General features: G+C 43.2%; 40 protein-coding genes and 2 pseudogenes (1 of these 42 running past the window's edge). 9 read left to right on the top strand and 33 right to left on the bottom strand.

The genetic code is table 11. From position 1 onward, the window contains the following. Both ABD014_RS19905 and ABD014_RS19900 read left to right on the top strand, forming a co-directional pair. Positions 1-492, top strand: the 3' end of a protein-coding gene (locus tag ABD014_RS19905) for a glycoside hydrolase family 38 N-terminal domain-containing protein (protein ID WP_343864104.1). 1,956 nt of this gene lie to the left of the window's left edge; only the last 492 of its 2,448 coding nucleotides appear in the window; its start codon lies beyond the left edge, outside the window; its stop codon occupies positions 490-492. A gap of 98 nt (positions 493-590) precedes the next feature. Further along, on the top strand, positions 591-1,139 hold the full coding sequence (locus ABD014_RS19900; RefSeq protein ID WP_343864102.1) for a flavodoxin family protein: 549 nt from the start codon (positions 591-593) through the stop codon (positions 1,137-1,139). Positions 1,140-1,222: 83 nt separating this feature from the next. Here the strand turns inward: ABD014_RS19900 and ABD014_RS19895 are convergent, their stop codons facing one another. The 11 genes from ABD014_RS19895 to ABD014_RS19845 form a co-directional block, all read right to left on the bottom strand. Next, complete coding sequence (locus tag ABD014_RS19895; RefSeq protein ID WP_343864100.1) at positions 1,223-2,422, bottom strand: ABC transporter permease; 1,200 nt, start codon at positions 2,420-2,422, stop codon at positions 1,223-1,225. After that, positions 2,419-3,108 carry an ABC transporter ATP-binding protein gene (locus tag ABD014_RS19890; RefSeq protein ID WP_343864098.1) on the bottom strand — a complete coding sequence of 230 codons (690 nt, stop codon included), beginning with the start codon at positions 3,106-3,108 and terminating at the stop codon, positions 2,419-2,421. The genes ABD014_RS19895 and ABD014_RS19890 overlap by 4 nt, the downstream gene beginning before the upstream one ends. After that, positions 3,105-4,166 carry an efflux RND transporter periplasmic adaptor subunit gene (locus ABD014_RS19885; protein WP_343864096.1) on the bottom strand — a complete coding sequence of 354 codons (1,062 nt, stop codon included), beginning with the start codon at positions 4,164-4,166 and terminating at the stop codon, positions 3,105-3,107. The genes ABD014_RS19890 and ABD014_RS19885 overlap by 4 nt, the downstream gene beginning before the upstream one ends. 30 nt (positions 4,167-4,196) lie before the next feature. Next, the gene (locus tag ABD014_RS19880; protein ID WP_343864094.1) at positions 4,197-4,835 is read right to left on the bottom strand and encodes a YIP1 family protein; all 639 of its coding nucleotides are present in this window, start codon (positions 4,833-4,835) and stop codon (positions 4,197-4,199) included. Between the two features lie 193 nt (positions 4,836-5,028). Continuing rightward, positions 5,029-7,287, bottom strand: coding sequence for a beta-glucosidase family protein (locus tag ABD014_RS19875; RefSeq protein WP_343864076.1), 2,259 nt, complete (start codon positions 7,285-7,287; stop codon positions 5,029-5,031). 50 nt (positions 7,288-7,337) lie between these two features. Next, positions 7,338-8,576 carry a PTS sugar transporter subunit IIC gene (locus tag ABD014_RS19870; RefSeq protein ID WP_343864074.1) on the bottom strand — a complete coding sequence of 413 codons (1,239 nt, stop codon included), beginning with the start codon at positions 8,574-8,576 and terminating at the stop codon, positions 7,338-7,340. Between the two features lie 283 nt (positions 8,577-8,859). Then, on the bottom strand, positions 8,860-11,364 hold the full coding sequence (locus ABD014_RS19865) for a GH39 family glycosyl hydrolase (protein ID WP_343864072.1): 2,505 nt from the start codon (positions 11,362-11,364) through the stop codon (positions 8,860-8,862). 314 nt (positions 11,365-11,678) lie between these two features. Next, positions 11,679-12,398 carry a 3-ketoacyl-ACP reductase gene (locus ABD014_RS19860; RefSeq protein ID WP_343864070.1) on the bottom strand — a complete coding sequence of 240 codons (720 nt, stop codon included), beginning with the start codon at positions 12,396-12,398 and terminating at the stop codon, positions 11,679-11,681. 99 nt (positions 12,399-12,497) lie between these two features. Then, positions 12,498-13,172 (bottom strand): HAD family hydrolase, encoded by a 675-nt coding sequence (locus tag ABD014_RS19855; protein WP_343864068.1) that lies wholly within the window; start codon positions 13,170-13,172, stop codon positions 12,498-12,500. A 120-nt stretch (positions 13,173-13,292) separates the two neighbouring features. After that, positions 13,293-17,375, bottom strand: a complete 4,083-nt coding sequence (locus ABD014_RS19850; RefSeq protein ID WP_343864066.1) for an NACHT domain-containing protein — start codon at positions 17,373-17,375, stop codon at positions 13,293-13,295. A gap of 578 nt (positions 17,376-17,953) precedes the next feature. Beyond that, positions 17,954-18,247: a DUF6809 family protein gene (locus tag ABD014_RS19845; RefSeq protein ID WP_343864064.1), complete on the bottom strand. Its 294-nt coding sequence runs from the start codon at positions 18,245-18,247 to the stop codon at positions 17,954-17,956. A gap of 167 nt (positions 18,248-18,414) precedes the next feature. On the opposite strand from ABD014_RS19845, the gene ABD014_RS19840 reads away from it, so the two are divergent. The 5 genes and pseudogenes from ABD014_RS19840 (at position 18,415) to ABD014_RS24900 (ending at position 25,165) form a co-directional block, all read left to right on the top strand. Continuing rightward, the gene (locus ABD014_RS19840; protein WP_343864062.1) at positions 18,415-18,645 is read left to right on the top strand and encodes a helix-turn-helix domain-containing protein; all 231 of its coding nucleotides are present in this window, start codon (positions 18,415-18,417) and stop codon (positions 18,643-18,645) included. A 510-nt stretch (positions 18,646-19,155) separates the two neighbouring features. Then, positions 19,156-21,234, top strand: coding sequence for an ATP-dependent nuclease (locus tag ABD014_RS19835; protein ID WP_343864060.1), 2,079 nt, complete (start codon positions 19,156-19,158; stop codon positions 21,232-21,234). Next, positions 21,219-23,168 carry a UvrD-helicase domain-containing protein gene (locus ABD014_RS19830; RefSeq protein ID WP_343864058.1) on the top strand — a complete coding sequence of 650 codons (1,950 nt, stop codon included), beginning with the start codon at positions 21,219-21,221 and terminating at the stop codon, positions 23,166-23,168. Before ABD014_RS19835 ends, ABD014_RS19830 begins: the two co-directional genes overlap by 16 nt. A gap of 316 nt (positions 23,169-23,484) precedes the next feature. Further along, positions 23,485-24,825 (top strand): annotated as a pseudogene (locus tag ABD014_RS19825) (IS1182 family transposase); the annotation flags it as partial. A 19-nt stretch (positions 24,826-24,844) separates the two neighbouring features. Beyond that, positions 24,845-25,165 (top strand): transposase, encoded by a 321-nt coding sequence (locus ABD014_RS24900; protein WP_379338697.1) that lies wholly within the window; start codon positions 24,845-24,847, stop codon positions 25,163-25,165. Positions 25,166-25,357: 192 nt separating this feature from the next. On the opposite strand, the gene ABD014_RS19820 is transcribed toward ABD014_RS24900, so the two are convergent. The 3 genes from ABD014_RS19820 to ABD014_RS19810 all read right to left on the bottom strand — a co-directional run bounded on the left by ABD014_RS19820 (position 25,358) and on the right by ABD014_RS19810 (position 30,545). Continuing rightward, a complete protein-coding gene (locus tag ABD014_RS19820; RefSeq protein ID WP_343864056.1) occupies positions 25,358-28,504 on the bottom strand; it encodes an Eco57I restriction-modification methylase domain-containing protein in 3,147 nt (1,048 codons plus the stop codon). Further along, complete coding sequence (locus tag ABD014_RS19815; RefSeq protein ID WP_343864054.1) at positions 28,504-29,331, bottom strand: DNA adenine methylase; 828 nt, start codon at positions 29,329-29,331, stop codon at positions 28,504-28,506. The genes ABD014_RS19820 and ABD014_RS19815 overlap by 1 nt, the downstream gene beginning before the upstream one ends. Before the next feature lie 764 nt (positions 29,332-30,095). Next, positions 30,096-30,545, bottom strand: a complete 450-nt coding sequence (locus ABD014_RS19810) for a VOC family protein (RefSeq protein WP_343864052.1) — start codon at positions 30,543-30,545, stop codon at positions 30,096-30,098. Positions 30,546-30,640: 95 nt separating this feature from the next. On the opposite strand from ABD014_RS19810, the pseudogene ABD014_RS19805 reads away from it, so the two are divergent. Next, positions 30,641-31,538 (top strand): annotated as a pseudogene (locus ABD014_RS19805) (helix-turn-helix transcriptional regulator). A 405-nt stretch (positions 31,539-31,943) separates the two neighbouring features. On the opposite strand, the gene ABD014_RS19800 reads toward ABD014_RS19805, so the two are convergent. The 4 genes from ABD014_RS19800 to ABD014_RS19785 all read right to left on the bottom strand — a co-directional run bounded on the left by ABD014_RS19800 (position 31,944) and on the right by ABD014_RS19785 (position 36,566). Beyond that, positions 31,944-32,408: a hypothetical protein gene (locus ABD014_RS19800; protein ID WP_343864050.1), complete on the bottom strand. Its 465-nt coding sequence runs from the start codon at positions 32,406-32,408 to the stop codon at positions 31,944-31,946. 753 nt (positions 32,409-33,161) lie between these two features. Further along, positions 33,162-34,487 carry a BaiN/RdsA family NAD(P)/FAD-dependent oxidoreductase gene (locus ABD014_RS19795; RefSeq protein ID WP_343864048.1) on the bottom strand — a complete coding sequence of 442 codons (1,326 nt, stop codon included), beginning with the start codon at positions 34,485-34,487 and terminating at the stop codon, positions 33,162-33,164. Between the two features lie 32 nt (positions 34,488-34,519). Further along, on the bottom strand, positions 34,520-35,833 hold the full coding sequence (locus ABD014_RS19790; protein ID WP_343864046.1) for a BaiN/RdsA family NAD(P)/FAD-dependent oxidoreductase: 1,314 nt from the start codon (positions 35,831-35,833) through the stop codon (positions 34,520-34,522). 274 nt (positions 35,834-36,107) lie between these two features. After that, positions 36,108-36,566 (bottom strand): VOC family protein, encoded by a 459-nt coding sequence (locus ABD014_RS19785; protein WP_343864044.1) that lies wholly within the window; start codon positions 36,564-36,566, stop codon positions 36,108-36,110. Positions 36,567-36,915: 349 nt separating this feature from the next. On the opposite strand from ABD014_RS19785, the gene ABD014_RS19780 reads away from it, so the two are divergent. Then, positions 36,916-37,854 (top strand): helix-turn-helix transcriptional regulator, encoded by a 939-nt coding sequence (locus ABD014_RS19780; RefSeq protein ID WP_343864042.1) that lies wholly within the window; start codon positions 36,916-36,918, stop codon positions 37,852-37,854. A 106-nt stretch (positions 37,855-37,960) separates the two neighbouring features. Here ABD014_RS19780 and ABD014_RS19775 read toward each other — a convergent pair whose 3' ends face one another. From ABD014_RS19775 to ABD014_RS19705, 15 genes are all read right to left on the bottom strand, one after another. Then, the gene (locus ABD014_RS19775; RefSeq protein ID WP_343864040.1) at positions 37,961-39,214 is read right to left on the bottom strand and encodes a stalk domain-containing protein; all 1,254 of its coding nucleotides are present in this window, start codon (positions 39,212-39,214) and stop codon (positions 37,961-37,963) included. Positions 39,215-39,294: 80 nt separating this feature from the next. Beyond that, entirely contained in the window at positions 39,295-40,680 is a 1,386-nt protein-coding gene (locus tag ABD014_RS19770) for an ABC transporter substrate-binding protein (protein ID WP_343864038.1), read from the bottom strand. A gap of 62 nt (positions 40,681-40,742) precedes the next feature. Continuing rightward, positions 40,743-42,035 (bottom strand): insulinase family protein, encoded by a 1,293-nt coding sequence (locus tag ABD014_RS19765; protein ID WP_343864036.1) that lies wholly within the window; start codon positions 42,033-42,035, stop codon positions 40,743-40,745. Then, positions 42,019-43,851 (bottom strand): ABC transporter ATP-binding protein, encoded by a 1,833-nt coding sequence (locus ABD014_RS19760; RefSeq protein WP_343864034.1) that lies wholly within the window; start codon positions 43,849-43,851, stop codon positions 42,019-42,021. The genes ABD014_RS19765 and ABD014_RS19760 overlap by 17 nt, the downstream gene beginning before the upstream one ends. A gap of 84 nt (positions 43,852-43,935) precedes the next feature. After that, a complete protein-coding gene (locus tag ABD014_RS19755; protein ID WP_343864032.1) occupies positions 43,936-44,145 on the bottom strand; it encodes a hypothetical protein in 210 nt (69 codons plus the stop codon). A 102-nt stretch (positions 44,146-44,247) separates the two neighbouring features. Then, positions 44,248-45,801 carry a radical SAM protein gene (locus tag ABD014_RS19750; RefSeq protein WP_343864029.1) on the bottom strand — a complete coding sequence of 518 codons (1,554 nt, stop codon included), beginning with the start codon at positions 45,799-45,801 and terminating at the stop codon, positions 44,248-44,250. 247 nt (positions 45,802-46,048) lie between these two features. Continuing rightward, the gene (locus tag ABD014_RS19745; RefSeq protein WP_343864027.1) at positions 46,049-47,029 is read right to left on the bottom strand and encodes a VanZ family protein; all 981 of its coding nucleotides are present in this window, start codon (positions 47,027-47,029) and stop codon (positions 46,049-46,051) included. Positions 47,030-47,343: 314 nt separating this feature from the next. Continuing rightward, positions 47,344-47,979: a polysaccharide deacetylase family protein gene (locus ABD014_RS19740; RefSeq protein ID WP_343864523.1), complete on the bottom strand. Its 636-nt coding sequence runs from the start codon at positions 47,977-47,979 to the stop codon at positions 47,344-47,346. Between the two features lie 43 nt (positions 47,980-48,022). After that, complete coding sequence (locus ABD014_RS19735; RefSeq protein ID WP_343864025.1) at positions 48,023-49,507, bottom strand: alpha-N-arabinofuranosidase; 1,485 nt, start codon at positions 49,505-49,507, stop codon at positions 48,023-48,025. 22 nt (positions 49,508-49,529) lie between these two features. After that, positions 49,530-50,390, bottom strand: a complete 861-nt coding sequence (locus ABD014_RS19730; RefSeq protein WP_343864023.1) for a carbohydrate ABC transporter permease — start codon at positions 50,388-50,390, stop codon at positions 49,530-49,532. A gap of 8 nt (positions 50,391-50,398) precedes the next feature. Beyond that, positions 50,399-51,268: a carbohydrate ABC transporter permease gene (locus ABD014_RS19725; protein ID WP_343864021.1), complete on the bottom strand. Its 870-nt coding sequence runs from the start codon at positions 51,266-51,268 to the stop codon at positions 50,399-50,401. Positions 51,269-51,338: 70 nt separating this feature from the next. Beyond that, positions 51,339-52,658: an extracellular solute-binding protein gene (locus ABD014_RS19720; protein WP_343864019.1), complete on the bottom strand. Its 1,320-nt coding sequence runs from the start codon at positions 52,656-52,658 to the stop codon at positions 51,339-51,341. Between the two features lie 116 nt (positions 52,659-52,774). Then, positions 52,775-54,355, bottom strand: a complete 1,581-nt coding sequence (locus tag ABD014_RS19715; protein ID WP_343864016.1) for a response regulator — start codon at positions 54,353-54,355, stop codon at positions 52,775-52,777. After that, on the bottom strand, positions 54,343-56,154 hold the full coding sequence (locus ABD014_RS19710) for a sensor histidine kinase (RefSeq protein WP_343864014.1): 1,812 nt from the start codon (positions 56,152-56,154) through the stop codon (positions 54,343-54,345). The genes ABD014_RS19715 and ABD014_RS19710 overlap by 13 nt, the downstream gene beginning before the upstream one ends. A gap of 426 nt (positions 56,155-56,580) precedes the next feature. Then, positions 56,581-57,417, bottom strand: coding sequence for a YitT family protein (locus ABD014_RS19705; protein ID WP_343864012.1), 837 nt, complete (start codon positions 57,415-57,417; stop codon positions 56,581-56,583). Positions 57,418-57,671: the final 254 nt, after the last annotated feature.

Raw genomic sequence — 57,671 nt, 5'->3', positions numbered from 1 at the left:
GTTGCGGTTCGTATCCATAAAGACAGCGTCTGGGATCCAGAGAACTTATATATCTCCCTGCCTTTCGGAAGTCCCATCATAAGTGAGACTGAGGAATTATGGATCGATAAAATGGATGCCCTAACACGCCCCCGTAAAGACCAATTAACAGGCAGCTTGGCGGATTACTATTGCGTAGGCGAAGGTGCTGCTTATATATCGGCTCATCAAGGTGTCGCGATTGCTATGCCTGATACGCCCCTCATCCAACTTGGTTCGTTGAATCATCAGTTTCGTCTGCTCAATGGCGATGCCAAGCTGCAGCAAGACCCCGCTCACTTATATGCTTGGCCGATGAATAATTATTGGGAGACCAACTTCGCGGCGACCTTAGGCGGATTTTACGAATTCCGCTATCTTGTAGCTTGGGGAGAGCAATACCAGACTCCTGAAGCCGCCATGGATGCGTGCCGCAGCATGAACACCGGTATTCTGGCCTGGAGGGTTCATTAACCGCAGAATATTTTTAAATGGGAGCTTATTGATTCCGCATTATATGATGATAATAATGACATCAAATACCAATATTCGATATGGAGTGGTTCGTTCAAATGAAAATAGCAGTCCTGTACGGAGGAACTCGAGATCAAGGTAATACCGAGCTGCTTACTGAGAAGGTCATTCATAATCTGGACGTAGAGAAGATCTATTTGAAGGATCATACGATTGTGCCTCTAGTAGACCAGCGCCATAGTGAAGGCGGATTCCAGGAAATTAATGATGGATATAACTCGATTATCGATCGAATCAGGGATGCGGAAGTTCTCATATTTGCTACACCCATTTATTGGTACAGCATGTCAGGAACGATGAAGCTGTTCATTGATCGCTGGTCGCAGACATTACGGGACTCTGAATATCCAGACTTCAAAGATACCATGTCGTCGAAAGAAGCCTATGTCATAGCTGTGGGAGGAGATAACCCTTATATCAAGGGTCTGCCTCTAATCCAACAGTTTCAATATATCTTCGACTTCATGGGAATATCCTTCGCGGGGTATGTTATTGGCGAGGGAAATAAGCCTGGGGACATTATGGAGGATAGTGAAGCATTATTCGCCGCCGAACAGATTCAGAAAGCACTTCATAGCAGCAAATAACGTTAAATATCCCCTGATCCAGGTCATCAGACGAAGATCAGGGGATTCTATTTAATATAAGCCTGAGCATTTAGGATGATATCTTATTCATACCGCAGCGACTCGATTGGATGCAGCTTGGAGGCTTTATTCGCTGGGTATAGACCAAAGAAGATACCTACTGCGGCGGAGAAGCCAAAGGCTAGCGCTATCGCCCAAACACTAACCACGAATGGCCAGCCGGTTACCATAGCAAATATGAAGGCTATAAGCAGCCCTAACAGTGCTCCGAGCCCCCCACCAATAAAGGATAAGATGATAGCCTCAATCATAAATTGCACCATAATGGTGCCCGGTGTAGCGCCGATCGCTTTGCGAATCCCGATCTCCCTCGTGCGTTCGGTTACCGATACCAGCATAATGTTCATGACCCCGATACCGCCAACCAGCAAGGAAATACCGGCTATAGAACCAATGATCGTCTGCAAAATACTAAAGGTACTAGACACCATCTGCTCGGCTTCTTTCCCTGTCTGAGATAGGTACTGGCCAACATCCGAATTTTTCTTCTTGGCAAACCACTCTTTAACATCATTCACGGTCTGGTCCATGTTATCTGGTGATGCGGCGAGAACCTCAATCATACCTAGACGTATATTATCCCCGTCCTCGCCCCGAGGCATGGTGGTAATGGGAGCATAACCTGAATAACGCTCTCCCTCCATCCCGCTCAGAATGTTCTCCTGCGGCTTGTATACGCCAATAATTCGATAGGTTCCGGTCGAAGAGACAAGCTTTCTTCCAACCGCACCAGATTCAGAACCGAATGCTTTTGTCGCGTATTTACTATCAACAATAATGACTTTCTGACGGCCTCTCTCTTCCTGTGCGTTGAAGAACCGGCCGGCCACGATGTCGAGATTCATCATCTTCGTCATGTCCGACTTCGTCGCGGTGATGGAGAATCTGAGCTCTTCATTCTTCAGCTTCGTCGTCGCTGAATAAGTAGCCGAAGAGGAGACATATTTAACCCCTGGCAGCTTGGCGACCTCATTCAAATCTCTTAGGCGAATCTCAACATCCGCCCCGGCTGAGCTGCTGGAATAATTGTTATAGACGACAAAATATCCATCTTTATAGTTCGATACGGTGGAAATAATCGATTTCTGGCCAGCCTGTCCGATCGACACCACGGTAACAACAGCGGCTACCCCGAACACAATCCCGATCATCGTCAGAAAAGAACGCAGCTTATTGATTCGAAGATTGTCCAGGGCAATAAGGATACTCTCCCAAATACTCATGGACTCACACTTCCTTTGCGCGTATCCTTAAGCAGCTTGCCATCGCCGAAGAGAAGCACACGATCAGCATGTTCAGCAATATCGGGCTCATGGGTAACAAGTACGATCGTCGTTCCTTCCGCATGGATTTGCTTAAATAAATCCATAATCTCATAGGATGATTTTGTATCCAGATTACCGGTCGGTTCATCGGCTAGTAGAATCGGCGCCTTCATCGTTAACGCACGGGCAATAGCGACGCGCTGCTTCTGTCCGCCAGAGAGCTCGGTTGGACGATGCTTCACGCGCTCCGCTAGGCCAACCCTCGCCAACAGCTCCATCGCCCTCTCATTTCTGGTCTCCCGGGGAATACCTGCATACATCATGGGGAGCATGACATTTTGCAGCACCGTCTGCCGTCCGAGCAGGTTGAAGCTCTGAAATACAAAGCCGATCTTCTGATTCCGTACCCTGGACAGCTGGTCCTCATTCAGCGTCTGGACCTCCTGCCCGTCCAGACTGTAGCTACCTGATGTCGGGACATCGAGACAACCAATAATATTCATCAGCGTAGACTTTCCCGAACCCGAAGAACCCATAATCGCTACGAATTCTCCACGCTCCACCTGTAAATTGACCGGGCTGAGTGCCTGAACCTCGAGGGAGCCATTCTTATAAACCTTGGTGATGTCCGTCAAAGTAATCATTCGACCTTCACCTTATCGCCATCCCGAAGCTGATCCGCGCCTCCCACGACCACTCGGTCTCCCTTGGAGACCCCTGAAGTGATTTCGACCTGTTCGTCTCCCTCTTTACCGATCTTTACGATCGATTTGACGGCCTTATCTTCCTCAATCTTAAATACATAGGCTTCCTCGCCCTCATATTTCACGGCTTCGATTGGGACGAGGATGCGAGGCTTGTCCGGTATTTCCATCTCAAGGGCCACATTATAACCGGGACGCAGCTCCGCGGCTTTATCCGTAAGTGTAACCTCCATTTCAACGGAAGCGTCCTTGGAGGTCTTGTCATTCAACACGGCAGTCGGGGATAGATAAGTAACTTCTCCATGATATGTACCCGAGATCGATTCACCGGTCACGACAGCCTTCATTCCCATGGCAACCTTGCCTGCATCCAGCTCCGTCAGATTAGCCTTAACCTTATAAGAGGACAGATCAGCTAAGGTTAAGAGTTGACTGCCCTCAGGCATAAGCTGCCCCTCTTTGACCGATACCTGCGTCACTATCCCACCTGCTGAGGCATATACCGTGCTATTGTTCATCTGCTTCTCTAAGGAAGAGATCGTCAATTGGCTACTGCGGATTCTTAGATCATAGGAGGTTAAGTCCAACTCCTCGACCGTCTGATCAGAATCCTCTGCCACCTGCTGCTTGAATTTATCAAAGTGCTGCTTTTTAGCAGCGAGTCTCTCCGCTTCTGTAAGCTGCAGACTAATCTTTTCCTTCTCCAGCTGTTCCTTCACGGTGTCCATCTTAAGCGTCAACAGCGGCTGGCCTTCGGTAACATTGTCCCCTTCTTTTACCTTAAGCGCTTGAACAACGCCACCTACTGGCGAGAAAATCTCAACCGACTTGATCGGCTCCAGTCTGCCATTCGTATAGATCTGCTCAACGATCTTGCCTTCCGTTACCTCGGCCACTTTTACGCTTTCTGTACGATTCAGCCCTCTCAAATTGGCAAGTACAATTACCACAAGGACAAGCCCTAATACAACACCCCATACCCACTTCTTCTTCAACAAAACAACTTCACTCCCATCCTCTATCTATGATCAAACCAACAGCAAGGAACCATAAGAAAAAACAAGCCATGCAATGACAATCCACACCGCCACTTGCTTCTTAGGGCGGTTCATCATGACAGATGCACCGATAATGTATAAGACCAAAGTCCAGATGCTAAATGGATTTATGATCGATAAAGCCTTGAACAGAATGCTACCTTTATCCTGGATGAACGCCCCTAAACTGAGCGATATATCATTTATAGCATGAGCATTCGTTACCTTTAGTAAGATCGCTGTTAAGATTCCGTCGATCATACCCGGCAGAGAAGCAAAAGCCGCAACCGTAACCAATTGCATATATTTGGCTTCACCGCGAACCATCAAATTCAGCAGCATGAACAGAAGACCACTGATGAATAATGAAACTAGGGAAGTAATAACAACAACGACATAAGAAAAAGTCCTGTTCCCGTCCATAATGGAGTCATAATTTTCGGGTGAAATCTGTGGGTTACTCTTCAGACTATCCAGCACCGTTTGTTCAATTATCGGCATTTCCAAGTAAATCACTGCAAATGAAATTACCATCAGGACAATCAGGCATATGAGCCAAGCCAGCTTGTTGCTTTTGAGTCTTTGAAAAGTCATTTCTGGAGAAGAAAAAATCGTAAAAAAATTTCCCAAATAGAACCCTCCTCAATTTTAAGGTTGCCAGTCTCTCTATGTATGTATTTATTGCATTCTACTATATGTACGATGATACCATTCTTAGGGATTCATGTATTGGATATTTTTATCATAAAAAAACCTCCAGAGCTGCCCCGTATCTCAATAGATATAGGATATTCTCTGGAGGTAGTAGCTTATTACGGATAGCTTATCGTTCGAATTCGGCAATCATCTCAGCGATCACATCGTCCGGCGAACGGTCGATCAACCAGGTTTGGCCAAACATCTGGAAGATCTTAATGGCCGGGAAGTCGCCCCAGAAGCCGATGAACACATCGTCCAGGATCACTTGCTCGCTGACATGCTTGTTCATCTCTGCAAGATAAGCCTCAAAGATAGTCTTCGCCTTCGGTGTGTTGATCCAGTCGTTGAGCAGGCTGAACTTGTGGAAAGAGATTGGCTCTAGACCGAAGTCGCAATGGATACGCTCACGCAAGCGAATGTCTCGGGAAGAACTACCGATCACAATTTGGAAGTACCCCGTCTCTGCCACCCATTTGTTGTATTTCGTGTTGTAGTAAGCGAAGTCGCGTTCCTCTAGCACGAAATGAACCTGCTGCTTCTCACCTGGTGCGAGCGCAATCTTCGTAAATGCCTTGAGCTCCTTCTGCGGACGGTTCCAGGTGCACTCTTCATCGTGGATATAGAGTTGTACAACCTCTTTACCGAACATCGTTCCTGTATTCTCTACGAAGAAGGTGACATTCACATGCTCACCTTGCTGAACGGCCTTCAGATCAGAATAGGCGAAAGTCGTATACGACAAGCCATGTCCGAATGGGAATTGTGGCGCCAACTCCTTACGGTCGTAGTAACGATAACCAATCGAGAGTCCTTCGCGATAGTAGAGCTTGCCGTTCTCACCGCGAATCCGCATATGCGCCGGGTTGTCGGATAGCTTAACTGGGAAGGTCTCCGACAATTTACCGGATGGATTGACGCGTCCGAACAGAATATCGGCAATGGCCTTACCGCTGCCTTGACCTGTCAGCCAGGAATGGAGCACACCCGGTACATATTGAATCCAGGAATTCATCGCCAGCGCTGATCCGCTGCTAGTGACGACGATGCAATGAGGCTGAACCTCTGTAACTGCCTTGATTAGCTTCTGCTGATGAAGAGGCAGCTCGATGGTCTCCAGATCATGCATTTCTGATTCGACGTACTCCGGCTGACCGACGAACAGTACAGCAACATCTGCAGATGCCGCAAGCGCCGCGCTCTCCTGGATCATCTGCTCATCGATGCGATCATCCTGCGGATATCCATCGGCATAGACCAGATCAACCTTATCGCCTACGATATTCTTCAGTTCATCCCACGGAATATCAACGCGTGTCGGTGTCACTCTCGCACTGCCGGCTCCCTGAATTCTTGGCTGCTTCGCAAACTTCCCGATGACGGCCATCTTGGACATCTTCTCGGAGTCCAGCGGCAGAATGCTATTGTCATTCTTCAACAATACAATACTCTCCGCAGCCGCCCGGCGCGCCAGTTCATGATAATCCACATTCGCAGGCGCCGATTCAACATTCGCTTCCTTGACCTTACGGACAAGCTCGATAATACGACCCGCTGACTTATCAACGACCGATTCATCTAGTTTGCCCTCTTGAACGGCCTTCACAATCGCCTTCGTATTGTAGTAAGCCGGACCCGGCATCTCCAGATCCAGACCTGCAGCCAAGCCGCGAATTCGGTCATTAACAGCAGTCCAGTCCGAGATGACAACCCCTTCATAGCCCCATTCCTCACGCAGAATATCGTTCAACAAATGCTCGTTCTCACTCGTATAGGACCCATTCAGCAGATTGTAGGAGCACATGATAGTCCATGGGTTGGCTTTTTTTACGATACGCTCGAAGGCAGCCAGATAAATCTCGCGCAAGGTCCGCTCATCGATCTCGGAGCTTGTAACGATCTTCTCAAATTCCTGATTGTTCCCGGCAAAGTGCTTCAACGAAGCGCCGACGCCTTGACTCTGCAATCCATTAATAAATGCGGCTCCAAGCTCGCCCGTCAGGAACGGATCCTCCGAATAATATTCAAAGTTCCGGCCACCGAGCGGAGTACGCTTCATGTTGATCCCTGGCCCCAAGAGCAGATCAACTTCCATCTCGCGTCCTTCTACCCCCAGAGCTACACCGAGTTCTTGCAGGAGGTCCGTGTTCCAGGACGAACCGATTGCTGAACCTGTTGGATAACAGGTGGCAGGAATATTCTCGCCAGTAATGCCCATCTCTTCGTTGCTGTTCGTCTTACGGATTCCATTCGTGCCATCATACATTTGAAGAGCGGGAATCCCGTGCTGTTCGAAGCCCTTCGTCATCCACATATTTAGTCCGGCGCAGATGGCCGCCTTCTCTTCCAAAGTCATAGCTGCGAGTAGTTCTTGTGTTGGTCTCATCCTTATCTCTCTCCTTATATCGATTTTGATCACGAAGTACACATTTAGGTTTATTCAGCTGCAGCTAGCTGCTCTTTCTTAAGCTCTTGCTTGTCGTACACTTTGAAGAACGGGAACCAGACGATGAACATCTGAAGCAATACGATCGCCAGAAGCACAACGCCCTTGAACCCGGTCAAGATGTACGTGGAGATGCCGATCGGCGTATACCAGAGCTGGAACACTTTACTCGGAATGTCTACAAGCCCAAGATCCAGCACAATGTAGACGATAATTGGCGTAATGATGCCGTTGATCCACATTGGAATCATCAGGATCGGGTTAAATGCGACTGGAGCTCCGTAAATAACCGGTTCATTGATATTGAACAGCGAAGGTACGATCGTTGCTTTCCCGATGGATTTCAGCTTCTTCGACTTCGCGAACATGAACCAGACGATCAGCGGCAGAGTCGCCCCGAGACCGCCAACGCCGACCCAGCCGGAGAAGAATGTCTCGAAGGTGTTAATATTGACCGGCTCCAAGCCTTGAGCCACGAGCGAAGCGTTCTGTTCAATCGCTGGAATCCAGATCGAATAGAAGATTGGAGTCATCACCCACGGGCTGACCCCGAAGGAATAGAGCAGAACTCCGATGAAGTTGAACAAGACGAAGCCAATCAGGGTCTGGCTAATCTTTTGCAGCGGGTTGAAGATGTCTACAATCAGTGAGAACATGTCAAAATGCAATTGGTAGATCAGAACCCAGCCGATCACGAGAACCAGAGCAATCGGAACGAGGAAATCAAACCAGTCCTTAATAAATTCAGGCAGTGTTGTATTCTTCTTGAAGAATGAGAATCGGTTAAAGACATTAAAGATAACAGCTACAAATGCACCCACCAAGAGAGCAGTAACCATCCCCGAAGGTCCGAAGCGTTCAAGGACGAATTGTACCGTTCCATCGTCACTGAAGGTCGGCTTGAGAAGCATCATGAATAAGGATAAGCCGGTTGCGCCTGCTATGAGCTTAATCTTGTCGTGGCCCTTCTTCTGCATGACGGTATATGGTGTTAGAAAAGCAATAAAGATTCCAAGCAATCCGAAGCTGAATGTCGTAATCGGCGACAAATCAGGCATGCCCGGGATGAAGTCATTTAGAATGGACACTAATGTTATCAATGAACCAATGAAGATCATCGGCAATGCCACCATAATCGCTTCCTGAATGGAATCGACCCAGACATTCTTCGTAAATGCTTCTAATCGTGGCGCGAAATTCTCTTCCATCCACTTCATTAGACGCTGCATTATGATTCCCCCTATATCGTTTATAGCTTGGTGTTAATCGCTTACATGTTCATTATAAACATGTGCTGATAGCGCTTTCTTGTTGTTCCTTGTCCTGTGCAGGTGTGTTTTTTGTTGTGTTCGTAGTCCGCTTTCTAGTCTGATACAAACCAAGTCCAGCTATGCAGCAAAAAACACCTCCTCGGCCAAAATAGATTGAATATGCAGCCGGCATAGGATTGCATACAAAAAGGAGCGAACTCCCCGAACTATGGGGATGATCGCTCCTTTTTGTATATTTTCATTAATACTGCGGCTGTAAGCTCAACAGCAAAATGCCATGCGGGGGTACAATATAAGCCTGCTCTAGTTGCTCTGCTGCTGCCGCGTCCAGCCACCCGATTTGCATCTCCGGAACACTTCTATGCCGTAAAAATTGCAGTTCTTCCTCCGTTGGATAGGTTGGCGCTCCTAAGCGAATCCATTCGTCAAAGACCGATCCATGATTGCGATCCAGTCTGTAGCTCGTCAATTTGTAACGGCGCTCCAATCCGTCCAGCTTGAGATGATAGGAACGGTTGCCTTTTTCCTCAAAAATAGTGTACCTACTTGTCTCCGTCAGCCCCGACCAATCACCGCTGGCGAAGAGCTGATCCACATGAGCGTAGTTATACATCAGAATTTGCAGGCTTCCATCTCGGCCGCTCGTGACGATGTATCCCTCTCCTTGGGATAAAATACGATCCCCCAGCTTAGCCAACAGCTCGAAGGCGTAATAACTCGGCTTCTTCAGCCCATTGCGATTGATCAGACCGAATCCGCCATAGAACATTGAAGAAGGCACCCGGCTCTCCTCAAATACGTCGGTAAACGACCAGAAGGCAAGCGCTCCTAATGTACTTAGCGTCTGCAGCGCATGATGAATGACAAACGCGCCCATAAACATCGTATCGTGAATCAAATTGCGGTCATAGAGGGAGAAATTCCACTCCGTCATATGAAGCTCCACCTCTGGCATGACCGTCTCTTTCAACTTCGATCTCAGGCGCTTCACACTATCCAAGTAGAAGGTCGGCGGCATAAGTGTCGTGAGCTTGTACGCTTCTTCCTTCAAGCTGGGATATTCCGAATAGACATGGAATGAGAAGAAGTCGATTGGAGCTTGTCTATTACTGCAGTGATCGATGAATTCCTCAGCCCAGTTGTCGTTCCAGAGAGAGCCGTAACCCAACGCAGGCCCGCCTACGCGAAGCCGTGGGGAGATGGACTTGATCGTAAGCGCCGTCTCGGCATAGAACTCGAAGTACTCCTGCTTCGATCCTGCCCAGCATACCCCGGAGAGATCGGGTTCATTCCATACTTCGAAGTACCACGTAGATACTTCCTCCAGCCCATAACGGTTCAGGCAGTGACGCACGAATTCACGGACAAGCGCATTCCATTTCTTCTGATCCTTCGGTGGAGCGATATATCCTCTCCACAGGAAAATCGTCTCCTTCGAACGGGCCAGCACCGAAGGCATGAAGCTTAGAGCCACATAGGGACGAACCCCTGCCTGAAGCAGAAAATCGTACAGTTTGTCTACATAGGCCCAGTTATAGATGGGTTCACCATCCTCCGTCTCCGTATACACCATCATCTCATCATTAAAAATACCGTGGAAGCGAATATGCGAGAACCCAAGCCTGCCCTGAAGCTCTAGAAACTGGGCCTGCCAATCGGCACGCAAGCCTTCAACTGCCCTGCCCGCCGTAGTCAGCCAGTTCCAATGCTTCTTGAATAGAGTGCCCTCATCTTGTTCGTTGAACTGAATCTCTACATGATCAGATATGACACTGGTTACGGAGGATATGGCTTTCGACGATTCCTGGGACAGCTCCAAATACCGGTAGAGCGATTCCATCGCTTGGATCGTATCGACCTCATAGTAATCGGAACTTGGCGATTCCTCGTAGGTCAGCGGTTTGCGGGCAGGGTCAACAGACTTTGCTGTTGTGACCACCTCGCGGAAAGCTCCGGGAGTCGAGTCGTATTTCTCTTTAAAATATTTATTGAACAGCTTGACGTTGGCGAAGCCGCAATCGAGGGCAATCTGCGTTACGCTGTGATTGGTGTTCATCAAGGCATCGACTGCCTTCTCTAATCGGATGGAGGTCAGATATTTCTGGAACGGAATCCCGATCTTATCGCTGAAGAAATGAGAGAAATAATGCAGGCTTAGATGCTCCTGATCGGCAATCGATTGCAGCGTAATCTTCTGGCTGTAATTACGGTCGATAAACTGCAGGACGCGGTTCAGCCGTTGATAATCGTAATCCTTGACATTCTTCTGCTTCTCCTCGGTCATCACCATCGAGAAATAACGCATCAGATGTCCGGCCAACGTGTATAGTAGACCCAATGAATAATTCCGGCTGCCCTGCGTCTTCTTGCTCGCTTCCCAGGCCATCTGGGCCAGATAGTGGCGGATGCGATCATACATCTCCTGATTCTGCGATGTCTGATACAGCGAATTACAGGCCACCACTCGCTGCTCATCCAGCAGCTCCGGGTTAAATTGCAATGTAAGTAGAACGTTGTCCTGATTCGTACGCTCAATCTGATGAACGGACATACTATTCACGACGATAATATCGTCCTGTTTCAGTTCATAGCTGCGCTGATCCACATGGATCGTAATCCCACCCTGCAGGACATAGATAATCTCCACTTCCTTATGCCAATGAAAAGGGACATATGCCACGCTGTTCACGAACAGCCTGATCGGCAGATCCTTTTGATAGTCGATAAATTCGTAGAAATAGCTCATTGGCAAGGACTCCTTTTCTGCAATATATGGTTCCGTTCGTTTGCTGCGAAATGCGATCTACCTTTCTTATTGTTGAGGTTCAAGGTGATTTTATTCGTGTAGCTATCTATATAAAATGAACGAATGATAACACCCTATTCATCCAACAGGCCTATAACTGATGATTTCTCTATTTTGAGTGTACCATTTACGAATGATCCTACTATTGTTCATGATAGCTTATTTCAAATTAAAAAGCTGTCGACATTGTTGAATGCCGACAGCCGGACCCACTCAATAGAAGCGGGGTTCTGATATTTAGATGTCCATGCTTCCTACTGCGGGTTAGTCGTCCAAATACCTGCAGTTTTGACAAATACACGTGGTGGTAATTTCAAGGTGGCCAAAGCCAGTTCCGCAACATCCTCCGGTTGCATCATCCGATCTTCATCCCCGATTTTTAATCCAGCATTAACTGCTAAATCGGTAGCAACAGTACTAGGCGTTAGAGCAACTACCCGAATGTTCGATTTGCGAACTTCCTGCAATAGAGACTCCGTTAAGCCGAGAACGCCAAACTTAGACGCACAATAAGCAGAACCCGTGGCAAAACCACGCTCACCAGCGGTGGAAGCCACGTTGATGATATCTCCACTATTTTGTTCCAGCATGAACGGAAGTGCAGCACGGGTCACATAGTAAGTCCCCATCAAGTTCACTTGAATAATTCGTTCCCATGTACTTGGCTCCATGTCCATCAATGTGCCAAACTGCGCGATTCCCGCATTGTTGATTAGAATATCTACGGAACCAAGCTGCTCCTGGAGTTTCAGTACGGCGGCTTCAGCTTCTTGTTGATTGGAAATATCCGCTGTCGCAATAAATACTTTAACGGAGTGCTCCGTCTGCAAAGAATTTTGCAATGATTCGAGATCAGCTGCTGTGCGTGCAATTAGCCCGAGATTAACGCCTTCCTTCGCCAAAGCGATTGCGATTGATTTTCCGATCCCTTTTCCTGCTCCAGTAATAATGGCAGTTTTATTAGTAAGTTGCATCTCTAATTCCCTCCATATCTGCTTCTAATAAATAGTTTACCTATTTATTTTATATTATATGTGGGGGAATAGTAAGGGTGGAGGGAGGGTCCCATCGATTTAGAGCAGATCTCTAATCTCATTTAAATTTCGAATGGTATAGTCTGGGGTTGCTTCAAGCGTCCAAGATGCTTGCTGCCGATTTATCCAGCAGGCTTGGATGCCGGCTCTTTGGGCTCCGACGACATCGGACATGGTATCCCCAATATGTAAAATTCTCGCGGGTTCTATATCGTAGTATTTGATTATCTCTTGGAACATAGAGTTGTCGTGATCATTCTTATAGGATCTGTATTTCTCCGAGGAGAATAGAGGAATCCGGTAATCTTCAAAAAAGCGCGGCAGCATATCTTCATCGGTATCGCTGACAATGCAAACTTGATAATTCTTAAGAATGAACTCTAAGAAATCCAGCGTTTCTTCATATAGCTCCGCTCGCCGATGCTCCTGTACCAGAATATCTATGGCTTCAAAACAATTAAAAGGTATACCTAGACTGGGGAGTAGTTCATCGAAACACTCTTTGTAGATGTCTCTGGTTAGAACAAACTGATGGTTCTCACGCATGCGCTTGGCAACCACATTGTATTGCTCAATCAGCTTGGCTTGAAGGATTCTCGCTTCGCTCGCATTATATCGATCCTTGAGAATCCGTCTCCACATGGATAGGAATCTATTATTTAAGTTAACTAGGGTTTGGAACATATCTAGGCTGATGACTTGGATCGTTGACATGGGGTGCACCTCCATCATGCTAAGATCACTGCAACATTAGAAACGTTGGATTCACTGGCGCTTCATAGCAGCACCCCTGCTCTCATGAGGAACAGGGGCACGTAGATTTTTGCAAAGTCCTTAATCGATCCGGAACTGTAACCCATCAAAAATGATCATTCTAGTTTCCCCGCCATTTATAATAGGCCAACCTATCACCTTCTCTGAACGTATTAGGTATCTGGTTACTTTATCCCTCCTCAATAGGAGGATGTTGTCGTAATTATGTTCATATAACTGCAGGCTTGCTAGTTCACCATTCTCATCGACCAGCTCAAAGACATTGCTGTCCATCGAAAGCTTTAATTCTGCAAGCATCAACGGGGATAAAATACTGAATTCAATATAGTCGTTCATGGCACCATCGTTGATATCCCAGCAATAGGTATCGGTGATCCTCATATCATACAGTTTACTGCAGTTTCTTGGATTCATTTCATTTAACAGGCTCTTATAAGCCTCTGACCAATAAATTTCCCCTACATATAAGTCCTCAAACGATTTTTGCCGCAGATTACTAGGGTCTTGTATATAACCCTTAAATGATTCTATTTCACTATTATTGATCAGAAAAGGGACTGTATCGTAAAATTCATTATTCACCTTATACCTAATCCGATTCACAGATATCCAATCGATCTGATTTAATGATCTCTCCGCATACGAACGAAAATGACTCAATAAATCCTCACTTGTCATTGTTATTCCTGTATACTGATAATCCCGTGTGTCAAAAGGGCTAAAATAGTCAATACTTGGGTCCATCTTCCTGAAGAATATAAACTGCCAGACCCCCTCGTACTCCACCGGATAGTCATCAGAAAATCTCTGGCAAATATATTGCTTGCTGTCCAAATAAACAGCGAGAATTTTATTTAGGGCTATCCATTCATATTTCTGTCCTAAGCTGTCCATCTGGTTATAATCCACATTAAAGTCGAATTCTCCGAATTTAATAAAATTGTAGCCCATCTGAAAAATTTCTTGGATCACCATTCGAACGAAATTTTCCCTGTATTCTGGTAAGATCTGATCAATGATTTCTACCGTTTCAAAATGGATGCTATCCCCATGTTGAATAGGAACGTTAGTATAACAGGCTTGAAGATTATCAATGATGTTCGTTTGACATGTAAAATACATCTCTAAATCTAGAACCCGGCTCTGGTAAGAATGATGCGGATCGAGCCTGCTAATTTCTGCATCAGAGGGTTCTATTCTAAGATCGTCTATTTCATCCTGTTTGACTTCATTGAATTCATATCGGTTCTTAAACGGCGGTTTGATGTCCTCGGCATGGATATTTTCGCAAAGCCCCTTAGACAGAGCAAACTCCAGGATCCCGGTCAAATAGTTGCGAATCGTGGCATGAGGAATAACTTCTTCCTCGTCAAAAAACTCCTTATAGAGATATAAGCCCAAGCTCTCTACTTGATCCATGCAGCGCGTATTCATCATACATCCATAGGCAGCACAAAATAGCGCTTCTAATATATAGGCATCTTTAACCCTTTTAAACTTCTTCATGATGTCTGCCAAAATATCGATCCGGTTCGTAAAGAGCTTCACCATGGCTTTAATAGAAACATCTCTTACGCGATCACATGTGCTTGCCATAAACCAGGTAATATTCATCCCTAATAATAATATAGATTCATCATCTAGCTGAGACTGGTCCGTATGCTCTTTCCACGCCCACTTCATAATCGTCTTGAAACTGTCATTCTGAGCAAAGCGTTCACTGACGTAAATCGTCCAGAAAGCGTTAAACTCGTCAAGCTTAAGTCCAATTAATTGATTGTACAGAAAATTCGCATTATAGTAATGATCTTTTACAATCGTATATTTTAGTACTACATCCCAGAACTCATACATTTGATAGGGCTCAGTATAGCTCCTATATAGAAATTCATTTAATATGTACGAATGCGATATTCCATTGATTCCTCTCGGTCTTCTCCAAGTAAGACTATTATAGTAGGCCGCTTTAAAGTAAATTTCCTTGTACTTCAGTATGTGTTTCGGCCAATGATACATTTCGAATTCCTCAATAAACTCTGGTGATACCGCATCTGGTATTTGTACGGCCAGGGCTTCAAATATTCCTTGATTCGAGCGCCGATCGGAGAGCAAATGAAAATAGCGATTTTGATCCGAGAAGAAATCTTCCAGATCCCGAGCTTTAGTATAGGTATGAACTTTATTCGCTTCAATAATCTTCTTGGCGGTGATGTACTCTTCAAATAGTTCATAAGCGATATAGACAATATTCTTTTCTTCCCCGTTTTGGGTTATGGGGTTCACTGTAATGATCTTCTCATTAATTAACTCGTCAAAGAAATGGATACCTAGTCCATGGTGCATCATAGCCTGATTTACTTCCCTGGAAGCCACTTCGTATAAAAGGTTCGATTCGCTGCCCTTGTGCTTAAGCTTGGCATCGATAAAATAATACAAAGCTTCAACGACCAAATTTCCGAACTTCGGGTAGTTCTCGATCCTTAATTTTAAGTTCTCATTGATCTTTTTGAAATAGTTATTAAAAATACCTTCAATGCTCTCCGTCCCGGATCTATTAACCTGATCGTATGCCATGCAATACATTTTCAAGAATAGAGGATTTTGGAATTCATATTTCAGATAGTCATTTAAAACCAGCGGCACTTGATAGTAATTAAAGAACTCCTGAATGGCTTGATCCAGATCATCGAACCCTTCAAATTTATATTTGTTCACATTATTTCTTCTATAGAATCCCTCAGGTATGATGTCATCTTCATAGGTATCTCGCACACTCATCACTAAGGCCACGTTGTTAAGTCTTCTTAGCCTCTCGACGAAGCCGCCAAGCGAATTCAGCCAATAATGTTTGCCTTTTCCCTCGTTAAGAGCATCGATGAAAATGACGGCGCGCTCCCCCTTAGCCACCCCGTAATCATTAAAAACTTCAAATACAGCTTCCATCTCTTCATCACTTGCAATGGTTAATTGCTTTCTGATTTGTGACAGAATGGTATCCTCTGAAAGAAATAACTGACCCAACAGAAAAATACTCATTTTATTGGCGTTGATTCTCTTCCGTACCTGATCTGCCATGAAGTGAGATTTACCAGCGCCTGCCTCTCCAGATATCACTACGTAAGGATTCAACGCGATTCGAAGAAGACTGCTATCATTGTCCACGTACTTGGAGTAGAAGTTGTTGACCTCGTATCTTAATGGCCCGCTGCCGATAGTATGCGGATTCTTATCAAGATAACTTTTCAAGTCCTTAACGCATTGTTCCAATCGGGGCAGGCATACTTTCAGATCATTAAGCGATTCCATGTCCCGCTTTATTTCTTTTATTTTCTCCAGACTTGTAGTGATCACTTGGTCTACCTGGTCATTATTTCGGGAAGAGCTGCCTGCCAATATGCTGTCACACTTCTCTATAATATGGCCTCTGAATTTATCATTCAGCTCGATCGCATCGATCATTAACGATGCCTGTACTTCCACATTTAACTCTTCAGAGTAACGCTCCCTCATATTCTTTATGTTATCTCTAGCTTTGCCTGTAAACCATTCTGGAGTATACCGCTTTTTTCGGTCTTCCAGTGTATAATGAAGCAGCTCATACATTTGATCCTGTCTAGCTTCGAACTTATCTTGTTTGGACTCCATCCTATCCTGCTTATCGGATAAAGACTTGATCCCCTCATGATTAGCCGTCTTCATCTCCTCTATTTGATGCAGCATCTCCAGAAACTCCGGGCTCCAATTCGTTATTTTATAATGTGCTAAACGGTCCAGTATTAATTCGAAGAAAGGGTAGATATGGTCTTGATAGCTTGGAAAGGACTCCATATACGCTGTCGTATTAAGCCTGCTCTTATCCATCTGTCCAGGCCTTACGCCTTCAAGAACCCAACGGAATACTTCATCGCGATTGACAGAATCCTCAAGTAAATCGCAAAACAGCTCATCAGGCAACTGCATAGCATATTTAGCATCGATAACCGCTGCCTTAAATATTTTTACTGTTTCGTCGTGATAATTATCTGTAACCCATTTTTCCTTCAGATCACGAATAACTTTTGATTGCATGATTTTATCTTTCACAAGGTCCGCAGCCGACTTGCCCAGACCGCTAATGATTTCCTCCATAATGACACTCTTCATAATCTATGGCTTCCTCCGTTTGCTATTAGAGGTTATTCAAAAAGTCCGCTTTTGATAAGAAAACCGATCGAAGTCATTCAAGGATGAGCGACCGCGATCCAGTGGTAGGTTTTCTTGCGATATAGAATTTCATCAGCTTCGCTGATAACGAATAAATTCTATATCTAACACGAAGTGAATCAGGTAAGCTATTCGGCATCGAATCTTGAATTCAGCCGGGCCCTCCGGTGCTCACGTACAAACTACGTACGCTCCGCTCCTCAGTCCCTAGCTTCATCCAACTGAAGCGTTTTGAAAAAACGCACATCGGAAGCATAAGCTTCGGTGCTGAAAACCAGACTTTTTGAACTCTCACTTTTAGCGAAGTGTAGTTCATCCTCATGCCTAACATACTTATGTATCCGAAGCTCTAGTCTTCTTTGGGGGTTATTTTCGACAAATAATCAGGGAAATCCTTCCTATTTGTATCTCCTTGGCAAGCCGATATGTAAAGGATCAAGATTCCTTGTGAAAAAACAGAAAAAATGCCCGAAAGGTGTCAAAGCACCCGGGCATATTAATCATTGGATCAATCTATTCTACAATTTGTCCCCCTGCTCCACCCCGTCCCCGAAGTGTACCTCAATCAGCATGGCCGCTCCTAACCTAAAGCCGTACCTAAAAGCCGCCGCCATCTCCATCCCTTGAATTTTATACTGTAAATTCATTAGCGCTTCCAGTTCCGTAAACTCTTCAGTGGACAACTTCTTTTTCAATGCTTCCATGGTCTCAGACAGTTCTCTTCTACACTGACGATATTCTGGATCTTTAGGGACCACCTGTTCCTCTGGGGTCAGATGCCCATGGTATAGGGATTCGAGAAGGGATGGCATGGGGGTGGGCCTCCTTTTTAATGCAGAATCGTTGGACAAATATTATGTAATCGTCTCTTCAGTAAATATGTATATGTTACGTGTTTGCGTACCACTCATAAAATTATTATACGTTACGCTTATGCGTATAGTCAAGCTGGGAATGATTTGAATTAGGGGTGATTAAAATGGGGAAGAAAGTTGTCGTTAAAATCGGGGAACTAACCAAAAAACATAAAATATCCTTGAGGGAATTATCCAGATTGTCTGATGTTCGTCACGCAGCACTAAGTGAGCTCGCCAACGGCAAACGTGAGAGCATCAGCTTCAGTCATATTGAAAGAATAGCGGAGGCGCTGGAGATTAGTGATATACGGGAGATTATTGAGTTGGTGGAGGAGGAAGAGGAAACTCGGTGAGCGTCCTCGTTTTTAAAATACTATTTAGTCGCAATAAATAGAAGATAATACTGTTTTTTCTTCCCGAAACAACCACTATAATATTTTCGTAGTTTCCAAGTGAATGATCGTCATATCCTATCTTACAACAGGCTAATTATGGAACTTAAACATTTTAGTTTTTTTAAAATCAATCTATTTGCATGTAAGTTCAATAGCAAGGAGCTTCTGCTCGGGTCACCCCAAATTATCCCCGCCCCAATATTTTCTTCTAATAAAATAATAAATTCACTTCTAAAAAATCAGTTTACATACCTTTATTAATAAGTGTATATCTTCACGTTTAAGTTTAATGCCTTCAATAAGTGAATCTCCTGGAATTTTAGTTTATTTTGCTCTTCGAGGAACTACCTGAATGCAAGATTTGTACAAAGAAGAAGGGGAAATGGGAAGAAGGTCGAATAACCAAAGAATATATACGAGGATTTTGTCTAAAAAAGAAATTAAACTTACATATTCGAGGTGATAATTTTGTTTCTGAAAAAGGTTCATATCAAGCGATTTCGGAATTTTGATGATACAGTTATAGAGTTTCAAGATGGTATTAATATAATTATAGGTCCCAACAATTCAGGAAAATCAAATTTGTTGAAAGTTATTAATTTACTGGACAATATCTCTGAGAATAATGGCTCTGTGCATGATTTTAATAAAAATGTTATTTATTCAAATTTACAAATATATAAGGATAATCCCCCTTGTATCGAAATTTATTATTACATACAACATTCACTTAGTTTAGATGGTTTTGACGATGGAATTTTGAGGTTTAAAAACTTTATCGTTTACAACGATGACGGAAATATCTTAACTAATGATGGGGAATATATTATTAGTGGAATAGTTTTACTTAAATACGAGCTTGATCCAAAATTTTTAAGTGAATACCGAGATGAAATGAAAAATAAAGATAAACTTCATGATTATCTTCTATCCTTGGAAAAGTTTATTACAAGATATTCCTGGAATTACTATAACACTACATCTCATCAGAGTATTAAGAAAAATGAAGTTCAGAATATATTTAATATCGATTACATTCCAGCTGATAGGAACACGGATGGTTTACTTCCTCATACCCAAAGATACATTAAAAAACGATTAGACAAATATGAGGGGAAAGTAGATTTAAGAGCGAATATCACCCAACTACTAGGTACAAATTTTTTGGAAATTACGGATGAAATGAAACATCTAATTGAAATTGATCAAGATCGAGTAGGTATTAAAAATGGAAACAACCTACTACTACCAAGTTTTATATACGATTCTTCCTTTGAACGCTATTTCCAATATACTTTTCAAGATACATCTTTAGGCTATGAGATGCCAATGAAGAATAATGGGCTGGGCTATAATAATCTTGTGCAAATTTATAATATTATTGCTTTTAAAATAAATAATGATTACAATCTTTTGTTAATCGAAGAGCCAGAAGCACATCTACACCCTGCTATGCAATATAAACTTTTCAATTATTTAAGTGACCTAAAAAAAGCCGATGACTTATCTAAAAAGAAAAAGAGCGGGGAAACAAAAAAAGATAGTTTAAAAAATAATAATGAGAGAATCATTAAAAATCAAATCTTCGTAACTACTCATTCACCTAATATTACAGCAGCAGCTAATATCGACGATATGATTTCATTAAGATACAACCGAAATTCTATTGTTAATGAACATAAAGTAATTTCAGACAATCTAAAAAATAAATACTTGAAAAAGGAATACATGGATAGTAAAGGACATCTATCCAAATTTCTAGATGTAACAAGATCTGATATGTTATTCGCGCATAAAGTGATTTTAGTAGAAGGGCTTGCAGAAAAAATATTAATGTCCGCATTTGCAAGAAAATGTGGAATTGATTATGAAATTGAGGCAAACCACATCTCAGTAGTTGAAGTAGGTGGAATTAATTTCAATCATTTTCTCCCACTATTTTTGAACACAAATATTAAGGTTCTGTGTTTTAGAGATTGTGATTACAAATATTTTGATGACGATAAGCTTAACAATTTATCGTTGTATCAAAATCATATAGATTCAATAGAACCCGTAAACATAGAATTTATTAAAGCTGAAAACATGCGAATTTTAACACAGAAGAACTTAGGTTCAACCTTTGAAAATGAGCTCTTCTTGGATAATTTTGATAATCCATTTGTTGCAAAAACTTTATACAAACTTGTTACTCCAGATAGTTTCCATCCATTTATTAATGGTATTGAAGATCTATCGATATTAGAGTGGCAAACAAATTTAGATTTAATCAAAAATCCAAAAACTAGAAAGAAAATTAATGATTTCATTAATTTATATATTAATGATTATACGAACACTGAAGACGAATTGATTAAACAAAAGATAGAGAGATTATTCTTTGCAAATTTATTTCTTAGCTATGCTGAAAATAAAAAAGGAGATCTTGCATTAAACATCCTTTCTAAGGATATTTCCGATTCTGAAGCATTGGAACCACAATATATTATCAATGATTTAACCGTGCCTGAATATATCAAGGAGGGCTTAGAATGGCTAAAAAAATAAATTCTTCCGATGATTTACGGATTTATGATAATAATAAACATCTAAAAATATATGCTGGACCAGGTGCTGGAAAGACTCATCTATTAATTGAAAATATAAAACAGATGATTCAGCATAGTACTAAACTCGAGAGTCGCCTTAGAAAAATACTTTGTATAACATATACAAATGTCGCTGTTGAACAAATACAAAAAAGACTAGGGACTTTTAACACCAATGTAGTTGTATCTACTATTCATTCTTTTATAAATGAGTATGTTATAAAACCAAATCAAATTCAGCTTAAGAACATTATAAAAAATGAGTTTGGTGTACAAATAGCTCCAAATAAGGCATTATCCTCTGTTCAAGAGGGCTTTACTGTTTTAAGCGGACATAGTAAGGAAGATATTTACAGTTATATACAGAAAAATAATCCGTCAATACCACCAGATTTATATATGAATTTATCCCGAACTAAAATGGCAGAAATTCAACTTGATATTACCATTTTGAATTCTGGTAATTCAACTGAAAACATGTCCAATAATCTATATCATGCTGATACTGTAGATTCAGAAGTCGCGAAAACAGTAAAGAGTTATATTTGGGGTGAGGCAGGGAAGTTAACCTTCGATGAAATCCTATATTTCGGCTATAAAATCTTGAGAAATTATGAACTTTCTACACATCTCATTAGATGTGAATTTCCATACATATTAATTGATGAATATCAAGATACAAATCCAATTCAAAACAAAATTTTAAAAATTTTATCAGAAAAAGAATGTATCGTAACCGTAATCGGAGACGTAGCACAATCTATTTATTCTTTTCAGGGGGCAGACTACAAAGAATTCCATAATTTCACTTTAGATTCCACTTTACCAATTCAAGACTATGTTATTAAGGGAAATAGAAGAAGCTCACAAAACATAATTAATTTTATAAATTATTTACGTCAGGGTGATAAGGAATTAAACAATCAAACATGTGAAACGAATTTTGAAAAAAATCATTTAGTTACTTTTCTTATGCAAAAGGAGACTACTACCTCTTCAAAATCTCTTAATACTTTTCTTGAAAAGGATACAGTTTTTCTATGCAGAAAGTGGACCGAGGTTTTAAAATATATCAACGATATTTCTGAAGACCAACGTAAATTAATAAACAATATTATAAATGCCTACTCATTTCAATTCCAAAAAAATTTAGAAAATGAAATTGAAGCTAAAAGAGAAGCATGGATCGAATCAATGATTGCCATTAATGACCTTGAGAGTGCTTATATTAAAAAATGTATTCCCTCTGCACTTGTAATCTTTGAGGAATACTTTGACATTTCTACTTCATTTAGTAGCTTTAACGAATCCAATAATAAACTTTTGAAAAATGTGTTTATCCTCTGGGAAAATATTTATAACTTTATTAATGATGGTATATTACTCAAAGATTTAGTATTTAAAATTAATGAATTAATATTTGAATTAAAAATTCCAATAAAAAAATTCTTTAGATATCCTAATAAGGATGATGAAGATTATATTGAAGGGATATATAAATATATCGATAAGTTACAATACTCCACCTCAAAAAAGATTTCAAACGAAATATTTTCACAAAATAGCAAGTACATGACAATTCACAAGGCTAAGGGGGCAGAGTTTGAGAGTGTACTTATTAACATTGAAGCATCGACTAGACTTGATTCAAAAACATGTACTCCACTTAACATAATTTGTAATCCTGTTATTTTTAATAATTCTGATGATATTGATCAAAAACCATATGAAGAGTTCACTAGAATTGTATATGTAGCTGCAAGTAGAGCAAAAACTAAATTGTATATCCACTTAAAAGGTGACGAACAAGTTGCAGCACAGATTGACCATGCAATTGGAGAGTACTGCCAAAAGAATAGAAAAGAAAAATTCTATGATTTTGTGTATTGTTAATTATTTCGCTTCCGAAACTAGTATGCCTTTTTTATAGATATAAAAGGGGCTGTCCAGAAAGTCAGTGAAAACTGACTTCTGGTCCGCCCCATTTTCGTTGAATGCAAAAAAATAAGCACAAAAAAACCGTCTGATCTAGTAAAATGGAAGTTACCACACAAACATTTTACGGAAGGACGGTTTTTATGTGTAATCAAATGACTACTACAGAACAGTATAACATGCAACTGACACTTCCTCTAGGGGGTGGGGAAGAAAAAGTGATCCAAAACGAAATCTTGCCCCTACCTTCAAGCCGTATGACAACAAACAGGCTCAGATGATTCTGGATCTGGAGATGCATATCCCTACCCACCATGTGGCGCGTGTGATTGATGAAATGATTGAAGCCATCCCGGATGAGCAATTGTTTGCTCATTACACAGGCGGAGGCCGCAGTTCCTACCATCCCAAAATGATGCTCAAAGTCATCCTTTACGGTTACTCGCAAAAGGTCTACTCTTGTCGCGGTATTGAAAAGCAGTTACGCGAAAACCTCCCGGCTATGTGGCTTGCAGCAATGCAACAGCCCGACTTCCGTGACGTGCGTATGAAAGCATTTATGGACGAGCTGTTTGAAACGATGATCCGAAAGCTCATCGCAGACCATTACATCACGATGGAGAACTACTTTTTAGACGGTACGAAGATCGAAGCTGATGCTAACAAGTATTCTTTTGTGTGGAAAAAATCCACCCTTCACTTTGAAGAAAAGGAAAAGGTGCAGGCGACCCTTGCGCATATTCATACGCTCACGCAGCAAGAAGCTGGCGAATGCATGGCGGCAGCCCCGGATGAACTTCCTGCAAGACTCGAAGAAGCAGCTGCCATACTGGAAGAAAAGGTGGAAGATTTCACTGAACAAATCGCTCAAGCAAACGACAGTGAAGCGAGGAAAGCCTTACGCAAAGAGCGCAGTGCCCTGAAGCAGCCACTCAAACAGATCCGAGAGGACTTTCTGCCTCGCTTGGCCAAGTATAAGCAGCAGAAAGCCCGCTTTGGCGATCGTAACAGCTACTCCAAAACCGATCCGGACGCTACGTTTATGCGGATGAAGGAAGACCACATGAAGAATGGTCAGCTGAAACCGGGCTACAATGTGCAAATGGCGACAGAAAACCAGTTCGTTTTATTTTACAGCATCCACCAGCGCCCCACCGATACGCGCTCTTTCATCCCACATATGGAGCGATTGGCTGCGTCTTCTTTGCCGATGCCCCAAACGGTGATTGCTGATGCAGGCTATGGTAGCGAAGAGAACTATTTGTATGCGATGGGCGAAGAAAAAGAGTCCCGTTTTGATTTTCTCATTCCTTACGGCAGCTACATGAAAGAGAAAACGCGTCGATACAAGAAGGATATCCGGCACGCCTCCAACTGGATGTATGAAGAGCGTGATGACCGATTTATTTGCCCGAATGGCCGGTATGTTCGCTTTAAGAAATACCAAACGAAAAAGAATGCTTCTGGCTGGGAACAAAGCTTTAAGATTTATGAATGTGAAGATTGCAGTGATTGTCCATTCAAAGCAAGCTGCACCAAGGCCAAGGGAAACCGCCAGGTACACTGGAATACGATCTGGGAAGAACTAATAGCAAAGGCCAAAAAAAGCCCTTGAGGATGACGAGAAATCCGCGATCTATGCTCGGCGTAAAGTCGAGGTAGATAGCGTATTCGGTCACATCAAGGGCAATCGGTCGTTCCGGCGGTTCTCCTTGCGAGGGCTAGAGAAGGTTCACACCGAGTTTGGGATTGTGGCTTTGGCCCACAATCTACTGAAGGTGGCAGGCATCCGCCTCGCTACTTTCCTGCAAAAGCGACAAAACAAAAAAAGTTGGACGAAAAACATGACGTTTTTCCGTCCAACTTTTTATTTTGGTGACTTATTGGACAGCCCCTTTTATACTCTAAGTTCCCCAGTTAGACTAGAGTGCAGGAAAGCTTTTGACCATAGTTAAGCACCCTTTATCTCTCGATAAGAAGATTGTTGTTGAAATCTGCCACCCACCCAAGCTTATTAAGGAAGACAAAGAATGACACCAGAAGGTAACGAAGTTAGCAGAGTTTCATTACGTCTTTAAGATGCTTGCTTGTAACAGATCTTTAGTTCAGAAGGTACCCGTGGTCTAAGCCAGTGGTTATAACTAATATTAATTTTCAGCAAGTATTTTACCTAACAGAATAGATATTTTTTCTCTTGCAATTTGAACAAGATTAATATCAAAATGAGCATTCAATGATAATTGAGCTAACTCTTGGTGAATGTCATTTGACTCATTAAATTTTGGTAACTTAAGATATTCTGTAACATGTGTTCCAATTTGCGTAGTTTCAACATACCCCAGTACAAATTCTTCTATTTGAGGGGCATTTAATAAAGCGCAAAGATAATGAGCCTCGGTTTCAGAGTATACGGGAACAAAATATAATTTATGGTCAGGAATAACCATTCTCTGTTCTTCCCAGTAAGGACTTGAAATTCTAGATAAAACACAGGCCTCGAAGCTTCCGGATATTTCTGACCAAGCTACTTTATAAGGTGCAAATGTATACTCTCCAACGTTCCAGGAAGAGTAGAACGGAGCATTCCGCATTGCTTGATAACGCCGAAAACTTCCACGTGTTGTTAGATGGTGAAGTGTGTTATTTTCAAACTCTCGAAAATAATTTAAAGCTTTGGTATAGTTAAGTCTCATAAATTCTTCAGGAAAACCATCCATTTTCTCTTGTGGAACAATCCCGTAAACATTCCCAAACTTCCATTGAAACGCTGATACTTCTCTTCCTCTAGCAATGGGGAAGACTAAATCTTTTTCTATAATCGTACGAATGGCAGGAATACCAGTAGTTCTTCCAAGCGCAGGATTGTTCTCGAATACAACATCTGTTTGACCCCTCTTTTCAAGAATCGATCCATAGTATATTCCATTTCTATCTGTACATATTCCTTTTCTTGCCGGATAATTATGCTCTCCTCCATGATTAATTAATTGTTTACATTGATCTACGTATTCAGGATTTAATGTTAACCATGGACCACCGTCCGGGTATATAGGATAGGCAGACTTTTCATATTTATCTGTGTTTTCAAGGACCATTTGAAGAGAGCTATCATCTGAGATTCGAGTTTTGGTTTTTTTGTTCCAAACGATCCATGGAACAGGATATTCGGTTTTTTTATTCCCTTTTTCCAAAAGAATTATAGCTGGTTTGTTAGTCGCTCCCTCGAAGGGTTTTATATTCGTTAAGTCTTCCACCTTCATAACTCTAAATTTAGTCTCTTTCTCGGTTGGAATTTCAAATTTACGAAATCCTTCAGATGATTCTGTTTTAAAAACGCTTCTTGTTATTAGAAACGCCAACTTGCCGTTATGTTTAAGCCATTTTTCTGCAGTCGCATATAAGATAACTGTTGATATGTCAGTCTCTATTCCACCAACAAATCTATCTTTAGAGAAAAGTCCGTAGTTTACACAAAATTCCTTGATAGAGTTTCTATAAACTTCAGGGAGACTAGTCCATCGTAACCACGGAGGATTTCCTACAATAACATCAAAATTGCTTATAGTTGCGGAACTAAAGTGATTTTTAATTATCCTGCACCAAATTCTGTTCCAATTCTTCTTTTCAAGTTCCATGATATCGTCATACAACTTTACAATATCAGATATGCTATCGGATAATCCTAGCCTAATCATAACCTCACGAAGATGTTTTCTAGCCTGTTCTTGCGTACAATATCGCTCAGCTGTATGAATAATTAATTCTTCTATTTGAATAAGTACTGTTGCTAAAACCCCTTTAGAAACAACCTCATCCGGAATATTCAGTTCAATCGGTCCCATTGTAGTCTCGATTCGATATGTATATCCAGTATCTTGCTTTTTTGGGGATAAAATTGCATCGCTTAGATATACAGGAATTTCGATATCACCATCTGCATATTTTAATAAATCACCAAGGGCTAGTAGGTAGTTGGTTCGACTTGCAATTACAGCTAATGGGTTTAAATCAAACCCGTAAACATGAGACAAAATGTGTTTTAAAAGTACATCTGGGCTCATAGTGTTTTTCAATCGATCTATTTTATCTTTTATGCACAAAACTAAAAATGTCCCTGAGCCACAAGTGGGGTCAAGTATTTTATCAGATGGCAGAAAGCCTGATGAATTAATAGTATGTTGAGCTAACCAATCAGGAGTATAAAATTCCCCTAAATCATGACGTATTTGTTTTGGTAATAGTCTTTCGTACAAAGTTTTTAATAAGTCACGAACAGATTCTGGCATAAGTGAGGGAGTAGATGGCTCGTAATCACATAAACATTCCTGTATTTCTAGTATTGCAGCAGCAGAACTCTCGTCCCATTCATTTAGATACCAAGAGAAAAAATCACCTTCTAAGAAGTTTGTTATACCTAATCTTCTGAAAACAGTTCCATTTTCCATCGACTTAATCATAGATCTCTTTTCCTCTAACGAGGAACTCTTGAATTTGTTGTAAATTCCGCTTGTTTCTTTAGCATTCTCTATAATGAAGACAGCAATTAGTTTTATCAAGATGGAATAATATGTGTGGAGTACAAAGATGAACTCTGCAGACTTATTATTGATTTCTATTCCTAATTGCTTTGCAATATTAGTAACACCTAGTTCGGAGGCAGCAGTCTGACCAAATCCAGATACTTGTCCAAATAATCTTCGCCATTCAGTATAATACATAGATGTCCGTGTATCCTGATGAGATTGAAAACATATCCACAATGCTTTTATAGCATTACTGGTTATTTTACTATAAGGTCCAAAATCCCCTAATACATTAGTTGTTGTTAATGCCTTATAATTTAGTGAGCGTATATATTTCAAAAACAAACGAATTGAGTCAAAGTTAATAGGAAGCAGAGGGGATATTATTTTTTGGGAAAATTGATTAAATCTAACAAACCCGATATTTTTCCCATCTAAAACAACCGCTATATACTTAAAAGCTGGTTCCTTATTTTCTTTAGCTAGATTTTTTATATATTGTAAAGCCTGCTCAGTTGCTCGATTATATCCATTTCGCGTTGCTAGTTTTCCTGGCTCTTTATATTCAGTAATCAAATGATTGAACAAAGCATCTATACGGCCATTGCTTATTGAAACTTCATATCTAGCATCATAATGCACTCCCATCTGCGGCAAATATTTTTTAAGAATACTTTCACATCCAAGGCGCACATCTTCCTCTGACCTGGCAGTTTTCCCAACTTCGGTTATCCCGTGTTCTATTGAAGTAATTAATTGTGGAAATTCCATTAGTTATCTCTCCCCAAACCAAAATCATATGCAATTTGCTCGGGAATCTCGAAGTTAGAGATGAATAATTCTTTACCAACTTCCCTAGCTTTTTTATTCGAACTGCTATAAAACCATGATGCAGGATATAGATACGCCCATTCTTGATATAACTCTCTGATTTCCTTACAATCATCATATGTTATAAAAAAGTTATGTTTAGTATCCTTTAGCAAATTAGAAAGTTTTCTATGATCTTCTGTCGTCATTCCATGACGATAGAGTAGATTCCCTTTGTGATAATAGGGAGGATCAAGATAAAGCAAAACATTCTCTCCTGATTTTTCAATAATATCTGTAAAATCTAAAGATGTAATTTTAACTCCTTGTAACATTTCACTGCATAAAAGAATTTGTTTGCAAAGTGCATTAGGGTTCCAACGGCAATCTATGGTATAAATACTCTTTTGCTCAATCCCTCCAATTGGATTTCCTTTTAATATTCCACTAAAAGTTGTACGGTTTAAAAATAATGTCCTAAATCCCTTTTCTAGATCTGTATTAAGCTCTTCATCTTTAATACTTCTCCATAATTCTACTGTTGGCTTTGTAGACATTACTAGATTACAAAGTTCATTTGGATAATCTCGCATAGATACAAAAAAAGCTGCAACTTCTTCATCAAAATCATTTATCCAGTTTTTTTGTGATTTAGGCTTACCAAAAAAAGTAGAGCCACCACCTACAAAAACATCTCTATATTCTAAATGAGGGATTTCCCAAAACTGAGTGAAACGATTGAGCACTTTTTTTTTTGCACCTGGATATCTAAGAGGTGACTTAATCATTTTACAATCATCCTTTTTTCATTAATAAAGCGAACATGGGTTTGTATAATGTAACTATAACAAAAACAATGGGAAAGTTGAAGTTTGGCTACAATCATTCAATTATAGTATACAAATTGAAACATGCATATTTTAGACTTTTAATTTTCAATAGAGCTAAAATGATTTAAGTCTTGTTTGATCCTTAGGCTATTCTTTTGTTAAAAGTTGTTCTAGTATAACACTTGCAATTCCCCTAAAACTAAATTAAAAATTATCAATGTGCTTAATTAAAGAATTAACGGTATTTTGACGATAGTGTTTCTTAATTCTTCGCTCTTCACCGGTCAATTATAGTATTAATTCCAATGTCCGAAAGATAATATGTAGCAAACAATTTGGATCAGGATCAGTCAAAAGAATATTGGAATGAAAGCGAATCCATTTTCTGACCTTCATTTTTACAAGGATCTTCTTTCAAACCGTTATCTACTCGTTTCAACAAATAAAGAGATATTTCACCACACTAGGTCTTTATTTCAAATTCCCAGCTTCCTTAACGCCATGATAGATTAAGGAATTTATACAAAGTAGAGGTCAATACGGCAATCTTTAACCAATATGGCTGCTGCCCATTTCCAAAGTAGTTGTTATTCCTTTGACTTTTTTTCTAAATAATAAAAACCTATGAGCATGACCTTTTGGCAACTGCCAAAATATACTCATAGGTTTGTCATAAATCATATGAATAGGATTACTACCTTGTAATTATAAATCAATATTCCTCACCCCAACCTCTCATCCACCATCAACTGCACCTGCACCCCAAACGGATCTTCGATAATCCCGTACGCTTTGCTGAACACATTGCTCGCCAAGGGAACAATGACTCTCACCCGATCATCAGAGGTTAAACTTTCATAGAACTTCTCGATCTCTCCCAAGTTCGCACTTTGAATGCACAGGGAAGTGTTGTTGCCGACGGTGTATTTTTCACGGGGGTCCATGGTGTCTTCGGCGATCATGATTTTGGTCTTTCCGATTCTTAACACGGAGTGAGTAATATGATGTTTATTCTCCTCCGTAAGCGGGAACGACGAGTCGCGTTGGACCATGTCTTCGTAGGTGACGAGTAGTAATTGCTCGGCGTTGAGGTGTTTTTTGTAAAAATTGATGGCCTCTTGGGCTCTTCCGTTCATGGATAAGAATATCGCTACTTCTAATGTTGCGCTCATGCGATCGATCTCCTTTAAGTTTGATATTTGATCTTGAATTCATAATAATACATATAGGTGGCAAAATATGACACCTTTAAGCAAGGAGATTATGAATGAAGAAATCGGAAAGATTGAACGACATGATCTGGTACTTGAACGGCCGGGAGTTCTTTAATTTACAGGACCTAATGGACAAATATCATATATCCAAAAGCACGGCGCTGCGGGATATCAGCTCATTAGAGCAATTGGGCATGCCGATTTATTCGGAGCATGGGAGGCATGGACGGTACGGGATCCTGCAGAACAGATTGCTGTCTCCTATTATTTTCACGATGGATGAAGTGTATGCTCTGTATTTTGCTATGCTGACGCTGGAGGCTTATCAATCGACGCCCTTCCATCTCAGCGTGAATCAACTGAATGAGAAGTTTGAGCACTGTCTATCTGACGGGCAGATCGAGCAGATTCGCAAGATGAAGCAGGTGCTGCAATTTGAGATGTATCAGCATCATCATGTGAGTCGTTATTTGGACCAGATTCTGATGAGCATTCTTCATGAGAGCCCCTGTAGGATTCAGTATTTGAAAAATAGTCAGGAAACAAGCTACGAGGTGAAATTCTTCAAGATCTCGGCCAGGTTCGGTCAATGGTATGCTACTGGAATCGAGCTAAGTACGAATAAGTACCGGGTGTTTAGATGTGACCGGATTACTTCTATTGAAGAAGTGGACGCGAAAACCCGCTTTTCTATAGATGAGCTTCTGAGTCGTTCCATGGAGATGTATCAATCCAAGAATAGTATTCACTTCGAGGTAGAGATCTCTGAGCAAGCCGAGGATCTGTTCTATAAGGAGCATTATCCTTCCATGCATCTAGAAACGGGTGATAAGACCGTCATTAAGGGGTTCTACAATCCGGAAGAAGAGTAGTTTATAATGATTTATGTCATAAAGTGGCAAAGATGTGCTATCCGTAAATCCATCCACCTTAAAGCAAGTGCTCTCGTAATTATTAACCACATCGTACTTCAGTCGATTGGAGTTCTGAATTCGTGCTGCCCAATAGTAAATTATCATTTTATTTGTCATGCATCAGGATGACAACTTGCCTTTATCGAGCCTTTTTATATGCGGATGGGGGCAAGAAGAATTGGCGAAATCGCGTCCACGGTATTCTTAGATCGGTATTAGAAATCAGACTGGAGAGCCTCACGCAGGGATTGTAGAACAACGAGATTGAGCATGGGGTTCACCACAACAGATGTCCAATATCACGGATTCAGGAAGTGATTTTTTGAAAGTACGGGGATTGGAAGTACTGCAACCACCATCTGATGCTAAATTGTCAAGCATTGATTATTAGGTTGAGCCATAAAAAGTGTACATAAAAAAAACTGGCTTCGACGTAATTGAATTATTTCATCTCGAAATAGGTTTCATTCACTACCGGCTCATCAGGGTATGCAACCCAGATCTTATTCTCAGGATGGATCTGTACTAACTTTGCACGTTTTCCTTTTACCTTGACCTCGTTAACAGATTCATGTGTAGTCAGTAGCACAGTTATATAAAATGGAACATTATATTCATCGGTAAAGATATAACCACCCTTTTCTATGTCAATAGGGGTAGTCCTCCCTTTCCAGTCCCAACTATCTTTCTGCGCATCAATAAAACCAACAAAAAGCCATCCTCCTTGTTCGTAAAACACAAGAATATGATTCTGTTTTAATTCATAATGCCAGATTTCATCAATTTCAACATTGTGTTCTGACATTAGCTTTCTCGTTTTTTCTTCCCATGTCATTTCTCTTGGTGAACAAGATACAATCATAGTGATTAATACGAAACCAATGCATATGGCTAAGATTCTGCGCATGGTCTTACCTCCAATTAGCGATAGGTTATATGTACTTTCCGATAGAACGCTTCTTCCTTGCTTTATAAAACAATAAAAGCAATTCCGTATAGAGAGAAACTATTATACAAGACTTCATCCCCTCCCCTACAATCGATGTAAAGTAGATTTGTTATTACCAACTATATACTTCCACATTTCCCCCAATATTCCCCCCATGACATGCTCTTCCCACTTATTTAGGACAAAAAAGGCTTGGTTTTCCCAAGCCATAATACCACCACACCAGCTATTAACTAATCTCTTGCTAAATGATTTGAAAATAATGCTCATACCCGCATATATAAGCCTTATAACCCCAAATTTCAACAATACTGTTAAAACGCAATCCAAATCTATTCGGGGAGGGATCATTCCAAAATAAATCGTTTTGGAATCATCTCTTCGTTAACCTCCTAAACTTATCTAGGGTTAGAGTTTGTATGTTTCCCACGATGATCTTCTAACGTATGGTTACCCCGATGTTTCCCTGATCAAACTTTTACCTGGCTACTATTCCGGATTCCGCAAATATTCGCTACGGTTTGATAGCTCGCTCCACCTTGTAAATACATCTCAACGGCTAGCATCTTGTGTTCTATTGTATACGTTTCAAATTGCTGTCCCTTTTTAGCCAGAAAAATCCCCTCCGAGTACAGTGTGCCACCAAGATTCCTTACTTGGTTTTTTCACTGTCTACTCAAAGGGGATAATACCGAAAGGAACAAACAACTATCAATCTTTTTTCATGATGCCTGTAAGTTGATCGGCAAGTGCCATCGCGGCGGAATAGCCGGAGCTCCAGGCCCATTGCAGGTTATAGCCACCGCAATCTCCATCCACATCCATCACCTCGCCAGCAAAATAGAGGCCAGGTACTAGCTTCGATTCTAGCGTTCCTTCTCTTAACTCTGTTGTATCGATACCGCCGGCCGTCGTTTGCGCATTCGTGAAGCCATTGGTATCGATTACGGTAAATTCCCAACGCTTTATGAGTTGGCACAAGATTTTCTTAGTTTTCCACGATAAGTCCTGACATAGGAGGTTCGGCTCTTGATCAATCCCCGCCTCTTTCAACAGAATAGGGACCAGCTTCTTGTTAAAGATGCCAATCAAGGAAGCCGCAACAGTCCGGTATCCGAACGTTCCCCAATGTGTATCTAGAAAATCGACGACTTCTTCCTCCGTGCGGTCTGGCATCAAATCAAGCGATAAGGTTACTGTTTCTCCTTTTTTGAGCTGATACGCAGCCTTCCGGCTTAGCTGGAGAATCGGCGGGCCGGAGACGCCGTAGTCTGTAAACAGGATTTCCCCATATTCGCTGCGAATAACTTCGCCGTTGACGATGATATGGCCCAACCCCTCGAATTTGACACCGGACAACTCCTTTAGATTCGGATATTGCAGCTTCAATTGTACGATCCCGGGTACAGGATCGATCAGTGTGTGTCCCAGTCGCTGGGCAAGCGTATAACCAGATCCATCCGTTCCTGTCTTTGGTGCGGTAAGGCCGCCCGTACAGATAAAGAGATAATCACTGGTATACACGACCTCTCCCTCTGCCTCCGTTTGGCATAAAATTGTGAATCGCGGATGTCCCTTCGATACGGTAACATCCAATACTTTGGTTTTGAAGTGTATAGGAACATACCGATCCTCTAGCGCAATCCGGAAAACCTCCAATACAGATGCAGCCTGCAGCGACATCGGATACATCCGGCCATTCTCCACGGCGATCAACGGAAGGCCGAGTGTGTTGAAGAAATCGACGGTTTGACGGACGCCGAATTGTTGCAGCACAGGCAGCGGGAATTCCATTTGATTGCTGTGATATTTACGCGATAGTGCGACCGCTTCGTCCGTACCCTTCGCCGTGGATTGGTTCGTAATGTTACAGCGACCATTGCCGGTCGTCAGTACCTTCTTGCCTACCCGGTCGTTGCCTTCAATGATCGCGACATCGACCCCTCGGTCTCGCGCGGTAACGGCGGCCATAAGACCTGAAGCACCTGCACCGATAATGAACAACTCGTGGTGCATTGTAGATTTCGACTTATACATATGTGTTCAATTCATTCCTTTTTCTAATGGCTTCATTTGAAAATGTGTTTCCCTAACGCCATCGCGGCCGCATAGCCAGAACTCCAGGCCCATTGCAGGTTGTAGCCGCCAAATTCGCCGTCGACATCCATCACCTCGCCGGCGAAATAGAGCCCAGGCACGAGCTTGGATTCCAACGTGTCGGCGAAGATTTCTTTTGTAATGATACCTCCGGCTGTCGCTTGTGCCTTCTCGAAGCTATGGGTATCTGTTACTTTGAAGTCCCAACGCTTCAATATTTTATAGAAGATCCCTTTAGTTTTCCACGAGAGATCCTGGCAAAGTAGGTTTGGCTCTTGATCAATTCTCGCCTCCTTCAGCAAGACAGGGATCAGCTTCTTGTGTAAAAACCCGATGAAAGATTCCGCGACCGGCCGGTGTGCGAATGTTCCCCAGTTCATCTCCAAGAATTCGATAACCTCCTCCTTCGTGCGGTTCGGCATCAAATCGATGGATAAAGTCACGGAATCCCCTCTCGAGAGATGAACGGCGGCTATCCGGCTGAGTTGAAGAATCGGTGGACCGGAAAAGCCGTAATCGGCGAAATGAATTTCGCCGGTTTCGCTGCGAACGACCTCGCCGTTCACGAGGATGTGGGCTCGTCCCTGAAGTTTGATACCGGATAGAGCCTTCATATATGGGTATTGCACCTTTAATTGCACTATTGCCGGCACAGGCTCGACCATGGCGTGCCCCATGTTTTGAGCAAGCACATACCCAGACCCATCCGTCCCCGCATTCTGGCCAGTTAGGCCGCCCGTACATATAAACAGGTATTCGCTGGTATAGACTACCTGCTCCTCTGTCTCGTTGCGGCATGTAATCTTGAATCGCGGATGATCCGTCGATACGGTAACATCCAGCACTTTGTTGTTAAGGTATACCGGAACGTTCCGTTCCTCCAGAGCAAGCTCGAAAATATCCAACACGGATGCAGCTTGCAGCGACATCGGATACATTAAGCCCTCTTTCAATTTTGTAAGTGGCAGTCCAAGCATATTGAAGAAATCAATGGTTTGACGGATGCCGAATTGCTGCAGCACAGGCAACGGAAATTCAGCCTGACTGCTGTGATACTTGCGCGATAAGGCCACCACTTCGTCGTCCGTCCCCGTCATAGTGGAATCGTTCGTAATATTGCAACGACCGTCACCTGTCATTGAGATTTTTTTCCCAATCCGGTCGTTACCCTCTAGAATAGCGGTATCGATACCCAAATCCCGCGCAGTAACGGCGGCCATGAGTCCTGATGCGCCTGCACCGATAATAATCAACTTGTGGTGCGAGGAAGTCTGATAATCGTGCATGGTTGGTCAATGCACCCCTTGTCTAATAGATTTATATATAGGAAATATGATTTTTCCGAATGAAACTGCGCTATATATAATTATAGCATAGGAGTATGCACCACATAATCCCGATAGAATACTCCTGACATCACGTCTCATTACAGTAATACCCTAAGTATAGAAAAAATCCACAACCTCGTGCGGTTATGGATTTGCATGTGGAGTAATTGCCGGAACCTTCTTCATGAAACCTTAGGTTTATCCGATGAAAATGGGGTGCATTTTTATGCCGCTAAGAAAGATCACCCAACCTCTCATCCACCATCAACTGCAACTGCACCCCAAATGGATCTTCGATAATCCCGTACGCCTTGCTGAACACATTACCGGCTAGCGGAACAATGACCCTCACCCGATCATCTGAGGTTAAGCTTTCATAAAAGTTCTCGATCTCCTCCAAATCCGCACTTTGAATGCACAGGGAGGTGTTGTTGCCAACCGTGTATTTTTCACGGGGGTCCATGGTGTCTTCGGCGATCATGATTTTGGTCTTTCCGATTCTTAACACAGAGTGAGTAATGTGATGCTTATTCTCCTCCGTAAGCGGGAACGAGGGGTCGCGTTGGGCCATGTCTTCGTAGGTGACGAGCAGAAGTTCCTCGGCGTTGAGGTGTTTTTTGTAAAAATTGATGGCCTCTTGGGCTCTTCCATTCATGGATAAGAATACAGCTACTTCTAGTGTTGCGCTCATATTATCAATCTCCTTTTATATAGTGATTTTTAGGTTATATTAGTTGAACTAATCTAGAGCGTGGCAAAAGGGTGAAATGATTCTGAAGAAGCTGAAAGCTTTCTGAAAGAAAGCTACTTCGGAAGCATATGCTCCGTTCGCCTTTGTGAGCGGATTTCTACCATGCTTGAATTTATCAAATCAAGAAATCCGCGAACAACAGTGATCGTAAGAACATTTCACCCGGCTGCCTACATCCTCATATTCATTAGTTCAACTAAGTTTGATATTTGGTCTTGAATTCATAATAATACATATAGGCAGCAAAACATGACACCTTTAATCAAGAAGATTATCAAGGAGATTATGAATGAAGAAATCGGAAAGATTGAACGACATGATCCGGTACTTGAACGGCCGGGAGTTCTTTAATTTACAAGACCTGATGGACAAATATCATATATCCAAAAGCACGGCGCTGCGGGATATCAGCTCATTAGAGCAATTGGGCATGCCGATTTATTCGGAGCATGGGAGGCATGGACGGTACGGGATCCTGCAGAACAGATTGCTGTCTCCTATTATTTTCACGATGGATGAAGTGTATGCTCTGTATTTTGCCATGCTGACGCTGGAGGCTTATCAATCGACGCCCTTCCATCTCAGTGTGAATCAACTGAATGAGAAGTTTGAGCACTGTCTATCTGACGGACAGATCAAGCAGATTCACAAGATGAAGCAGGTACTGCAATTTGAGATGTATCAGCATCATCATGTGAGTCGTTATTTGGACCAGATTCTGATGAGCATTCTTCATGAGAGCCCCTGTAGGATTCAATATTTGAAAGATAGTCAGGAAACAAGCTACGAGGTGCAATTCTTCAAGATCTCGGCCAGGTTCGGTCAATGGTATGCCACTGGAATCGAGTTAAGTACGAATAAGTACCGGGTGTTCAGATGTGACCGGATCACTTCAATTGAGGAAGTGGACAGCCAAACCCGCTTTTCTATAGATGAGCTTCTGAGTCGTTCCATGGAGATGTATCAATCCAAGAGTAGTATTCACTTCGAGGTAGAGATCTCTAAGCAAGCCGAGGATCTTTTCTATAAGGAGCATTATCCTTCCATGCATCTAGAAACGGGTGATAAGACCGTCATTAAGGGGTTCTACAATCCGGAAGAAGAGGCGTTTATAGCGGATTATTTCATAAGGTTTGGCAAGGATGTGATATCCGTGAAGCCTGACACCTTGAAGCAAGCCCTGCAGGATCGGGTAGAGAGTCTCTTACAGCACTATCGAGTAATATAACTCAGCGCACGGATAGCTAAATCCCCCTATCTCTGCAAAGCCTGAAAATGCTCTCTTCTACTTGCCGACTTGGCAATGGAAGAGAGCATCTTTTATGTTCAAACGATTATTTTCTGGAGGCAGATGCCTTGATCGTCAGGGTTGTTGTGCTCTTATCCCATTTCACCTCAGCCCCGAGCAACGGGGATAGATCGCGGGCCATGATGTAGGAGACCCCTGAGAAGGTATAGAAATGGGTGACCGTTTTGCCGTTTATCGTTGGCGCTTTTTGGGCGCTGTCATAGCCTACATCGACTCCTAATAGCTTGCTGACCGACCGTAATGGAACGTAGACGGTGCCGTCAAACAGTCGTCCGGGTTCCGCGGTTTTGCCATTCACCTTTATTTGAACGGCTGTAGCGGCTGCGAAGCTTCTCTCATTCGGGATCCTTGTGATGATGACGCGGATTACTTCTTCTTCAATTAATTCGGGGGCGTTCGCCGGGTAAACCGCAACTTCATGTTTGCCAGTGACAGAACCTAAAGTGGCCGTGACCGAAGCTTTTCCTAAACCGATTGCCTTAATATTTCCCTGGGCCCGGGCCTGTATAACCTGTGGGTCCGTCGTTTCCCAAGATGTTAACTCGGTTACATAGGCTGTGTCCCCATTATCGAAAACCGCCAGCGCATTTAATTCCATACCGCTATTGATGCTTAGCTTGATTGGATCAGAGGCGGGCGGAAGAGTCCCGCGAACAATTTCAATTTTTTGGGGAGCACCTACAAGAAGATGCGCAGAGATTGTGCCATAACTGTGAACGGGTTTTCCTGCGGCATCCTCCAGCATGGTTCCCTCAGATACGATATGGATTGAAGTATCCTGGGTCTTGACCTCTTGTTTAACCGTTAGGAAAAAGGAGGCAAACGCCTCATCGGTCGCCTGATTGATCGTTTTGTTATTTAGCGCTGATATGGACAGCACGACTTCCTGCCTGCCATCGGCAGGATTGGAATCCTCCGGATACGGATTTTCGATACGATAATTGGGGGTCTCGAAGGTTTGGGAAGGAATGAAGAAGGTATCATCTCTCCATATGTACTTCCCAAGATCCTCATCGAAGCGTATGTTCCCCTCGGTCGTAAACACATTCTCATCATAGCTCAGGACAACTTTAGCGGAACGAAGCCCGCTCAGATCAGAGGGAATATTCGAGATTTTGACGCTCACCAAGACGCTTTGTCCGGGAACCAGGGTAGTATAATTGGTTGCCACATCAACGGATACCTTCTTAGCGTCCGCTGCTGATGCTATACCTGCCAAGCTAGCGATCGACACGAGCATAGCAAGCAGCGCCGCTGTTATTTTCCTTAAGAAATACATCTAATAAAACCTCCATCCTTAATCAACAGTTAAAATTTATATCGGCCGGATGGAGGAATCTGTGTATAACCGTCATCTACCTACTCGTCGTTTTTCTTGGGAGCCTCATCTTTTACTGCCTTATCCAATACGGCCTGTCCTTCCTGCTCTATCGTCTGCAGCGCCTCCTCAATTGATTTCTTCTTCTCCTCGACCAACTTCAGCTCGCGATCAACGATCGGCCGGTACTGAGAGTAAAAACTCTGAGGGATTTTATCATTGTCCAGCGAACTTGCCCCGTCCAAATTCGGTTGTAATTTGTAGAACGCGTCCAGGCTGACGCCGTCATATTCCTTCGAATATCCCATACGGGACAAGAGCCCGTTATTCAACGATTTCGATTTAATCTTGGCGAACGGTTCCCCGTTCACAAATTTCAGAAATTCCCATGCGGCATCGACATTTGGGGAGTTGGCCCGGATGGCAGACAGTTCATTAATATTGATATCTCGGGATTTATCAGGTTCGGCCGGATCAGCCGGCCCCGCAACGATGCCAACTTGAAATGGATTGTAATCCTTGAGTGTATTCTTGGCATTTTTTATGTTGCTCAACAAATGAGACCTGCCGGTTGTCATTGCCGAACGACCCATCAAAAATACCTGACTTTGATAATAATCTTCAAGTGTTCCGCCCTGGAACCCGCCATCCTTAGGATTATAAATTGTACCCGAGTCGATTGCGTCCTTGGCCAGCTTATAGACCTGCTTCCAGGAATCCGTATTCAGCGTAATTTTCATCGTATCTGTATTGATATCCTTCAAACCCTGGGTATTTGCGATGGCCGAAGCGAGCTCTTCCATGGACATGCCGTAGTCGCTGCCAAATCCGTAGATGCGGGTCTTCTCATCGCCATCGGTTGGAAACCGCCGGGCCGTGTCGATGATTTCCTGCCACGTCATCCCGTCATGCGGCACTTCAACTCCGTATTTGGCGAATAGATCTGCATTATAGAAGAGGGCATTTCCGTAAAAAGAAGGAGCTAAGCCGTATAGCTTGCCATCGCCCTTCTTCTTAAGAATCTCGATTAATGCCGGATATATGCTTCCGATATCGTACTTATCACGTTCAATCAAGGTATCGAGCTCCAGCAACTTACCTTCCGCAGCGAATTTCTCATAATTGTCCAAGCTCAACATAACTACATCCGGCTGTTTCTCCTCTATGAAATCTGCAAACGCTTTGTTATAATCCTGAGGATCCTCTGAATAGATACTATTCGTGGTAATCACTTCAATATCTATATCAGGATATTGCATCGCAAACAAATCACCATATTGCATGAAAAAATACGCTTCGTCCGCATACATGATTTTGAGACTGGAGCGCTGCTCTGTTTCCTTGGTGGAAGCGCTGGAGCACCCCGTAAACAAGACACCGCATAACAGAACCAGTAACGCCTTACGTATCCATTTACTTCTCATCATAACCTCCAAATAATAGCTTCATTTTGCTTCTCAAATTAATAACGTCGAAGCAGAAGGAATAGTTACCTGAATTTGGGAGAAACCAATGAAAAATCCTGGCTATTTCCTTGAAAGATTATAAATAAGCAGTCTTCGTATCTAAGTAGCTGTTGCGCTAAGATTCTTATATCTATATAAGAAAGATCATCCATCATCTTCATCAAATTCTGTATTCTTTGTTCGTATGAAATGAGAGGATCGTCTAAAATAAAATGATCTATACTTTCTTCCATCAAGTTTGGCAAAGCCAAATCGCTTAGATAGGCTTTTGAATTGAAATATTCCAAATACTCTTGTTTAGTTTCCTCAAAATAAGATTTCAAAAAAATGGAGTCCTTTTGAATATGATCAAATACCCTTTCCATCACATCAGTGATCTTTTCATGCAAGTCCGAACAATACACAATTTGCATCTTCAAGAACTGGTTACAATTCATGAAGTTGACGAAACTTGAGGAAAAATACGAAAACTCTACATTGGATTCTTTGAATGCATGAACACATGCTTTTTCGAATACTGTCGCAAATATATGATTACAAGTCTCGTTCTTTATATTTATTTCATCGGATATCATGTTACTAATGTACATTTCTAGATGATTAACCTTCCAGGAGGTAACTACCTTCTTGATTGTCCCTGTTTCTAAATGAAGTTGATAGCATCTATTCATATCATTCGATTCCGCATTACTTGAGCAAGAAAGGCTTCCAAACTCGGTTTCAATCCATTTAATAACTTCATCGGTTCTGGTGTCGCCTGCAATATTTATAGCCATTCTGTCGGGAGTATACCATTTTTCGTGAAAGGCTTTAACTTGCTCGAAGCTAAGACCTTTTATAACTTCTTCGTCTCCCATCGGTAATCGTGTTTTGTAAAATGAATCCTCAAATATTATTCTAAGTACTTTACTGTTTATCCCTTTATTATTAGTAATCACTTCTTGAAGTACATCCTGTTTCACTTCATCTAATGCCTCTATTGTTATATAGTTTCCTAATGCTATTTGTTTCAAAATGAATAAGCCGTGCCTAACGGCCTCGTTACGATTTGGACATTTTATTACATATACCGTTCGATCAAAATCCGTTACTCCAATGCTATTGTATTGTACATCATCCGTATAATATCTATATTTATCGAATACCATGCTCATATGTTCTACTACATGGGCGAGTCCATTTTCAGAATCCGATTCATGAAGCGACCCTACTTTTAAAGCCAGACTTAACATTACTTCATCCTTTTCAATGTCGGTCTCCCGGACACAATAAGCAAGTCTATTAGGAAGAGTGCCTTCGCTAATGCGATCCTTCATTAACAAGTTCCCCCTTCATGTACATGTCTGACTGTAGGTTGTACAATCTTGCATATTCACCATTGTATCTAAGTAAGGTATCATGATTTCCACTTTCAAGTACCTGTCCATCTTTGAGAACCAATATTTCGTCTACCAGTCGAATGGTAGAAAGCCGGTGCGTGATGAGAATGGTCGTCTTATCAGACATTAAATCCCGAAATTTGGTAAACAACTCAAACTCTGCCTCGGCATCAAGTGAAGCGGTAGGCTCATCCAAAATGAGAATACTGGAGTCGGACATAAATGCCCGGCTAATGGCAAGCCTCTGCCACTGACCAAGTGATAACTGGGTCGCTTCAGACCATTCCTTGTTCAGCATGGTTGCATACTTTAAGGGAAGTTCTTCAATAAAGCGATCCGCACCCGATTTTTCCGCCGCTTTTTTTACTTTCGGAAAATTATTTAATTCTTCAATTGCACCAAGTGCTATATTCTTCTCGATATCGAAGGGGTACTTAATAAAATCCTGAAATACAACCCCGATATGTTTATAATATTGCTCCAGATCGATGTCATTTATGTTAATGCCATCTATCAAAATATGACCTGAAGTAGGTTTATACAGCCTTAGAAGTAATTTAACCAGCGTTGTTTTGCCAGAGCCGTTCAAGCCTACAAACGAATAGCTTTGCTTAGCTGAAAGAATAAAACTAATATTCTTAAGTACAAACTCTTCTCTGCCCGGATATTTAAAATATACGTTTTGAAATTCAATTTTCTCAAAATCGGCAGGGTAAGGTATACAAGCCGCTTCTTGTTTTGGAACTTCCCTCTCTAACAATGAAAAGAGATTTTGAATATAGAGAGCATCGTCGTACAGCGAAGAGATGGATCTTAAAATATTTTGTATCGAATTCTGAAAATTTGATAAGGTACTGATAAATAAGGTCAAGTCTCCCAAGGTTAAGTTTCTGGAAACCACTTTAACGAGAATATAGATTTGAAAGCTATAAGAAACGATATTTTCCAACAAACTAGCCATACTGTTTTGTATGGAAAATTTCTTCCTTATTTTTTTATCTTCATTCAAAAAAGTATTAAAGTCATTGATAATCATGGTCTTAAAATAAGAATTTAACCGGTTTACTTTAACTTCTTTAATATTCTCATAAGTAATAATGATAGATTTGAGATAATTGATAAATCTTAACCTCTCAAAACGTTTTGTGAAAATATCAAACAGTTTTGAGGACATCTTGATGTTAATGATGAGCGAAGGCAAACATGCAAAGAAGCTTATTAAGAGAATAAGCGGGCCAAAACTCAAAAAAATGACGATAGCCCCAATCATAGATGAAAGATTTTGCATTGCAAGGATCAGGGTTCTAAGGATATTCATGGAGTGCTGCGAAGATTCGTTATTTACTTTCTGAATACAATTATATGTTTCAGCATTGTCGAAATCGGCCATTTTCATCTGGTCAATTTTATCGAGCGTCAATTCCGTTATATACTTATTCATATAATCTGCTTGGTTAGACTCTAAATAACGGCAAATGTTATGCATGATGTTATTAAATTGCGTGTACAAAAGATGAATCAATATCCATAATATCGGCTTAGACAGATCCTTACTGGTTAAAGCCTCTACGACACTATCAATAAAGAACTTCCAAATGATCGTTGTAATGGGAATCGACAATCCGGCTAATAAATTGAAAAATAACAATAAAATTAAAGTATGTCTCGAGCTTCTCCAAAGTAGAGATAAGATTTTCGCCAACATTTTAATGTAGTCTTGTACATTGGTTAGTTTTTCATGTAATACTTTCATATAAATTCTCCCATAAAAGAATGGTATGAAAACAGGGCCCTATCCATAAATAGTGGCCCTGTTTCAATTGACTAAAAACTGAGATTAATTGATGTATGCCGCTGTGAAGTTCGCCATTTGGTTCTTGGAATCTCCTGCGCAATAGCATGCACATCCTGTACCTGCGCTGGACTTGGCAATATCTACTGCCACAGCAGCGGAGCCTGAGCAAATACAGCCTTGCATTGGAGATACGCCATAATATGCTTGTGTATCCATCTTGGTTGTTCTACCTACGGGATGAATCAGTTTCATACTAAACATCTCCTTTTGAATAGTTTTATATAGGAATAACATTCCGTATGACCCGGTATCATCAGAATGCTATAACTACCTTAATCTGCGGCCTAACCTTCTTTACGAGATAATCATTTCATTAAAATATTGTATTTTTTCAGGAGTATCCTCAATTAATTGGTGATATCTCTGTAAGTAAAATTTGGTAATCGCCTTTTCTGCGTAACAAGTATTCATTTTTTTATTTTCATCCAGTCCATCCGTTTGATAGCATGTGGCGAAACAAATTCCGCATAATCGAACTGCCCAACAATTCGCGCAATGTTGAAGCGACTTGTTGGAGTACTCCTCATAGTAGCTACGATAAACCGCTTCTATATCGATTCCACGTTCGATATCTCCAATGTAAGGTGAGTTAGACATTCTTTCGCATACTTTAAAATCACCCTCAGTAGTAACGTACAATCTTCTCTGACCGGGAATACAACATCCATTCATATGTATCCCCAGTAAAGGCTCGTCCGTTATTACTCTGTTGTGAATACGCATTAATTTGGTTTGACTAATGTCTTTAGCCATTCCTGTTATTCCGGTATCCTTATCTATCGTTGAGAAAGCCCAAACTCCCAAAGGATCGGCCACCTCTTCACTGTCATAAAACTCTTCAAAACTGATCTCTCTTCTTACAACCCCCATTTGTTCCCAATCGATATCCCCTTGATCCACGTATGAACAATTGATATTGGTGTCCGGGGGTAGCCAATCCAATGATTTGAAGAAATCGTTAAGCTCATCAATTTTTTCTATACTATAAGGAGGACAAACGACGGAGTTAATGCCTAATGAATGGTCGGGTTTATCTTGAAATGCCTCTACCAGTCTTCTTAGGCCCTTCATAGCTCTATTAAAGCTCCCATTACCACCTACCGTAACACGGTAATAATCTTGAATATTCTTTGGTCCGTCCAAACTGCATAAGACCGAACACTTCTCCAAAGAAGCCAGATATTCAGCTATTTCATCAGTAACGAGCGTTAGATTTGTTGTAAAAGAGACAGATATACTGACTTCACTCATAATATCCTTACTGTATTCGATGCATTGCCGCATCAATTCAAAATTTATTAACGGCTCTCCCCCATAGAAGGTCAAAGCCAAACTCTCTCCCACATTTCGGGAAATGTAATCCAAGGCTTTCTTGGCAGTCTCCCAATCCATATCTTTCTTTGAAAAACTTCTATATCCAGTATTATCCTCTTGGTAAATACAGTATTTACATCTTAAATTACAGTTTTCAGTCAATTCCAAAATAACCTGCTCTATGCCTCCACTGATGATACCTGGCAATTCTGATTTCTTAGGAGTAATAAATTCTTGGAAGGATGGTGCCTGGAGGATTTTCTCTTGCTCAACAAGAGCCAAAATCGTATTCAAAGCGCTTTCAAGTTCAGCATCAGTGAAGTCCAACTGGGCAATGGCGGCGGGGTCTGAACTTGTTAACAAGCTTTCCAAAATTTCCGATTCTACGACATCACATAGAAACACCTTTCCAGTTCCGGTGTCGTAAAAGTATTTATTATTCTTAGTCTCGAACACCGTCCCCAAACGTTCCCAATCCGACTTATGCATATTACCTAAAATTGATATTTTCTTATCAACGTTTGGACTCACCATCCATTAAACCTCCTTAAAGAATCAAATTTTTAATCACAATCCGTCTAAAAATAGATGCTTAATGAACCGCTTGGCTGAAATGTGACTTTTTTCACTTTAATATGCAATATTTTCCTTATCTATAAATCTATGATAGCTCTTATCCCTTATTTTGTAAACAATAAATATATCTTTAAAATACTTCTAGTATTTTCAATAAAAACATAAAAATAAAAGCCAACTTTCATTTCGTTGGCTTTTATCCATATTAATTTATGATACTAATAAGAACCGCTTTAGCCACTTGCTTATCTTCGTTCGATAACCACACTCTAACCGAAGGAGTCGGATCCCCAGTCTCTAACAAGGAGGATAGATCCGAACTTGTTACTTCTTCATACTTGCTGATGACGGTATTTTTATCGGAGGAAATATTTCTGGTAAATATTTTTGTTGAGCCATTGATTTGTATATGAACATACTCCTCGTCCGTTTCTTTTTCCTCTGTTGTTTGCATATATTTAGGATTCATATATACTGTTATTTTATTCGCTTCAGCAGCTGCCAAATCTCCAAACAAGTCTGCCTCTGCTTCATTCCACCCCGTCATGATCTCATCATTTTCATTAATATATTCGACCTTAGCAGTTGAGAAAGATAGCAAACTAGGGTCAACCATCCGGATAGCGGCGCCCCCAAAGAGTCCTGCTACTAAGAAGAAACCAACAAGAGACATCAGGAATTGATTCTGGGAGGATGTTGATTTATGTAACCATTTATATACACCGACACCTATAACTCCGCCCGAAAAATTCAATATAATATCATCGATGTCGCTGCTCCCCAAAGCAAATACATACTGAATAACTTCGAACGCAAATGAGGTCAGCAGCAGGCAAAGAAATGAAATACGCAGAGGCTTGTTGCGTGCAGCATAAGCTACGAAAACCCCCAAAGGAACAAAGATAGCAATATTCCCCCCTATATTGGCCAACACCCTCCCCATGTCAATATTCTCACTTGTCATAAATTCAATAATCGTATTAAAAGGAATGATATTAATGCTTCTTAATGCTGACATGATTCCTGAATGGAACAGTGCTGACAAAGGAATGGTCTTAAACAAAATAACTTTAATGGCAATAAAAGCATAGACGATAAACATGGCGTAAAATAGGGCAAGCAATAATCTGTTGGCACCGGCTTTTCCCGGGTTGTCCCCCCATCTTTTGTTCATCTCAGAATCCACGCTACAGTCACACCTTTCTTCAGATCCTTTTTTCGTGTCCAAACAAATGATTCATTATATAAAAACGTTAATCTTGAATAATTAGTTACATTTCTCCTTGTTTTCTTTTTTTTGTAATTACCAAAAGTCATAATCATTCATTCTTAAGGAGCATTATCTATAAATCTAGAAACCGGTGATAAGACTATCATTAAGGGGTGCTGCAATTCTGATGAAAAGAGGAGTTTATAGAGGATGATTTTATGAGGAACGGCGCCTTCTGATCACAACAAAAAACCCTGTTTTCGAATTCCGAAAACAGGGTTATGTCAACGTCATTCATGGTATTCAGCAAGTGCAAGCAACTCGTTGACCGTCACAAACCGATATCCTTCGGCAGCCAGCTCCTGTACCAGCACCTGGACGGCCTTGATCGTCTGCGCCCGATCGCCGTACCCGTCATGGAACAGAAGAATACTGCCGTTCGCCACCGTCGGCCGCGTGTGCTCCACAATAAAATCGGCGCCAGGCTGCGGTTGCTCCCAATCCTTCGCCTCTCCGTTGACGCACCCGATCGAATGGTAACCAAACTCGGCGGCAAGCGAAAGGATGGCCTCATTCACGGCGAAAAACGGCGGCCGAAAGTTCGAAGCCGGTTTTCCCGTCACCCGACGGATCCGCTCGTCCCCCAGCAGGATTTCCGCCCGAGCTTCCTCCACCGTCAACTGGGTCAAGTCCGGATGCGAGTAGGTATGATTGACCATCTCGTGTCCGGCGGCATGAACCTTGGCTGCGATGTCTCCGAACTTATCGATCTCTTGACCAATCATACAAAATGTCGCCCTGCCGTTTATTTTCTGGAAAATCTCTAGCACCTGTTCCGTAAATACTGGATGCGGTCCGTCGTCGAACGTAAAGGCGACCGCCTTCTCTTGCGTCGGTACCCGATGCACCAACGAACCTTTAGCCATAACGCCATGATTCCGATATTTCATAGTCCCTTCCCGCCTCTCTTTAAGCAAGCGTCAGCACGACAACGGACATCGGCGGCAGCGTTGCCGACAAGCCACCTTCACTTACGTCCGTAACCCCGTTGAATGCCTGAGGTTCCACCGTCTCCGGCTGCTCGAACGTGTTATGCGCGTTCATATCGGCATGCGCCAGCACCCGGCCGGTCACCTTCTTTACCCCCGCCAGCCCGCGCAACCGCAATGTTACGGCAGCTTCGTGATGCGGGTCGACGTTGCACAGGCTGATATCGATGGTGCCGTCCGCCCGCTTCGAAGCCGATCCGCTGACTTGGGGAATTGACTCTTCACCTAAATGATACTCGTCAGCCTCAAGATAAAGCGCCAGCGCCGCCGCATCCTGATGGACCTTGAACATCTCGAAGACATGATAGGTCGGCGTCAGCAGCATCTTCTCCCCTTCCGTCAGAATCATCGCCTGCAGCACGTTCACCGTCTGCGCAATGTTCGCCATATGGACGCGGTCGCAGTGACGATGGAAGATGTGGAAATGCAAACCCGCGACCAGCGCATCCCGCATCGAATTTTGCTGGTACAGGAAGCCCGGATTCGTGCCCGGCTCCACCTGGAACCAGTTCCCCCACTCATCGATGATCAGGCCGACCCGCTTCTTCGGATCATACTGGTCCATAATCGCCGAATGGCGCGTAATCAGCTCATCCATGTGCAGCGCCAGCTGCATGGTCTCGAACCATTCCGCCTCATCGAAGCCCAGGGCCGGCCGTTTGACCTCGAATCCTCCCGGCACCGTGTAATTGTGCAGGCTGAGGCCGTCCATATATGTGCCGGCTTCGTGCATCAGCGTCTCCGTCCAGTGATAGTCGTCGACATTGGCGCCGCCGGCGATCTTATAAAGCCGGTTCTCGCCGTAATTCCGGACATACGTCTGGTACCGGCGGTATTCGTCGGCGTAATACTCCGGCCGCATATTGCCGCCGCAGCCCCAGTTCTCATTGCCGACGCCAAAATATTTCAGCTTCCACGGTTTCTCCCGGCCGTTCTCTCGCCGCCAGTTGGCCATCGGCGACTCGCCGTCGAAGGTCATGTATTCGACCCATTCTTGCATCTCCTGCACAGTGCCGCTACCGACGTTGCCGCAAATGTACGGCTCCGCACCCAGCAGCTCGCACAGATCCAAAAATTCATGCGTGCCAAAGTGGTTGTTCTCCACGACGCCGCCCCAGTGGGTATTCACCATGCGCTTCCGCTGCTCCCTTGGACCGACGCCGTCTTTCCAGTGGTACTCATCGGCAAAGCAGCCGCCCGGCCAGCGCAGCACCGGAATACGGAGACCCCGCAAAGCCTCCAGGACATCGTTTCGAATCCCGCGGGTATTCGGAATCGGCGAATCCTCGCCCACCCAGATGCCTTCGTAAATGCAGCGGCCGAGATGCTCGGCGAAGTGCCCGTAAATATGGCGGCTGATCGTTCCAACCGGTTGATCGACATTGACTGTGATCGTTGCTTTCATCGCATATTCTCCCTTCACGTCTTTATCCTTTGACTGCTCCCGCAATCATGCTTTTTTGGACTTGCTTGTTCAGCAGCAAATAAATGACTACCGTAGGGACGGTCGTGATCATCAGCCCGGCCCCAATAATTCCCCACTGCGTAATATAAGTTCCGACCATTGACATCATCCCGACTGTCAGCGTCTGATAGTGCGCGTCATTGATGAAGGTCACCGCAAACATCAGCTCGTTCCAGCAGGAAAGGAAGGTAAAGATCGCCACTGTAGCGATCGCGGGACGAATCAACGGCAGAATAATGTGAAAGAACGTTCTGTAGATGCCGCATCCGTCCATGACCGCGGATTCTTCCATCTCGCGGGGAACGCCCTTAAAGAAGCTGCCCAGAATGAACACGGCCATCGGAATCCCAAAAGCTACATATGGAATAATCAACGACCAGTAGGTATTCAGCAAATGCAGGCTTTTCAGCACCATAAACAGCGGCAGCAGCGCCGCGTGAATCGGAACCATCATCCCGAGGAGGATCAGCGTCATCGTTAAATTACTGAGCTTCCAGTTCATTCTCGTGATGGCATAAGCCGCCATGGACGATAGGATTAAAACAAGGATAATGGAAGCTGCGGTCACCAACACACTATTATTGAAGTAATTCATCACGTTGCCATCCGACAACGCCTTGGCATAGTTGCTCCAGAGGAGCTTCTTCGGAAATCCCGCCACATCGCCACTGAAGATTTCGCTGTTGTCTTTCAACGAGAAAAACGCCAGCCAAATAAGGGGATAAATTTGTACAATCGCCACGATGACTAAAAAGAAATGCAACAGGAATTTCCCAATGAATGGCGGTTTCTTGGGCAACCTTGCTTCTGCAGTACTCAACATGCTCACCCCTATTCGGTCTTGAAGAATTTATTGATGATTACCGTAAATATCAAGCATTCCAGGATAATAAAGACGGATATCGCACTGCCATATCCATATCGGTACGTATTGAAAATCGTCGTGTACATCAATGTGCTCGGCACCTCGGTGGCGAACAAGGGACCGCCGCCCGTGAGGACGTACACCAGGTCAAATACTTTGAAAGCACCGATGACGGAAAAGACCAAACATACTTTGAGTATAGGTTTCATCAATGGAATCGTAATGGCAAATGCGGTCCGAATACGGGAAGCCCCGTCAATTTTGGCCGCTTCGAAAATATCCTGCGAGATCGATTTCGCCCCGGCATACATCAGCAGCATATGATAACCGACATACTGCCACAGGGTCGGAATGAACGAAGCCGCGAGCGCGGTCTTCTTCTGCCCAAGCCAGTCCTGAGCTAGTCCTGAAAGTCCTACGTTCTCGAGCAATGTATTTAGAAGGCCGTAATCCGCATTGTAGATCTTGGACCATAATTGCGCGATGACGACGGTCGAGATCAACACCGGAATAAAATACACCGTCCGATAAAAGCCTTCGCCTTTCACCGAGGACGCCAGGATCAAGGCAAGCAGCAGGGAAATAGGCAACTGAATGAAAATAGAAGCCGCCGCGAACAGCAAGGAGTTCCGGATGGAATGCAGGGCTCTAGGATCCGTGAACATCTCTACATAGTTATCAAATCCGATAAAAGTACCTTTACCGACGCCGTTCCAATCTAATACGCTATAATAACTCGAGACGAAAATCGGAACTAATACAATCCCGCAAAAAATGAGAAGGGTAGGAAGAACGAATATCGCAATCGCTGTCTTATTCGAAAAAACTGAATTCATCGTGAGTTCTCCTCTCAAAGATGTGGCCAGGGATTCCCCTGACCACATCCGGCTTGAGATTATTCAAGGATCAAAGACTTAGCTCCGTCGGTCTAACCTGGGCCATCTGTTTGCAGAACTCTTCAGGCGTTATATCGCCTGCCAAGAGCGCAGCAATCAGGTTCTTATGCGTTTCTGCAGATTCAGCAGGAAGAATGTTGTCCCACCAGGTTATAAAGGAGGTGGCGGTTTTCATAATATCGGCGGCCGATTTGTCCAGCGTGGAAAGACCTGAAGTATCCAGTCCATCAATATTCCAGCTTGGGAGGCCTGCACCGGCGAGATATCCTTGCGTACCCAGTTGTTCGCTCAAATACATCAGGAAATCAACCGCTTCTTTCGGATGTTTCGTCGTGCTGGTGACATAGAAACCGTCAACGGCCCCGCCGAAGATTTCCGTTACTTTGCCCTTGCCGTCTTCAAACGCGGGGAAAGGAATGACTTGAACCTTCCCCTTGGTCGCCGAGGACGGATCTTCGATACCGGCATTCACCCAGTTAGCTTGGAACATCATCGCACCACTGCCTGCATTAAATGCGCCCAGCATCTCATCATAGCTCATGCTCAACATGCTGCTGTTGAACGCGCCCACCTTCGCCAGTTCCTGCATCTTAGCAGCGGCAGCAACGAAGTCCGGCGAGTCCCATTTGGAAGGATCCTTAAATGCCTCAATGACCGCGTCATGTCCTGCCTGGCGCATTGCAATCATGTCGTACCAATACATGCCCGGCCAACGGTCTTTCTCGCCGATGAGTGCCGGAGTAATTCCTGCTGCCTTCAGTTTCTCTACTGCATCAAGCAGTTCCGTATAAGTCGTCGGGATTTTGGCTCCCGCTTTTTCGAACAACTCGGTGTTCACATAAAGGTTGGCAATATGGGTGTACACGGGGAGGGTATAGATTTTACCGTCCGTTTCGATGGCTTCCGCCATCCCCGGTGCCATCTTCGACTTGATTTCATCCGTCAAATAGCCGGAAATTTCAAGCACATTCTCAGTTTCGATATAGGGCTGCATGAAACTTCCGCCGCCCATGCCGTAAAAAATGTCTGGCGCTTCATTGGCCGCCAATGACGTTTTGATTTTGGTCTTATACTGTTCACCGGTCGTGCCCGTCCGTTCAATTTGGACATCGGGATGCTCGCTGTTCCACTTCTCGATAATTTGCGGCAACAATTTCGCCGACGGGTCCGTGTTGCCTACTGACTGATCCCAAAGCGTCAGTTTGATGGAATCGCTTCCACTTCCTTCCGGGGATTTCCCTCCGGAAGAGTCGGATGAACATGCAGCTAAACTACCTGCTAGACCTAACGCAAGGATGATACTCATAGATCTTTTTAACAACGCTTTCATCTCTTTGACCTCCCAATTAGAATTCGATGCATCTACCGTTATTTTAGGGAAGATCCTCCGAGACCTCCATTCAAAATAAACGCATTCCCTTGTAAAATTCGAGCATCCCTGATTCTTCACTTTGCGTTCCTGTACTCGTTCATAGATCTGCCGGTTGCCTTCTTGAAGAGGATACTGAAATAATGCGGATCCGAAATGCCCACCTGTTCGCCAATCTCGTACCCCTTTAAATCCGTGGTTTTCAAAAGATTTTCCGCTTTTTTCATACGCAGGTTGGTCAAGTACTCTACGAAGGTCTGGCCCGTTTCTTTCTTCATAAGCCGTCCCAGATGGCCCGGACTGACGAAGAAAGCCCCTGCGATGCTGGCCAATCCGACCTCCGGATCGCCCAGGTTCTGTTCCAGATACGCTTGCACCTGACTGATCAGGTTCCCTTCCTTGGCTTGTCTTTTCGTATAGATCGCCTGTGAAATGCTAATTACGTAACGCTCTAAGGTTTGAAACAACTCCGGCAAATTGTCGGCCGTAATGATGGAAACCAGTGTTTCCTTGTTTAACCCCTGTTCACCCTCGAGCTGCTGTTCCATCGCCGCGCGCTGGCATTCGTTGATCACATCCATTGCGGCCATGCGGAACTGCGACACGCTCGCAAAGGAAACGTCAAAGATATGATCCAGCATCTGCACGGCGCTTTCCGATGAACCGACGCTGACGTAAAATTGCAGCTGCCGCAGAAGCTCCGAGTTGGAACGGTACGTCTCCTCCTTGCTGTCAACCGTGTCTTCGAAACAAACGACCTGATTATTCCCCACGAACGCTTTGTAACGGATCGCACGGCAGGCTTCCTGATATCCCAGATAGGCCTCCTCCAGGTTTTCGCGCTTCCGCCCGACTCCGATGTTGACCACGCATTTCGCGGAAGCGATTAGCCGGTTCATCAGTGTCTCGCAAGTCTCGGCGAGATCCCCCTCTGGATGAAAGGAACTGATGACGAACTGATTTCGGGTGTCGGACAACATCGTGACAAGGGGATCATCCTGAAAAAAAGCCTCAATATTCCGCTTACACACCATTCCTAGCAGAATCAACTGCTCCTCGGTATGTTTTTCGGATGCCGGGTTAATTTCGACAACGGCGATTTGATGCGCAACCTCATGTCGGAACGCGGGCAGTTTGAAATATTCCGCTTGTTTCCGGATTTCTTCCCGGGAGAGCGTCCCCTGCAACCACTGCAGCAAGAATTTCTCCCGGAGATACGGAAGATTCCGCTCCATTTCTTCCTTCAGTCTTGCCAATTCCCCATCCCGAGACCGTTCTTCCTCAATCTTCTGTTTGAGCTTGCCAGTGACATGCAGCAGGTCCGCAGCCCGGATCGGTTTAAGAAGAAAATCGAACACCCCGATTTTGATGCTCTGCTGTGCGTATTCAAATTCGTCATGGCCGCTCACGACCACGATTTTGATCTGCGGGTGCTTCTCCAACACCCTTCGGCTCAACTCGATACCGTCGATATTCGGCATATAAATGTCTGTAAAAATAATATCCGGTTTCTGCCGCTCCACCAGCTCTAGAGCTTCCTGAGCGCTGGAAGCTTCCCCCACGATCTCGAAGCCCTCCTGTTCCCAGTCGATGCGCATGCGAATCAAATTCCGGATTAAATGTTCATCGTCAACGATCAGAACTTTTAAATTTTCCAAGGCGAATCTACTCCATTCGGTAGGATTAACGTAATGTTGGTCCCTGTACCCGGTTCGCTTTCAATATGGAATACGTCTCTATCATCGTAAAAAATGCGCAGGCGTTCCATGGTACCCCATAGGCCAAAGCTCTTGATTTGACCTTGTCTTTCCGTAAACAGGATTTGCTCGATCTCCTCTCGCGACATGCCGATGCCGTCATCGGAAATGGATATTTTCGTGGATCCGTCCACATTTTTAATGCTGATCCGTATGACTCCTTTCGTCCCTTTAGGGCGAATGCCATGGTACAGCGAGTTTTCAACCAACGGCTGCAGCACCAGTTTAGGAATCGGGGTCTGGCTGCAGTCCTCCTCTACCTCGAACTGAGCCTCAAAGACGTCCTGATATCGCACGCTCTGGATTTTCAAGTAATTCCGCACCATCTCGATTTCTTCCCCGACGGTGATCACGTCTTGTCCTTTGCTAACGCTCAATCGGTAGTAGCTCCCCAGCGCCTCTATCAAGTCGCATACCTGTTCATTGTCTCCTGATAGCGCGAGCGACGTGATAGAGTCCAGCGTGTTATACAAGAAATGAGGCTTGATTTGCGATTGAAGCGCATTCAACTCCGCTTTGCGTATCGTTTTTTGCTCCTCGATGACGCGCTTCAACAGTTGATCAATCTGCTCGATCATTTGGTTGTATCCGTTATACAACTGCTCGAGCTCGAAGCTGTTCTGCTCCGCGTTGACCTTCATGAAATTCCCGCTAGGGGCTTTATTCATCGCTCTAAGCAGCTTCTGAATCGGTTTGATGATGCTGCGCGAAATGACAAAGGAGCTGACGAAGAAGATGATGCCATTTATGATCAGCAGAAGCAACGCCAACAGCACCAGCGATTGGTTGCGCGACTCCATGCTGTTGTGCGGCGAAATGCTCACAAACTTCCAATTATTAGCCCCGCCTGATAGATAGGTCACCGTATACGTCCGGGAACCGAAATGCATCGTAAGATAGCCCGAATCGCTCCGCCGAAACTGCTCTTCTAGCATCGTCTTGTTCGTGTCCAACAGCTCATGAAGAACGACACCCCCTTGTTCATCCGTGGAATCGGCCACAATGGTCTGATTGTTCTCATCCAGAATAGCGATTTGCAAGGAGTTCCCATTCAACAGCTTGGAGTAGGCCTGAACCAGGGCGTCATCTTTGATGTCTATGACCAACACCCCAAGAGGGGCCGTATTGTCGATATCCCGAATCAGTCGAATAAAAGAGACGATATTGCCGTCGGCGGTTTCCACAGGCCATCGTCTGTTGTCGAGCCTCAGAATATATCTTCCTTTGTTGTTTACAACCTGGTCGTACCAAGGGGCGTCCTTGATGTCTACCTCCATGTACGTTGGCAATTCCTGGGTTGCTACGGTAAATCTATGCCCCTCATTGTCGTAAATATGGACCGAGTCGATGATCGGAACCGCTTGCATTAGATTGTACAAGTATGCGCTGACCTTTGACTGGGCTTGCAGGTTGGCGTACACATCCCCCTGCCGGAGCAAATTCTGCAAATTGCGATCCGAGAAGATCATTTTGGAATAGTTGTTGACATTCTCGATCATCAAATCCACGTTAGTCCTTATGGACGTCACCGTCTGCAGTGATGCCTCATTAATTTTCTTCTGGGCCGAACTGGCTGAAATTTGATTCAACACCAAATAGCTGAACCCGACCGTCAACAGAATCACCAAGAAATAGACAAACGGGATCTTAAATGCTAGTTTTTTCGGTTTACCGTAACTTAGAGATCTTATGCTTTCCATCAACCGTGCCTTCACCGTCTGGCCCCCCCGCCTCTTATACCGTAAAAATCTCACAATCTTCATTATATCGATAGCTTGCGGAGCCAGACAATTTGAAGACAACCCATTATAGGGTAAAAAACATTGCCTATACGCACAAAAGGCCTCCTGCCACGCTTGGCAAGAGGCCTCGGTTTAAACGATTACAACCCGCGTGTCGACCCTAAGTTCCTGATAGTGCTCTGGGCTGCCTCTCATCGACGGGTTTCAAAGCGCTTTCATAATTAACCTCTTCAATAGAATTGGGATTGGTTCTTCCTATATTCTAGGGGAATATCTGCAATAACTACATTCAAAATACGTACATCTGCTTTCAAAATTCAAACATCTCACCCTGCGTAACAGGAGGCTCATCCGTTTGAGAGCCCCCTCAACCATCTACGGTACTTACTTCGAAATATCCAAAAATCCCTCGCCGAACACATCCCGCACGTCGTGAATGGTGAGAAATGCGGCTTGATCTATGGATTTGACGATCTTCTTCAGCGTGGATACCTCTTGCTTGCTGATGACGATATATAGGACTTCCTTCGGGTTCTTCGTATAGTACCCATGGCCCGACAGCACGGTAACTCCGCGGTCCATCTCGGTAATGACCATCTCGGCAATGTCGTTCTGCTTCTCTGAGATGATCATAATCGCCTTCTTAGGATTCAGTCCTTCAATAATGAAGTCCATCACCTTGGTGCCTACATACAAAGCGACGATGGTCAGCATCAGTTTCTCCGGACCAATAATAAAGTAGGAGGAAAAGGCCACGATCAAATCGAAAAACAATAGCGCATAGCTGATATTCCAGTCGAGAAATTTATTAGCAATCCGGGCTAAAATGACGGTTCCCGCCGTCGTTCCCCCGACACGTACAATCAAACCGATTCCGGTTCCCACTAACACACCCGCGAAGACCGCATTAATGGTCAGCTCATGCGAAGCGATCGTCCAGCCTTCTGTTAAATGTAGAAACAGTGAATTAAAAGCAACTGCAAGAATCGTATACACCGTCGTCTGCCGATCCAGAAATTTGTAGCCGACAATCAGCAGCAAGCCATTGATGATGATATTAACGATGGAAGGGGACCACTGGAACAAATAGTACAGAATAATGGTGACCCCTGTAACGCCCCCCTCGCCAAACTCATTCGGGATGACAAACAGGTTGACGGCCAACGCAAATAAGAAGGCACCTACAATTATCGTAGCGATATCCGCAATTCTCTTTTTCATATCTACTCTGATCCTCTCTGCAGCATTTCTAGCCTTACAACCAGATCATCGTATCTGACTTACAAGTATAAAGTCAATATGACTTCTACACTTTAATTCGCTATCTAATTCACTCAAAAAAGGACGTATGGAGCTAGATATCGCCTTGTATTCTTTACCTTTTTTCCTAAACATACTCATTAAAACCGGAACCTGTACAGGGAGGAATAAGAAATTAGGCTCTCGAACCCCGAATGCAGAGGTCTAAAGCGTTA

It is taken from the genome of Paenibacillus motobuensis, from assembly GCF_039521865.1.
Taxonomy (GTDB): Bacteria; Bacillota; Bacilli; order Paenibacillales; family Paenibacillaceae; genus Fontibacillus; species Fontibacillus motobuensis.
Note: the sequence above shows the minus strand (reverse complement) of the source record. Positions and strands in the feature narration are given on the sequence as shown.

Coding starts and splice junctions, on each gene's coding strand:
- ABD014_RS19755 (WP_343864032.1), bottom strand. CDS start 44,145: ATGAAACTGATTCATCCCGTAGGTAGAACAACCAAGATGGATACACAA.
- ABD014_RS19780 (WP_343864042.1), top strand. CDS start 36,916: ATGAAGAAATCGGAAAGATTGAACGACATGATCCGGTACTTGAACGGC.
- ABD014_RS19840 (WP_343864062.1), top strand. CDS start 18,415: ATGGGGAAGAAAGTTGTCGTTAAAATCGGGGAACTAACCAAAAAACAT.
- ABD014_RS19875 (WP_343864076.1), bottom strand. CDS start 7,287: ATGAGACCAACACAAGAACTACTCGCAGCTATGACTTTGGAAGAGAAG.
- ABD014_RS19740 (WP_343864523.1), bottom strand. CDS start 47,979: ATGGCTAAAGGTTCGTTGGTGCATCGGGTACCGACGCAAGAGAAGGCG.
- ABD014_RS19730 (WP_343864023.1), bottom strand. CDS start 50,390: ATGTTGAGTACTGCAGAAGCAAGGTTGCCCAAGAAACCGCCATTCATT.
- ABD014_RS19800 (WP_343864050.1), bottom strand. CDS start 32,408: ATGCGCAGAATCTTAGCCATATGCATTGGTTTCGTATTAATCACTATG.
- ABD014_RS19810 (WP_343864052.1), bottom strand. CDS start 30,545: ATGAGCGCAACATTAGAAGTAGCGATATTCTTATCCATGAACGGAAGA.
- ABD014_RS19855 (WP_343864068.1), bottom strand. CDS start 13,172: ATGTCAACGATCCAAGTCATCAGCCTAGATATGTTCCAAACCCTAGTT.
- ABD014_RS19710 (WP_343864014.1), bottom strand. CDS start 56,154: ATGGAAAGCATAAGATCTCTAAGTTACGGTAAACCGAAAAAACTAGCA.
- ABD014_RS19850 (WP_343864066.1), bottom strand. CDS start 17,375: ATGAAGAGTGTCATTATGGAGGAAATCATTAGCGGTCTGGGCAAGTCG.
- ABD014_RS19735 (WP_343864025.1), bottom strand. CDS start 49,507: ATGAAAGCAACGATCACAGTCAATGTCGATCAACCGGTTGGAACGATC.
- ABD014_RS19750 (WP_343864029.1), bottom strand. CDS start 45,801: ATGGTGAGTCCAAACGTTGATAAGAAAATATCAATTTTAGGTAATATG.
- ABD014_RS19795 (WP_343864048.1), bottom strand. CDS start 34,487: ATGTATAAGTCGAAATCTACAATGCACCACGAGTTGTTCATTATCGGT.
- ABD014_RS19830 (WP_343864058.1), top strand. CDS start 21,219: ATGGCTAAAAAAATAAATTCTTCCGATGATTTACGGATTTATGATAAT.
- ABD014_RS19725 (WP_343864021.1), bottom strand. CDS start 51,268: ATGAATTCAGTTTTTTCGAATAAGACAGCGATTGCGATATTCGTTCTT.
- ABD014_RS19785 (WP_343864044.1), bottom strand. CDS start 36,566: ATGAGCGCAACACTAGAAGTAGCTGTATTCTTATCCATGAATGGAAGA.
- ABD014_RS19790 (WP_343864046.1), bottom strand. CDS start 35,833: ATGCACGATTATCAGACTTCCTCGCACCACAAGTTGATTATTATCGGT.
- ABD014_RS19865 (WP_343864072.1), bottom strand. CDS start 11,364: ATGAGCTATTTCTACGAATTTATCGACTATCAAAAGGATCTGCCGATC.
- ABD014_RS19770 (WP_343864038.1), bottom strand. CDS start 40,680: ATGATGAGAAGTAAATGGATACGTAAGGCGTTACTGGTTCTGTTATGC.
- ABD014_RS19895 (WP_343864100.1), bottom strand. CDS start 2,422: ATGAGTATTTGGGAGAGTATCCTTATTGCCCTGGACAATCTTCGAATC.
- ABD014_RS19820 (WP_343864056.1), bottom strand. CDS start 28,504: ATGGAATTTCCACAATTAATTACTTCAATAGAACACGGGATAACCGAA.
- ABD014_RS19890 (WP_343864098.1), bottom strand. CDS start 3,108: ATGATTACTTTGACGGACATCACCAAGGTTTATAAGAATGGCTCCCTC.
- ABD014_RS19775 (WP_343864040.1), bottom strand. CDS start 39,214: ATGTATTTCTTAAGGAAAATAACAGCGGCGCTGCTTGCTATGCTCGTG.
- ABD014_RS19860 (WP_343864070.1), bottom strand. CDS start 12,398: ATGCAACTTACTAATAAAACTGCCATTATTACTGGAGCAGGAAAAGGG.
- ABD014_RS19760 (WP_343864034.1), bottom strand. CDS start 43,851: ATGAAAGTATTACATGAAAAACTAACCAATGTACAAGACTACATTAAA.
- ABD014_RS19720 (WP_343864019.1), bottom strand. CDS start 52,658: ATGAAAGCGTTGTTAAAAAGATCTATGAGTATCATCCTTGCGTTAGGT.
- ABD014_RS19845 (WP_343864064.1), bottom strand. CDS start 18,247: ATGCCATCCCTTCTCGAATCCCTATACCATGGGCATCTGACCCCAGAG.
- ABD014_RS19815 (WP_343864054.1), bottom strand. CDS start 29,331: ATGATTAAGTCACCTCTTAGATATCCAGGTGCAAAAAAAAAAGTGCTC.
- ABD014_RS19870 (WP_343864074.1), bottom strand. CDS start 8,576: ATGCAGCGTCTAATGAAGTGGATGGAAGAGAATTTCGCGCCACGATTA.
- ABD014_RS19900 (WP_343864102.1), top strand. CDS start 591: ATGAAAATAGCAGTCCTGTACGGAGGAACTCGAGATCAAGGTAATACC.
- ABD014_RS19765 (WP_343864036.1), bottom strand. CDS start 42,035: ATGAAGGATCGCATTAGCGAAGGCACTCTTCCTAATAGACTTGCTTAT.
- ABD014_RS19705 (WP_343864012.1), bottom strand. CDS start 57,417: ATGAAAAAGAGAATTGCGGATATCGCTACGATAATTGTAGGTGCCTTC.